The 55772-nt window shown below is 60.2% G+C and carries 57 protein-coding genes (2 of these 57 only partly in view); 30 read left to right on the top strand and 27 right to left on the bottom strand.

Annotated features, from left to right (window positions below; genetic code table 11):
• The 3 genes from ACM66T_RS01425 to ACM66T_RS01435 form a co-directional block, all read right to left on the bottom strand.
• Positions 1-1153 carry the 5' portion of an efflux RND transporter permease subunit gene (locus ACM66T_RS01425; protein WP_231019900.1) on the bottom strand. It extends 1142 nt beyond the left edge of the window, so only the first 1153 of its 2295 coding nucleotides appear in the window; the start codon lies at positions 1151-1153; the stop codon falls past the left edge of the window.
• Positions 1154-1254: 101 nt separating this feature from the next.
• A complete protein-coding gene (locus ACM66T_RS01430; RefSeq protein WP_231019902.1) occupies positions 1255-2508 on the bottom strand; it encodes a hypothetical protein in 1254 nt (417 codons plus the stop codon).
• Positions 2505-3257, bottom strand: a complete 753-nt coding sequence (locus ACM66T_RS01435) for an outer membrane lipoprotein-sorting protein (protein WP_231019904.1) — start codon at positions 3255-3257, stop codon at positions 2505-2507. Before ACM66T_RS01435 ends, ACM66T_RS01430 begins: the two co-directional genes overlap by 4 nt.
• Before the next feature lie 92 nt (positions 3258-3349).
• Here ACM66T_RS01435 and ACM66T_RS01440 point away from each other — a divergent pair, with 92 nt between their 5' ends.
• From ACM66T_RS01440 to ACM66T_RS01450, 3 genes are all read left to right on the top strand, one after another.
• Positions 3350-3967 carry a TetR/AcrR family transcriptional regulator gene (locus ACM66T_RS01440; RefSeq protein ID WP_416768695.1) on the top strand — a complete coding sequence of 206 codons (618 nt, stop codon included), beginning with the start codon at positions 3350-3352 and terminating at the stop codon, positions 3965-3967.
• 84 nt (positions 3968-4051) lie between these two features.
• Positions 4052-4396, top strand: coding sequence for a hypothetical protein (locus tag ACM66T_RS01445; RefSeq protein ID WP_231019908.1), 345 nt, complete (start codon positions 4052-4054; stop codon positions 4394-4396).
• A gap of 437 nt (positions 4397-4833) precedes the next feature.
• Positions 4834-5739, top strand: coding sequence for a hypothetical protein (locus ACM66T_RS01450; protein ID WP_231019910.1), 906 nt, complete (start codon positions 4834-4836; stop codon positions 5737-5739).
• A 154-nt stretch (positions 5740-5893) separates the two neighbouring features.
• Here ACM66T_RS01450 and ACM66T_RS01455 read toward each other — a convergent pair whose 3' ends face one another.
• Positions 5894-7012, bottom strand: a complete 1119-nt coding sequence (locus tag ACM66T_RS01455) for an ABC transporter permease (RefSeq protein WP_231019911.1) — start codon at positions 7010-7012, stop codon at positions 5894-5896.
• A complete protein-coding gene (locus ACM66T_RS01460) occupies positions 7012-7902 on the bottom strand; it encodes an ABC transporter ATP-binding protein (protein ID WP_231019913.1) in 891 nt (296 codons plus the stop codon). The genes ACM66T_RS01455 and ACM66T_RS01460 overlap by 1 nt, the downstream gene beginning before the upstream one ends.
• A gap of 137 nt (positions 7903-8039) precedes the next feature.
• On the opposite strand from ACM66T_RS01460, the gene ACM66T_RS01465 reads away from it, so the two are divergent.
• From ACM66T_RS01465 to ACM66T_RS01540, 16 genes are all read left to right on the top strand, one after another.
• Positions 8040-8618, top strand: coding sequence for a TetR/AcrR family transcriptional regulator (locus ACM66T_RS01465; RefSeq protein ID WP_416768696.1), 579 nt, complete (start codon positions 8040-8042; stop codon positions 8616-8618).
• The gene (locus ACM66T_RS01470; protein WP_416768697.1) at positions 8618-9850 is read left to right on the top strand and encodes a TolC family protein; all 1233 of its coding nucleotides are present in this window, start codon (positions 8618-8620) and stop codon (positions 9848-9850) included. The genes ACM66T_RS01465 and ACM66T_RS01470 overlap by 1 nt, the downstream gene beginning before the upstream one ends.
• Positions 9847-10590: an efflux RND transporter periplasmic adaptor subunit gene (locus tag ACM66T_RS01475; RefSeq protein WP_231019917.1), complete on the top strand. Its 744-nt coding sequence runs from the start codon at positions 9847-9849 to the stop codon at positions 10588-10590. The genes ACM66T_RS01470 and ACM66T_RS01475 overlap by 4 nt, the downstream gene beginning before the upstream one ends.
• Positions 10590-13634 carry an efflux RND transporter permease subunit gene (locus tag ACM66T_RS01480; RefSeq protein WP_416768698.1) on the top strand — a complete coding sequence of 1015 codons (3045 nt, stop codon included), beginning with the start codon at positions 10590-10592 and terminating at the stop codon, positions 13632-13634. The genes ACM66T_RS01475 and ACM66T_RS01480 overlap by 1 nt, the downstream gene beginning before the upstream one ends.
• 181 nt (positions 13635-13815) lie before the next feature.
• Positions 13816-14679 (top strand): TIGR01777 family oxidoreductase, encoded by an 864-nt coding sequence (locus ACM66T_RS01485; protein WP_231019921.1) that lies wholly within the window; start codon positions 13816-13818, stop codon positions 14677-14679.
• A 210-nt stretch (positions 14680-14889) separates the two neighbouring features.
• Entirely contained in the window at positions 14890-15378 is a 489-nt protein-coding gene (locus ACM66T_RS01490; protein WP_231019922.1) for a DUF4405 domain-containing protein, read from the top strand.
• 89 nt (positions 15379-15467) lie between these two features.
• On the top strand, positions 15468-16679 hold the full coding sequence (locus ACM66T_RS01495; RefSeq protein WP_416768699.1) for a TolC family protein: 1212 nt from the start codon (positions 15468-15470) through the stop codon (positions 16677-16679).
• Positions 16679-17890 carry an efflux RND transporter periplasmic adaptor subunit gene (locus ACM66T_RS01500; RefSeq protein WP_416768700.1) on the top strand — a complete coding sequence of 404 codons (1212 nt, stop codon included), beginning with the start codon at positions 16679-16681 and terminating at the stop codon, positions 17888-17890. Before ACM66T_RS01495 ends, ACM66T_RS01500 begins: the two co-directional genes overlap by 1 nt.
• Positions 17887-18567, top strand: a complete 681-nt coding sequence (locus ACM66T_RS01505) for an ABC transporter ATP-binding protein (protein WP_231019928.1) — start codon at positions 17887-17889, stop codon at positions 18565-18567. The genes ACM66T_RS01500 and ACM66T_RS01505 overlap by 4 nt, the downstream gene beginning before the upstream one ends.
• The gene (locus ACM66T_RS01510; protein ID WP_231019929.1) at positions 18503-19768 is read left to right on the top strand and encodes an ABC transporter permease; all 1266 of its coding nucleotides are present in this window, start codon (positions 18503-18505) and stop codon (positions 19766-19768) included. Before ACM66T_RS01505 ends, ACM66T_RS01510 begins: the two co-directional genes overlap by 65 nt.
• 172 nt (positions 19769-19940) lie before the next feature.
• Complete coding sequence (locus ACM66T_RS01515) at positions 19941-20924, top strand: CsgG/HfaB family protein (RefSeq protein ID WP_416768701.1); 984 nt, start codon at positions 19941-19943, stop codon at positions 20922-20924.
• A 3-nt stretch (positions 20925-20927) separates the two neighbouring features.
• Entirely contained in the window at positions 20928-21227 is a 300-nt protein-coding gene (locus tag ACM66T_RS01520) for a hypothetical protein (RefSeq protein ID WP_231019933.1), read from the top strand.
• Positions 21228-21235: 8 nt separating this feature from the next.
• On the top strand, positions 21236-21613 hold the full coding sequence (locus ACM66T_RS01525) for a DUF4810 domain-containing protein (RefSeq protein WP_416768702.1): 378 nt from the start codon (positions 21236-21238) through the stop codon (positions 21611-21613).
• Positions 21610-22293, top strand: coding sequence for a GNA1162 family protein (locus ACM66T_RS01530; protein WP_231019936.1), 684 nt, complete (start codon positions 21610-21612; stop codon positions 22291-22293). Before ACM66T_RS01525 ends, ACM66T_RS01530 begins: the two co-directional genes overlap by 4 nt.
• A 134-nt stretch (positions 22294-22427) precedes the next feature.
• Complete coding sequence (locus ACM66T_RS01535; protein ID WP_231019938.1) at positions 22428-23276, top strand: patatin-like phospholipase family protein; 849 nt, start codon at positions 22428-22430, stop codon at positions 23274-23276.
• An 81-nt stretch (positions 23277-23357) separates the two neighbouring features.
• On the top strand, positions 23358-24482 hold the full coding sequence (locus ACM66T_RS01540) for an OmpA family protein (RefSeq protein ID WP_231019939.1): 1125 nt from the start codon (positions 23358-23360) through the stop codon (positions 24480-24482).
• A gap of 57 nt (positions 24483-24539) precedes the next feature.
• Here the strand turns inward: ACM66T_RS01540 and ACM66T_RS01545 are convergent, their stop codons facing one another.
• Both ACM66T_RS01545 and ACM66T_RS01550 read right to left on the bottom strand, forming a co-directional pair.
• Complete coding sequence (locus ACM66T_RS01545; RefSeq protein ID WP_231019941.1) at positions 24540-25223, bottom strand: gamma-glutamyl-gamma-aminobutyrate hydrolase family protein; 684 nt, start codon at positions 25221-25223, stop codon at positions 24540-24542.
• On the bottom strand, positions 25202-26209 hold the full coding sequence (locus ACM66T_RS01550) for an amidoligase family protein (protein WP_231019943.1): 1008 nt from the start codon (positions 26207-26209) through the stop codon (positions 25202-25204). The genes ACM66T_RS01545 and ACM66T_RS01550 overlap by 22 nt, the downstream gene beginning before the upstream one ends.
• Before the next feature lie 115 nt (positions 26210-26324).
• Between ACM66T_RS01550 and ACM66T_RS01555 the strand changes: the two genes are divergently transcribed.
• The 6 genes from ACM66T_RS01555 to ACM66T_RS01580 all read left to right on the top strand — a co-directional run bounded on the left by ACM66T_RS01555 (position 26325) and on the right by ACM66T_RS01580 (position 30605).
• Positions 26325-26603 (top strand): CDGSH iron-sulfur domain-containing protein, encoded by a 279-nt coding sequence (locus ACM66T_RS01555; protein ID WP_231019945.1) that lies wholly within the window; start codon positions 26325-26327, stop codon positions 26601-26603.
• Between the two features lie 7 nt (positions 26604-26610).
• Positions 26611-27777, top strand: coding sequence for a hypothetical protein (locus ACM66T_RS01560; protein WP_231019947.1), 1167 nt, complete (start codon positions 26611-26613; stop codon positions 27775-27777).
• The gene (locus tag ACM66T_RS01565) at positions 27767-28387 is read left to right on the top strand and encodes a protein-L-isoaspartate O-methyltransferase family protein (RefSeq protein WP_231019949.1); all 621 of its coding nucleotides are present in this window, start codon (positions 27767-27769) and stop codon (positions 28385-28387) included. The genes ACM66T_RS01560 and ACM66T_RS01565 overlap by 11 nt, the downstream gene beginning before the upstream one ends.
• Positions 28388-28498: 111 nt before the next feature.
• Positions 28499-29071 carry a PAS domain-containing protein gene (locus ACM66T_RS01570; RefSeq protein WP_231019950.1) on the top strand — a complete coding sequence of 191 codons (573 nt, stop codon included), beginning with the start codon at positions 28499-28501 and terminating at the stop codon, positions 29069-29071.
• A gap of 38 nt (positions 29072-29109) precedes the next feature.
• Complete coding sequence (locus ACM66T_RS01575) at positions 29110-30261, top strand: MFS transporter (RefSeq protein WP_231019951.1); 1152 nt, start codon at positions 29110-29112, stop codon at positions 30259-30261.
• Positions 30258-30605 (top strand): diacylglycerol kinase, encoded by a 348-nt coding sequence (locus ACM66T_RS01580; protein WP_231019953.1) that lies wholly within the window; start codon positions 30258-30260, stop codon positions 30603-30605. Before ACM66T_RS01575 ends, ACM66T_RS01580 begins: the two co-directional genes overlap by 4 nt.
• Here the strand turns inward: ACM66T_RS01580 and ACM66T_RS01585 are convergent.
• Positions 30597-31112, bottom strand: a complete 516-nt coding sequence (locus tag ACM66T_RS01585) for a ferritin-like domain-containing protein (RefSeq protein ID WP_231019955.1) — start codon at positions 31110-31112, stop codon at positions 30597-30599. The genes ACM66T_RS01580 and ACM66T_RS01585 overlap by 9 nt on opposite strands.
• Positions 31113-31266: 154 nt before the next feature.
• Between ACM66T_RS01585 and ACM66T_RS01590 the strand changes: the two genes are divergently transcribed.
• Both ACM66T_RS01590 and ppsA read left to right on the top strand, forming a co-directional pair.
• Entirely contained in the window at positions 31267-32664 is a 1398-nt protein-coding gene (locus ACM66T_RS01590) for an MBL fold metallo-hydrolase RNA specificity domain-containing protein (RefSeq protein WP_231019957.1), read from the top strand.
• 49 nt (positions 32665-32713) lie between these two features.
• Positions 32714-35143, top strand: coding sequence for a phosphoenolpyruvate synthase (gene ppsA / locus ACM66T_RS01595; RefSeq protein ID WP_231019959.1), 2430 nt, complete (start codon positions 32714-32716; stop codon positions 35141-35143).
• A 57-nt stretch (positions 35144-35200) separates the two neighbouring features.
• Here ppsA and ACM66T_RS01600 read toward each other — a convergent pair whose 3' ends face one another.
• Entirely contained in the window at positions 35201-35614 is a 414-nt protein-coding gene (locus tag ACM66T_RS01600) for a TOBE domain-containing protein (RefSeq protein ID WP_231019960.1), read from the bottom strand.
• Between the two features lie 98 nt (positions 35615-35712).
• Positions 35713-36981 (bottom strand): MgtC/SapB family protein, encoded by a 1269-nt coding sequence (locus tag ACM66T_RS01605; RefSeq protein WP_231019962.1) that lies wholly within the window; start codon positions 36979-36981, stop codon positions 35713-35715.
• A gap of 67 nt (positions 36982-37048) precedes the next feature.
• Here ACM66T_RS01605 and ACM66T_RS01610 point away from each other — a divergent pair, with 67 nt between their 5' ends.
• Both ACM66T_RS01610 and ACM66T_RS01615 read left to right on the top strand, forming a co-directional pair.
• Positions 37049-38005: a TIGR00730 family Rossman fold protein gene (locus ACM66T_RS01610; RefSeq protein ID WP_231019963.1), complete on the top strand. Its 957-nt coding sequence runs from the start codon at positions 37049-37051 to the stop codon at positions 38003-38005.
• A 3-nt stretch (positions 38006-38008) separates the two neighbouring features.
• A complete protein-coding gene (locus tag ACM66T_RS01615) occupies positions 38009-38761 on the top strand; it encodes a DUF6629 family protein (protein WP_231019965.1) in 753 nt (250 codons plus the stop codon).
• Here the strand turns inward: ACM66T_RS01615 and ACM66T_RS01620 are convergent.
• From ACM66T_RS01620 to ACM66T_RS01685, 14 genes are all read right to left on the bottom strand, one after another.
• Positions 38758-42711 carry an HAD-IC family P-type ATPase gene (locus ACM66T_RS01620; RefSeq protein WP_231019967.1) on the bottom strand — a complete coding sequence of 1318 codons (3954 nt, stop codon included), beginning with the start codon at positions 42709-42711 and terminating at the stop codon, positions 38758-38760. The two genes, ACM66T_RS01615 and ACM66T_RS01620, sit on opposite strands and share 4 nt — an antisense overlap.
• A 12-nt stretch (positions 42712-42723) precedes the next feature.
• Positions 42724-43644, bottom strand: a complete 921-nt coding sequence (locus ACM66T_RS01625) for an EI24 domain-containing protein (RefSeq protein WP_231019969.1) — start codon at positions 43642-43644, stop codon at positions 42724-42726.
• Positions 43645-43702: 58 nt separating this feature from the next.
• The gene (locus ACM66T_RS01630) at positions 43703-44197 is read right to left on the bottom strand and encodes a nucleoside 2-deoxyribosyltransferase (protein WP_416768703.1); all 495 of its coding nucleotides are present in this window, start codon (positions 44195-44197) and stop codon (positions 43703-43705) included.
• Positions 44198-44378: 181 nt separating this feature from the next.
• Positions 44379-44897, bottom strand: coding sequence for a permease (locus ACM66T_RS01635; protein ID WP_416768704.1), 519 nt, complete (start codon positions 44895-44897; stop codon positions 44379-44381).
• Positions 44894-45325 (bottom strand): permease, encoded by a 432-nt coding sequence (locus tag ACM66T_RS01640; RefSeq protein WP_416768705.1) that lies wholly within the window; start codon positions 45323-45325, stop codon positions 44894-44896. Before ACM66T_RS01640 ends, ACM66T_RS01635 begins: the two co-directional genes overlap by 4 nt.
• A gap of 166 nt (positions 45326-45491) precedes the next feature.
• Entirely contained in the window at positions 45492-46625 is a 1134-nt protein-coding gene (gene cydB / locus ACM66T_RS01645; protein WP_416768706.1) for a cytochrome d ubiquinol oxidase subunit II, read from the bottom strand.
• On the bottom strand, positions 46625-48163 hold the full coding sequence (locus ACM66T_RS01650; RefSeq protein WP_416768707.1) for a cytochrome ubiquinol oxidase subunit I: 1539 nt from the start codon (positions 48161-48163) through the stop codon (positions 46625-46627). Before ACM66T_RS01650 ends, cydB begins: the two co-directional genes overlap by 1 nt.
• A gap of 97 nt (positions 48164-48260) precedes the next feature.
• Positions 48261-48470, bottom strand: coding sequence for a DUF4492 domain-containing protein (locus ACM66T_RS01655; protein WP_231019980.1), 210 nt, complete (start codon positions 48468-48470; stop codon positions 48261-48263).
• A gap of 14 nt (positions 48471-48484) precedes the next feature.
• Positions 48485-48850, bottom strand: coding sequence for a NifB/NifX family molybdenum-iron cluster-binding protein (locus ACM66T_RS01660; RefSeq protein ID WP_231019982.1), 366 nt, complete (start codon positions 48848-48850; stop codon positions 48485-48487).
• Entirely contained in the window at positions 48847-49245 is a 399-nt protein-coding gene (locus ACM66T_RS01665) for a NifB/NifX family molybdenum-iron cluster-binding protein (RefSeq protein WP_231019984.1), read from the bottom strand. Before ACM66T_RS01665 ends, ACM66T_RS01660 begins: the two co-directional genes overlap by 4 nt.
• Positions 49242-49715 (bottom strand): rhodanese-like domain-containing protein, encoded by a 474-nt coding sequence (locus ACM66T_RS01670; RefSeq protein WP_231019985.1) that lies wholly within the window; start codon positions 49713-49715, stop codon positions 49242-49244. The genes ACM66T_RS01665 and ACM66T_RS01670 overlap by 4 nt, the downstream gene beginning before the upstream one ends.
• A gap of 28 nt (positions 49716-49743) precedes the next feature.
• Positions 49744-50139 (bottom strand): rhodanese-like domain-containing protein, encoded by a 396-nt coding sequence (locus ACM66T_RS01675; RefSeq protein WP_231019987.1) that lies wholly within the window; start codon positions 50137-50139, stop codon positions 49744-49746.
• Between the two features lie 129 nt (positions 50140-50268).
• The gene (locus ACM66T_RS01680) at positions 50269-51081 is read right to left on the bottom strand and encodes a zinc-dependent peptidase (RefSeq protein ID WP_231019989.1); all 813 of its coding nucleotides are present in this window, start codon (positions 51079-51081) and stop codon (positions 50269-50271) included.
• A gap of 117 nt (positions 51082-51198) precedes the next feature.
• A complete protein-coding gene (locus tag ACM66T_RS01685; RefSeq protein WP_416768708.1) occupies positions 51199-51909 on the bottom strand; it encodes a DUF434 domain-containing protein in 711 nt (236 codons plus the stop codon).
• Positions 51910-51953: 44 nt separating this feature from the next.
• Here ACM66T_RS01685 and ACM66T_RS01690 point away from each other — a divergent pair, with 44 nt between their 5' ends.
• Positions 51954-52904 carry an MBL fold metallo-hydrolase gene (locus ACM66T_RS01690; protein ID WP_231019992.1) on the top strand — a complete coding sequence of 317 codons (951 nt, stop codon included), beginning with the start codon at positions 51954-51956 and terminating at the stop codon, positions 52902-52904.
• Here the strand turns inward: ACM66T_RS01690 and ACM66T_RS01695 are convergent, their stop codons facing one another.
• The 3 genes in view from ACM66T_RS01695 to ACM66T_RS01705 are tightly spaced (at most 25 nt apart) and all read right to left on the bottom strand, a layout consistent with a single transcriptional unit that may run on beyond the window.
• Positions 52905-53498 (bottom strand): flavin reductase family protein, encoded by a 594-nt coding sequence (locus ACM66T_RS01695; protein ID WP_231019994.1) that lies wholly within the window; start codon positions 53496-53498, stop codon positions 52905-52907.
• On the bottom strand, positions 53482-55467 hold the full coding sequence (locus ACM66T_RS01700) for a transglutaminaseTgpA domain-containing protein (RefSeq protein ID WP_231019996.1): 1986 nt from the start codon (positions 55465-55467) through the stop codon (positions 53482-53484). Before ACM66T_RS01700 ends, ACM66T_RS01695 begins: the two co-directional genes overlap by 17 nt.
• A 25-nt stretch (positions 55468-55492) precedes the next feature.
• On the bottom strand, positions 55493-55772 hold the 3' end of the coding sequence (locus ACM66T_RS01705; protein WP_231019998.1) for a DUF58 domain-containing protein. The gene runs 563 nt beyond the window's last position; only the last 280 of its 843 coding nucleotides appear in the window; its start codon lies off the right edge, out of view; the stop codon is at positions 55493-55495.

The following is a 55772-nucleotide window of genomic DNA, read 5'->3' on the forward strand; positions in this document are numbered from 1 at the left end:
CCTCCTCTTCGCTCCGCGCCACTTTAGGGTTGAGGATCGCCAGCATGGCCGGGACGAAAAGGATCGTCAGCACAAAGGCGAGCAGCGCGGCGGTTGCCGTCGCGATGCCCAGAGTCTTGACGGGAATGACCTGGGAAACGGCCAGGGAAGCGAACCCGACGGCGGTTGTCAGCGAGGTCAGCAGGGTCGGCAGAAAGTTCTTCCGTACGCTGAAACGGATCGCGTCATGGTTGCCCATGCCCCGCCGCCGGCCGACGAGGTAGATCCAGAAGAGGTGCATCGCGTCGGCGATCCCGATGGCGACGACGAAGACGGGGAGATTGGCGGTGAAGTTGTTGAGCCGGTAGCCCAGCAGTACCTGCACCGCCAGGACGATGAGGAAGGTGAAGATGACGACGGAGAGACTCAGCAGCATCCCCGAGGGGCGGCGGAAAATAAACCACAACAGGACCATCGCGATCAGCAGCACGAAGGGGGTGAAGGTCTTGACGTCGTGTTCGCCGAGGGTGATGAAGGCCATGTTGAGAATCGGGCCGCCGCCCAGGTGGAAGGTGTAGCCGCTGGCCGCCTCTTTGGCCACGATCGCTTCGCCCGCCGCCTTGAGCCGCGCCGAGACTTCGGGGTCGTCCCCGGCTTTGGGGGTGAGGCGCGCGGCGATCATCGTCGTTTTCATGTCGGCGCTGACGATCCGCCCCACGATCATCTCCTCGCCCGCGGCGATGCGCGCCTTATCGGCCAGCTGTTCGGGGGATAGGGCGGCGGGGTCGTCGATGAAGTCCTCCACGATGACGTCGTCGGGATACGCCGGGTCGCTGTGTACGTACTGGTAATTGGTCAGCGAATCGACCCGGGCAATGTCCGTCGTCTGCCAGAGCGCCTCGGTGATCCGCTTGACGACGCCCAGCGCTTTGGGGTTGAAAACGCCCTCATCGTCGCGGAACATGATAAGGAGGGCATCGTCGTTGCCGAAGACGGAACGGAAGGTGTCGTACTGCTTGAGGATCGGCGAGTCCTCGCCGAACCAGATGCGATAGCTTCCCTCGAACTGCAGGTAGCGCAGCTGCGAGGCCAGGGCCAGGGTGATGAGCGGGATCAGCAGCGCGGCCCACCAGCGGAAACGGATGATGCCGTCAACGAATCGGTCGATACTCATAGAGCGTCCTTATGTCAGTTTACGAAAATGCCGAAAGCATTTTTGTGCTTTAGTGCCATAGCGGCAAGCGTAGATGGATGGGACTTTGTTCCAGACATCGTTCAAAAGTAATACCCAAATTTGGCGGTGATGCTTTGAAAACGGCCGAGCATATGGAACGCCGTCATCGTGTTTTTCGAGGGTTCGATATAGCGGTAGTCGATATTGAGTTTGAAACTGTCGAAAAGCCGGGTCTCGTACTCGGCATAGTAGCTCTGCTCGTCGTACTCCAGGTCCGCGACCACCCCGCCGACGAGCGAGGCGCTGTTGACGTCGTTCAGGCTGACGCGCAGACCGAGGAAAAGGTCGTTTTGGAAGACTTCGAAGAGGTCGAGGTCCGTATACTTGCCCTTTTCCGTCGTCTCATAGCGGTAGTACTCCGCCAGCAGGCCGAGGTCCGCTTCACCGTACACCTGCACGATGGTGTGTTCCACCCCGGCGGCAATGTGATAGTAGTCGGAGATATGGTCATCGTCAATGACGTCGGTATACAGGGCCTCAAGTTTGAAGAGGGTGTCGCCGACGACGAGGGTATCGTAGGTCATCACCTTGTTGACGCGGTAGGCGTACTCGGCCAGGGGGACCGTATAGGTATAGGTGATGAGGTCGATCGGCGTAATCACGGGATCGCCCGCCAGGAAATAGCGCTGCGAATCGTAGCCGCGCTGCACGATCACGGCATAATCGAGGGGGTATTCGGTTTCCGTCGAACCGCCCAGACGCAGGTAGTAGGTCGGGAGGGTGTTCGACTCGCTGGTCTGGAGCGTCGCGTCGTATTGCACCTCGGGCGGGAAGAAGTAGAAGGCATAAGGGGGCTTGGCCATTTTCTGATTCTCCTCGGCGAATTTGACGATCAGGGAAAGGGATCCGGTGTCGGTGTAGTGGGTCAGCGCCGCGTTCCAGACGCCGATCTTGTCCTCTTCGAAGAGGCCGTTGCGCAGGTCCACGGGGTTAAAGCCGTCGACGATATTGCGTACCTCGAGTGCCCCCCAGAAGCGGAGGCTCCGCCCCGCCATCAGCTGGTTGTTGCCCAGGTCCAACGTGCCGTAGAGCTCGTCGACGCGAAGGAAGCTCCGGCCCGTCTGCTCCTCTTTTGCCAGCAGGTCATAGTAGTCCTGCTGGGCGTTGAGCCGTGTCACCGCGCGGAAATCCTCATAGGTGTATTCGGCCTCAAAGGAACCCAGCAGGGTGGTGCCGGTGTCATGCTTGCCGCTTTGGCGGAGAAGAAAGGCATCGCCCTGCAGGCTGACATTGCCGCGGATGTCGACATCCGCCGCCAGCGGCAGGGTGATGAGCAGGGGCAGCAGCCGTCTCACTGCTTGAGGACCCGTTTGTGGAAATCTTTGTCCGTCAGGCCCGTATCGATCTTTTCGTGTTTCCAGACGAGGATCGTCTCTTTGTCGTTTTGGTGGTTGGTCATAACGATCTTGCCGATACGCCACACTCCTCCCTCGTTGCGGTAGTCACTGAAGCGGGCTGTCTTCAGCAGCGCCTTTTTGCGGTCGTAGTAGTCCACCCGCACGATCACGTAGGTTTCCGGATTGATCCAGCTCACCTGTTTGGTATAGCCGGAGTCTTTCTCTTTGGGGAAGCGGACGGTCTTGTAGTAGGATTTTCCCTCGAGCTCCACCGTCTCCGCATCGCCCCCGTAGGTGTACTTTTCGATATTGAACGCGCTGAGGTCCTCGTAGCTGAATTCGCTGCCCATGAAGGAGCCGGACTTGTTCCGCGAGGCGATCCGCTTGACCCGTTTGAGGGCGGGGAGGTAGAGCCACTGGTCGTCGTCGCGGTCGAAATGTTCGTAGTTGAGGAACTTGGTCCCCTTGACGTCCGCCGGGGTGAGGAACTCCATCAGTGATTTGTCCCCCTCTTTGCCTTCGAGTACCTTCATCAGCATCGTGCGTTCGCGGGTCTGGCCGTTGGCGTTGATGAGCGTCATCTGCATTTCGCTGACGGCATCGTGGAAGCCGCTGAGTGCGGCATCGGTTTTTTTCGCCAGGTCGTAGTCGCTGATCGCCCAGGTGTTCAGGGTAATAAGCAGGAGTAGCGGTAAGCATTTTTGCATGGGAATTCCTCCGTTTTCGGTTGATGTTGACAATGTTAACATAGTAATGTGACCGTTGTCAACACCAAGGGGGATTTTGTTATACTTTTGAAATGAACCAGGATGAAAAGCGGCCGTACCACCACGGCAATGTGAAAGAATCGGCGATTGAAACGGCCCTGGAGATGCTGGAGAGCGAGGGGCTAGAAGCCATCACCCTGCGGGAGCTCTCTGCGCGTATCGGGGCGTCACGGACGGCGATCTACCGCCATTTCGAGAACAAAGAGGCACTGATCCGCGAGGTCATCCTGAGCGGTTTCGAACGTTTTGACGCCTTTTTTATCGATATTTTTGCAAAGGCGGAAGTGGATGTGTTGGCCCGCTTCACGATGATGGGGCGTGCCTACCTCGCCTTTGCCGTGAACAACCCGCAGCTCTACCGCGTGCTTTTCGGCCCGACGGTCCGCCAGGAGCGCGAAGAGGTCTGCGACCTTGAGGATGCGGAGAAGGCGACGGGGTTTCATGCGCTGGTGCATCTGATCGAAGCGGGACAGCATGAAGGGGTGTTTAAAAAAGGTGATCCCTTCTTGCTGGCGGCGACGGTCTGGTCGACGGTACACGGACTGGCCTCCCTGATCATCGACGGGCACCTGGTGATCAGCGACAACATCGATGCGATCTTCGAGGCGGGGAACCGCACGCTGCTCGAGGGGCTGAAAGCGGAAGGCTAGGATGCATCGGGTGCATTTCGTGCTACACTGTTGCTACGTTCGCGTTTTACAATGCATAGATAACGAAGCGGCAAAGGAGATACGATGACGCTGATAGATATCTTTACGGACCATGTAGTCAACTGTAAAAGTCTCAAGGATTATGTCGAGATCCGCAAAACCATCCACGAACGGGGCGAATTCAATGACCAGACGCTGATTCAGGCCGAAGAAGACCTGCAGCGGCTGCGCAAGGAACACCCGGAGATCTACGCGGGGATGTATGAGGTCCTCTATGAGATCATGCGCCGCGACGAGGGGCACTATTACGAATACCCCATCAACTTCATCCGCCAGATCCTGCGTATCTATCAAGACGGCATCCCGGCTGAGAAAGTCCTTGCCGCGTACCGCGGTGAACTCAACCACCACTACCGCGACGCCTGCTGACGCGCGTCGGCCCTCCAAAAAAAACAACTCAAAAAATTATAGTGTTCGGAAAAACCGGCGGGGGACCCCGCCGTGCGAATTAGCGCACTGAAGTGTAGCGTGTCGTACGTGCAGGAACGTTCTGTACTGTGGCGCCGATGGCGGTCGTTCCCCATCCCAGACCCAGGCTCGGCAGACGGTAGTAGAACATAGTCATGATCACTCCTTTAAGTTGAACAAAACCAATTGTAAAAAGCAAACGTAGCACCGGCGTAGCAAAATGAAAAAAATGTACATTTTTTTTTCGGAGCAGGGTTCGGCGGCATCCGAGGCCGCTGAAACGGTGTGCAGAGAGGCAAAAGCGCCCCGGAAAGTATCACAAATGTATCACTTTCTTCATGCAATCTTCATTTTCGCGCGTCATAGTGGTTGTCACCATATCACCACAAGGATCCGAGATGAAATCGACTTCTCTTGCACTTTCGGCGCTTATTGCCGGCCTAATCTTTGCCGCCTGCGGAAGCTCGGGGAGCAGCACCAACACGGCGATGGCGAGCATCACCGGGACCGTACCGGGAACCCTGATCGAAGCTTTCTGCGAGGACGGCAGCTATTACGCTGTCAACTCCACCGACAACGGTACGTCCCAGCACCCCTTCGAGATCGAAGTCCCCCAGAATGTCAGCTGCCGCCTGGTGATGACGACCAACGAGAATACGCCGGACGCTTCCGTCGTGACGCTGCTGACCCTTAACGGCAGTACCCTCTTCGAAGTGAACGCGTCCGCCATTGCACTGGGCTATATCGACCTGCCGATGGATCGTACCGGTTACGACGATGATAACAACGGCGTCTCCGACGATCTCTTCAACGTCGTCACGCCCGAAGGCGCCGTTATCTCCGTCGAACTCACCGACGACCCGATGGACAGCGACCACGACGGCGTTATCGACCTCTACGACGATGATGACGACAACGACGGTCTCAAGGATGATGTCGATCCGGATGACGACGGCGACGGTATTCCCGACAGCGAGGACGAGGATAGTATCAATGACTTCGACCATGACGGTATCAACAACGATGCCGACATTGACGACGACAACGACCAGAGCGTCGACGCCGATGACAGCGACGACGACAACGACGGCATCGATGATGACGTGGACAGCGACGACGATAATGACGGAATCGACGACAGCAACGATCCCGACCAGCTCAACGACACCGATCATGACGGCCTGACCGATGAATACGACGATGATGACGATAACGACGGTATTCCTGACGATGAGGACCCGGATGATGATAACGACGGCGTTGACGACAACGAAAGCGACGGCCAGGAAGTCACCCTCGCCTAACCCCTGAAGGCCCCTTGGCAAAGGCGGCATCGGCAGCACGGCTGCCGGCTTCTACAAGCACGCCACGCTTCTGAACCTCCCTTTTCTTTCAACCACAGATCATAGACATGTATGCAGTGACAACGCCCGACAGCACAAAACCGGCCGACTGTTCTTACAGCAGGGAGCGTCTGAATTTTAGGATGCTCAGCCCGATGAAGAGCACGGCGAATCCGCCCAGCGCCGCGAAAGAGCGCCAGAGGTCGGCGATGAGGGTGTGTTTGATGAGCAATCCCCGGATGATTTCGACGAAGTAGGTAAAGGGGATGGCGTAGCAGAGCGGCCGGATGTAGTCGGGGACGGCTTCAAGGGGGAAGATGAGGCCGCTGAGCATCACGGAAGGGATAATGATGAAGATCGCGAGGAACATCGCCTGCTGCTGGGTCTGCGACACGAGCGAGATCAGCACTCCAAGCGCGATCATGACGGCGACATAGATGACGGCGAGCAGGGCGAGATAGAGGTGGGACGTCGCCTCTGGCAGGTCGAAGAGCAGCCACCCCAGCTCCAGGATGAGGTAGAAGTCGATCAGGGCGATGATGACGTAGGGGATGATTTTGCCGAAGACGAAGGCGCTTTTGCTGATGGGGGTGGCGAGGAGCTGCTCCAGGGTCTGTTTCTCCCGCTCGCGCACGACGGTGATCCCCGTGAGAATGAGCGCGATCTGCATGATGAGCACCCCGATGATGCCGGGGAGGAAGAACCAGGTCTCTTTCTCGTCGGGATTGAAAAGCACGACGGTATCCATGATGAAGGGCTCCGGGGCAATGACGGTCGGCGGCGCGTTCTCGTCGAGGAAATACATGTCGTTCGTCACCCCTTCGTCTGTGGCGGCGGAGGAGTTGTACTTCATCGCCGTCGTCAGGGAGGGCATCGTGCCGTCGACGTAGAAGGTGATGTGGGGCTGGCGGTTCTCGCTGAGGTCGGCGGAGAAGTTGCCGTCGATCAAGAGGCCCGCCTCGGCCCGCCCGGAACGGATCTCCTCGATGATCGCCGCTTTGTCCGCAACCGGGTAGAGCTTGAAGTAGCCGTCGCTCCAGAGTCCCGTTTTGATGAGGTTGCTGAAAAAGGAGCGGTCGTTGTCGACGTAGGCCATCGCGACGTTTTTGGGCTCGAGTTTGAGGGCGAGGCCGAACAGCACGAGGAAGATGACGGGCATGACGACAATCAGGGCGATCAGCCTCGGGTCGCGGCGTAGCTGGGTCAGCTCCTTCTTGATCATCGCCCCAACCATTACCGTCGCTCCTGGGTGAGGGCCATAAAGACATCCTCGAGGTTTGGTTCGGTTTCATAGACGGCGGCATCGGGCGCGAAGGGCGCGATGAGCGCATCGATGGCCTCCCGGCCCATTTCCGGCATCGTCATAAGGCGCAGTTCACCGCCGAACTGGTTGACGAGACGGATCCCCGGATGCCTTTCGGCGGCGGCGACCAGGGCGGGGTCGTAGTCGACGCGCACGGCAAAGACGCGGACATCCCCCAGTTCGGATTTGATGGCAGAGGGTGCGCCTTCGGCGATCATCCGCCCGTGGTCGAGAATGGCGATGCGGCGGCAGCGCTGTGCCTCTTCCATGTAGTGGGTCGTGACAAAGAGGGTTTTCCCCGCGGCCGCCAGCGTGTAGAAGTCGTCCCAGAGCTGCTTGCGGGTGACGGGGTCGATGCCGGCCGTCGGTTCGTCGAGGAAGAGGACGTCGGGGTCGTGGGCGAGGGCGCAGGCGAGGGCAAGGCGCCGTTTCATCCCGCCCGAGAGGGTTCCGGCACGTTTGTTCCGGTACGTGCTCAAAGCGTAGCGTTCGAGCAGCGCATCGAGCCGTTCTGCGTCATGTACATCATACATGCTTGCGTAGAAACGGAGGTTCTCGATGACACTGAGCTCTTCGTACTGTCCGAACGACTGGGCAACATAGCCGAAGCGGCGTTTGGCCTTTTGCACGGGCTTCCCGTCGATGCGCACGGTGCCGTCGTCGGGGGTGATCAGGCCGCAGAGCATCCGCATCGTCGTCGTTTTGCCCGCGGCGTTGGGCCCCAGCAGTCCGAAGATCTCGCCGCGGGGGATATGAAATCCGACATCATCGACGGCCATGGTGCTGTTGAAACGTTTGCGCAGATGTTCGGCCTCGATCACAGTCCTGCTCCTTCGGGGGTCCTATCCGGTAGTATACATCACATTCGGTGTATAGAGATTTGAACTAAGTTCATTTTTAGAAATATAGTTCTAGTATTCAAATATGATTTCGATAAAAAGGGACGGAAGGGTCAACCATGATCAAAGCAAAACTGCAGGATGTCAAGCGCTCCCTGATCCTTGAAGCGGCGGCGGAAGCCTTCGAGTCGGCGGGGTATGAAGCGCTCAAGGTCTCGGAGCTGGCCAAAAGCGTCGGGGTCTCCGTGGGGACGATCTACGGGCTGTTCGAGTCCAAAGAGGGGCTCTATATGGCCTATGTCAAAGCGCAGATCGGCGGTTATATCGAGGAGCTCCGGGCGCGCTGCATAGAGGTGACGGAGCCCGAAGCGCAGCTCGAAGCGGCGTTTTTGCTCAAGTTCAGCCATTTCGCCTCCAAGCGCAAGGCCGTCGAGGAGTGCGCGAAAAACAATCCGCTCTTTTTCAGCAATATCCGTCACAGCGAACCGGAGATCCTGGAGCAGGTGTACAAGGTGATCGCCGGAATCGTCCGGCGGATCAACCCGACACTGAATGAGGAGGAGGCCCTGGCAATGTCCTACCACATCGCCGGGCTCAGCGACGGATACATTAACTACTGGCTGGTCCACGACGGTGATCTTCTCTCGAAGGTGCCGGGACTGCAGGCCCAGATGTTGACCATGATCAAAGGATGCTAATGCGACAGATTTTCTCTTTACTTTTTGCGGGGACGGCTCTGTTCGGCTTCGACTTGCCGACGCTGATCACCCAGGCGCAGCAGAACGAGCAGGTGCAGGCCTATGCCAAACGCGCAGAGGCGGCGGCGCACGAACACGACGCGGTGGTCGCGTCGTACCTGCCGCGCATTGACGTAGGGGCGAGTGCCTCGTACATTGACGAACGGGGCAGCATCGACGTGCCCGAAACCTACAAGGCCTACGCCGAGGCGAACTTCGTCATTCTCGACGGCTTCAAACGCAAGAACCTCCTCGATGAGAAGAACATGCTGACCGAGGCGGGGCGGTTCGACCTCGAAGGGTTCAAAAAGGCGGTCTCGCTGCAGGTGATCCAGCGCTATGCCGAACTGCAGAATGTCGCGTCCGACATTGAGGCCCTGCGGAAGAACCGCGAGCAGCTCGCGGAGCAGCTGGAACGGTTCAAACTCTTCAAGAGTGCGGGCATCGCGACGGAAGAGGATGTCGAGCGTCTGAACGCCGCCGTGGCGGATGCGGATTACCAGATCACGGCGCGGCAGTTCGAGAGTGACCGCCTGCGCAGCCAGCTGGAACTGCTCAGCGGCGCGCCGCTGGAGGGGGAGCTGACACCGGGGGCTGTCGTTCTGCCGGAGAAGACTGAAGCGAAACGCCTCGACAGCCTCGAAGCGATGGCCTACAGGGTTCGTGCCCTTGGCTATGCGGCAGAACAGGCCGACAGCGTCTACTACCCGACTATCGCCCTCAATGACACCTATACCTGGTACGACTACAAGAATTTCAACCCGAGTTTCCCGGTCAATTTCGTCGACAAGCAGAACCGTCTGACCCTGCAGCTCACCATGAATCTGATCGACTTCGGCGCCGCGCGGCAGCAGAAACAGGTGATCCGGCTGCAGCAGGAGGCGCAGGCGCTTGAACTGCGCTACGCCGAGAAGTCGGCGGAGGCAGACCGGGCCCTGGCCCTCAAAGCGATCCAGCGCGCCGAAAGCCTGCTGGACGCGGCGAAAAAGTCGGAAACGGCCTCGGACTGCACCTTTGCCGTCGTCAAGAAGAAGTACGAGGCGCGGGTCGTTGATTACATCCGCTACCTTGACGCGCTGAGCAAAGCGACGGAGTCGAGAGCGCAGTACAACCGCGCACTGAGCGGGCTTAACAGCGCCAACGCAACCTACATTTATAACCTGGGGATGGACCCGAAGGAGTATGTCAAATGAAAAAGATCTTAGTGACGGCAGTCCTCATGTTTGCGGCACTGCATGCGGAGAACATCTATGCAACGTTCGATGTTGAGGCGGAAAAGGCCGCCGAACTCTCGCTGACCTCCAGCGGCACCATCGAAGGGATCAATATCGACGTCGGTTCCCGGGTCAAAAAGGGGGAGATCCTGCTTTGGCTCGATAACCATGATATGAAAGAGGCGGTGGAGCTGGCCAAGGCGCAGCTGGAGCTGGCCCGTGTCGACGCCAAGTTCGCCCAGCGCAATTTCGAACGCTACGAGAAGGTCAAGAACGTCATCGACGCGGGCGAGTACGACCGCTACGCATCGGCGTATGAGACGGCGAAAAGCCGTTTGCACGAAGCGGAAGTCAACGTTCGCTACAAGCAGGCCCTGCTGGAGAAGACGATCCTGCGGGCCCCCTTTGACGGGGTCGTTTCCGACAAGCCCGTCGAGGTGGGGGACGTCGTCAGCGGCGCCATGATCAAGGTGCTGCTGCGGCTGCAGAGCGCGAAGGCGAACACCCTTAAGCTCAAAGTCGACCAGAAGTACTGGACGAAACTCAAAGCGGGCCAGACTTTCCGCTACCGCGTCGACGGCGATACGGCACCGCGCGAAGGGAAGGTGAGCATCGTCTACCCGACGGCCAACAACGCCAACCGAAAGATCATCGTCGAGGTCCCGGCGAAGGGGATCGTCCCGGGGCTGTTCGGCGAGGGTGAGATCGAGGTCGACTGATGTACAAATTCGCCATTAACCGACCTATCACGACGCTGATGTATGTGCTGACGCTCGTCGTCTTCGGACTGATGAGTTTCAAAGCCATGCCCGCGGCGCTCTTCCCCAACGTCGACTTCCCCATCGTCACCGTGAAAACGGTCTACCCTGGGGCGGAACCGACCAGCGTCGAGTCCCAGATCACCGACAAGATCGAAGAAGCGGTCTCGGGGATCAACGGGATCGACACGATCACCTCCACCAGCAGCGACGGCGTCAGCGTCGTCATGGTGAAGTTCCTGCTCGAACGCAAGATCGACGAGGCAGCCAACGACGTGCGCGACAAGGTCTCCGCCGTCAAGCTGCCGGTGCAGGCGGAGAAACCGCTGGTAAGCAAGCTCGACATCGGTGCCGCCCCGGTCATCAACGTCTTCCTGGCGGCCAAAGAGGCGACGCCGACGGCGCTGATGCTCTTTGCCGACGAGAAGGCCAAGCCGGCGATCCAGCGCCTCAGCGGGGTCGGGGCCATCAATATCATCGGCTACCGCGACCGCGAGATCCGCATCTACCCAGACCCCTACGCCCTGAACAAGTACGGCATTACCGTGGGCGAGCTCAATGACATCATCGCCAAAGAGAACGTCAAGATCGGCGGCGGGAAGCTGGAGAAGGGTCCGAACGAGCTGATCATCAAGACCGAGGCCGACGCGGTAAGTATGGAAGACCTGCTCGCAATCAAGATCAAAGACGAGCTTCGCCTGGGGGATCTTGCCAGGGTCGAGGACGCCCTGGCCGATGCGAAGAGCTTCTCCTCCTATGACGGCAAGGCCGGCGTCATGCTGGAGGTCCAGAAGATCTCGGGCACCAATACCCTCGACGTGATCAAGCTGGTCAAGGAGGCCGTGCCGGGGCTGCAGAAGCTCGCGGGCGACAAGATCGAGGTGAAAACGCTCAACGACACCTCGCCCTTCATCATCCACTCCCTCGAGGACGTCGAGTTCGACCTCGTTTACGGGGCGCTGCTGGCGGCACTGATCATCTTCGTCTTCCTGCGCAACGTCACGATCACCCTCGTCGCCTTCCTGGCGATCCCGACGTCCATTATCGGCACCTTCGCCCTGATGGACTATATGGGCTTCGACCTGAACAAGCTGACGCTGATCGGGCTGACGCTGGCGATCGGTATCCTCATCGACGACGCCATTGTCGTCATCGAGAACATCTATAAAAAGATGGAAGCGGGGATGGGCAAGTTCGATGCGGCCGTCGAGGGGACCAAGGAGATGGCCTTCGCCATCCTCGCGATCTCCTCGATGCTGCTGGCGGTCTTTATTCCCGTCTCCATGATGAGCGGGATCGTCGGGAAGTTCTTCAACTCCTTCGCGATGACCGTCGCCTTTGCCATCGTCATCTCCTATACGATCGCGATGACCTTCATCCCATCGCTCAGTGCGCGGGTGCTGCATAAAGGCGAGAGCCGTTTTTACGACAAGACGGAGTTCATCTTCGTCTGGCTCGACCGCGCCTACGCGGCGACCCTGCGCTTTGCCCTGCGGTTCAAGGTGCTCAATATGGTCGCCGTCCTCGTCATCTTCATCGGTTCGCTCTCCCTCTTCCCGAAGATCGGGATGGACTTTGTCCCCAAGGAGGACAAGGCGGAGTTCGAGGTGAAAATCGAGGCGAAGCCGGGGATCTCCCTGGAGGAGATGCTCGTCAAATCCCGCAAGGTCGAGGCGCTGGTCAACAGCGTCGACCAGGTGGAGTATACGACGCTGGGCATCGGCTATAACAGCGCCCAGGAGATCAACAAGGCGCTGCTCTACGTCAAGCTGACGGACAAAACGACACGGAGCGAGAACCAGGAGGAGATCATCCAGGCGCTGCGCGGCAAACTCAAGGGGTTCGATCCGGATCTCTTCATCACCGCGGCGGCCATCCCGAACATCAAGGGCGCCGGGGTCTCCGTGCCGTACCAGATCGTCCTCAAGGGCGACAGCTTCGAATCCCTCACCAAGGCGTCGGACGCGCTCACGGCCTACCTGGCGCAGAAGCAGGGCTTCGTCGACATCGACACGAACCTCGAGGCGGGCAAGCCGGAGCTGCAGATCTCCATTCTGCGCGAGAACGCCAACCGCCTCGGCGTCCGTGCCGAGGATATCGCCAACGCCCTGGCAACGGCCTTCTCCAGCGACCTGCCGATTTCCCAGTATGAGGAGAACGGCAAGCTCTACGACATCACCCTGCGTTTCGACGACGCCCACCGCGAGGACGTGGAGCAGATCAAAAAGATGGAGCTGCGGACCCCGGCGGGCGACCTCGTTTCCCTCGACGGGCTCGTCACCTTTGAGAACGGCAGCGCGATGGCGGCGGTCAACCGTTTCGACCGCGAACGCCAGGTGACGGTCTTCGCCGACCTCTTCGGCCTCGACCTCGGCGGGGCTGTCGGCTACACGATGGCCAAGATCGACGAGCTGATGCCCGAGGGCGTCAACTACCGCTTTACCGGCTTCGCCGAAGAGATGGCCAAGACCGGCAAAGCCTTCGTCACGGCAATAGGGCTGACGATCATCATGATCTATATCATCCTGGCGATCCTCTACGAGTCGCTGATCCAGCCCGTCATTATCATGATGGCGCTGCCGCTCTCCATTACGGGGGTTTTGATCGCCCTCTTCTTGAGCGGGCAGCAGTTCAGCCTCTTCGTCATGATCGGCTTCTTCCTGCTGATGGGGATGGTCGGTAAGAACGCCGTCCTGCTCGTCGACTTCGCCAACGTCGCCGTCGCGAAGGGACGGGAGGTCAACGAGGCGCTGCTCGAAGCGGGCGAAAAGCGTCTGCGCCCGATCCTGATGACGACTTTCGCGATGGTCTTCGCGATGCTGCCGCTGGCATTCGGCAGCGGTTTCGGGAGCGAGACGAAGTCGCCGATGGCCATCGCCGTTATCGGGGGGCTGATCAGTTCGATGATCCTCACCCTGGTCGTCGTCCCCATCATCTACCGCCTCCTCTACCCGCTGGACCGCTGGCTGCGTTCGCACTACGAACGCCGTATCGGGGAGGCGTAAGCCCCTCCGTCAACCCTTTTCCCGAATGAGTCTGGTGTGTTTTTTTGTTTAATGCGCCAGAGTATGTTGTTTTTCTCAATTAATCCCTTCTGTGTCAGCGTTATCATGTGTAAAATAGGTGTGATGCAAAAAGGACGCGGTGTTTGGTGTGAGCACCCTACCGTCCGTCAGAGGAGGAGACATGAGAATCGCAATCAGCGGCGCAGGCGGGTTTATCGGAAGTCACCTGGTACGCATGTTCGAAGCGGAAGGGTGGGACGTTATCCCGCTCCACACAAAGGACTTTTTGCTCGATGACGCTGTTTTCGTCGAGAAACTTTCCGGGGCGGACGTCATTGCCCACCTGGCCGGTGCATCGATCAACAGGCGCTGGACGGAAGTGTATAAAAAAGAGCTCTACGAGAGCCGAGTGAAAACGGCAGAGAAGCTCGTGCGCGCCATGGCGATGATGGCAGAAAAGCCCAAACTTTTCATCTGTACGTCGGCAGTAGGCATCTATGAATCGACGGGCAAATATGATGAAGATAACGCCGTCTATGCCAACGATTTTCTGGGACGGCTGGCGCAGAACTGGGAGGCGGCGGCCATGCAGGCCAAAGCCGTTGGCATCAGAACGATCATCTTCCGCTACGGCATTGTACTCGGCCATGGCGGCGGCATTCTCAAAGAGATGCTTCTGCCGTTCAGGCTCGGTCTCGGCGGGACGATCGGCGATGGGACACAGTCTTTTACATGGGTGCATATCGAGGACCTGATGCGGGGCTACCTTTTTGCTACCCGGCATCAGGATATGGAAGGGGTTTACAATCTTATGGCGCCCGTGCCGACGACCAATTACGGTCTGACCAAGGCGCTCGGCAGGGTGCTGCACCGCCCGACTTTTATGGCCGTACCCCGTTTACTCCTGAAGCTGCGTTTCGGCTCCGAAGGCGGCGAGGCGCTTGCCGGCGGTCAGTATGCCCTGCCCAAACGGCTGCTGGAGGCCGGATTTACGTTTAAATTCAAAACCGTCGATGCGGCGCTGGAGGACCTATTTGGTTCCTGATACCCCGAGGGGGATACGCAAGGGCACCGAGAGAGCCAAAAAACGCAGTGACGCTTTTCCCACGACTGCAGCGGCGTTTACATTGGTTTACGCCGCGTTGGCTGCCGATATACACCTTTTTTCTACAATCGTTTCCAAAGAGATATGAACGGTGCCGGAAGTTCCCTGCCGTTCCCGAGTCACCGAACAACTATCTGCAAGGAGCGTATAATGAAACCGTTGATCAAAGAGAGTGCGACCTCGTTAACGGCGCTGGTATTTATTGTCGTCGGCGTGAGCGGCATCCTGCTCTATTTCCACCTCTTCGATGTCCAGGTCAAGGCACTGCACGAGACGCTGGGATTGCTCTTCGTCGCCGCAGCGCTCCTGCACGTCTACTTTAACTGGAAGGGAATGAAACGGTACTTCCCCAAAAAGCTTTTCATGGGATCCGCTGCCGTGCTCACCGCCATCTCTATTGCATTTATCGCGTCTGCGCAGAGCGGCCCGAACCCGAAGGTGACCCTGATTGAGCGCGCCCTGAACGCACCGCTGGCCGTGTCGCTCCCGCTGCTGGAGACGGACCTGGAAGCGGCCGAAACGCTGCTGGGCGACAGGGGGATCGCCCTTGGCAGTGCGGATTCGCTCGCTGCGATCGCCCGCGTCAACAGCGTCTCACCCTTCGAACTGGTCATGATGATCACCGCGGTGAAACAGTAATGCGGCGTCCCTGTTTAACGGGAGTTGTCCCTAAAGGGGCAGGCTTGTTCTATAATGGCAAGTGACACACTCAGAAGGATATCGGTAAAGTGAAAGAATGCACGTTACGTCTACGCCGGCTCTGGCCCCTGCCGTTTCTGCTCGCCGCATGCCTCGGCGCCGAAACACTGCCGCTTTCGGAACAGAAGCAGGAACTGCTGATGCTCAAGCGCGAACAGGTGATGGAACAGACCGGGACCGGCAAGACAAGCTGGGTTTCTCCGTTAATGTTGTCGCTCTCCTATACGCGCTCCAGGGATGCCGCGGGCAGTGAGGGCGGATTGGCAAGCGCCGGGGTGTCGTGGGACCAGGATGTTTTCCGCAGCGGCGGGATCTACTATACCGTCGAACAGGCGGAAGCCTCCGGCAAAGCGAACCTGCTTGCCGTCGACCTGGAGGAGGCTGCCTACCTCAAGCAGGCCTATACCCTCAAAGCGCAGGTTGAGCGGGACCGCTTTCAGTTGCAGCAGAGTGAATTGACGCTGGCCAATCGCGACATTGACCTGATGATCACCCGGGCGAAGTACAAGGCCGGCAGTGCGGACATCAGTGAGCTCAACCGTGTGACCATCGACCGCGACAGTGCACGCAGCGACGTGATCGTCGTGCGCAACACCCTGCGCAGCGAAGTATTCGAACTCCAGAAGCTGCTCGGGTCGCGCAGCGTCGACACGGTGTCGCTGCCGGCATTCCCCCTTGTCCCCCGCGACGTCTACCTGCAAAACAGCCTTGAACTGCTGCAATACACGGCCCAGAGCCGTGCGGACACGGCGGCGTGGAAGGTGACGCGTTCGGCCTACCTGCCGACGCTCTCGGTCAACGCAGGGTACGGCTATAACGACTACCGCGGCGACAGCCTCGATTATCACGGGGACCGCTACAGCTATGGCGCCGTGCTGAGCATGCCGCTCGATATCAACAGCAGGGGGACGGTCGAGGCGAGCCGACTGCAATCCTTGCAGACGCAGACGGCGCAGATCGACCGCAAGATGGAGCTGGAGGAGGAGTACGATATGCGTGCGGCGACCATTGGCGACTATGAAGAGAAGATCGGCGTGGCCGAAGAGATGATCGCCATGTACGACGACCTCTACACCTTCACGAAGAGCCAGGTCAAGGCGGGGTATACCTCCTCCTATGATCTCGAGTCTCTGGGCAATTCGGTGCAGATCCAGAAGCTCGAAAAGCAGATCCAGCACTATAACATCCAGATCGAGCGGATCGCGCTCTACTTTGACACCCGGATATACAAGGAGCAGTAATGGAAGCGATGGAAAAGGTCACGGCGTACAGAAGCCCCCGCTGGAAATGGATTATTCTGGGCTTAGTCGTGCTGATCGCAACGGCCGTCGGCGGCTACTTCTTCCTGCAACCGGCCGAGAACGGCCAGGCCTACCGTTTCGTGACCCAGAGCGCGGAGCGGGGGGAACTCAATATCACCGTTTCGGCGTCGGGGTACCTGCAGCCGCTGGAGAGCGTTGACGTCGGTACGGAGGTCTCGGGCACGATCGAGAAGGTGCTTGTCGATTACAACGACCTTGTGAAGAAGGGGCAATTGATGGCGCAGATCGACAAGACGAAGTACCAGAGCACCGTGGACAAGGCGAATGCGGCGCTGATGTCGGCCAAGGCGACGCTGGAGAACGCGAATGCGGAACTCTACCGCAGCAAGGCGACGCTCAAGCGCGACGAAACGCTGCGCGAAGAGACGAAAGGGGCCCTGCCTTCGCAAAGCGATTGGGATACGGACTATGCCGACTATCTGGCGTCCAAGGCGCAGGTCGATAACGCCAAGGCGCAGGTGGAACAGGCGAAGCACAGCCTCGTCTCTTCGCAGTACGACCTGGAGCGCACGGCGATCTATTCACCCGTCGACGGCACCGTGCTCACCCGGGAGATCGACCCCGGCCAGACGGTGGCAGCCTCCTACCAGACCCCGACACTCTTCACGATCGCCAAGGACCTGCGCAAGATGGAGCTGCAGGTCAGCGTAGACGAGGCGGATATCGCCAAGGTGAAGGCGGGGGACACGGCAACGTTTACGGTCGACGCCTATCCCGACAGCGTGTTTTCGGGGACCATCCGCATGGTGCGGGTCAATTCGGAGATCGAGGACGGGGTCGTCACCTACATCGCCGTGCTGGACGTCAACAACAGCGATCTGAAGCTGCGCCCGGGGATGAGCGCCGACGCGGATATCACCGTCCAGACCTTCCGCGATGCGCTGATCGTCCCCCGCGCCGCGCTGCTTTATCTTCCCGTCGTAACGTCCAAGGAGACGAAACTGTTCGCGTTTCATGATGATGACGAGAGCGCCTTTGATGACAAACCGCACGTCTGGCGGCTGAACGGGCAGACCCCGGAGAAGCTCTACGTCGAGGTGCTCGGCACGAACGGCACCCAGAGCGTCATCGCCGGGGAGGTGCTCACAGCTGGGGACAGTCTCATCGTCGCCCAGGAGAAGCAGCCGTGATCAGCCTGGAACAGATCACGAAGACCTACGGCAGCGGCGAAGCGGCGACGCACGTCCTGCACCCGCTGGATCTCCGTATCGGCCAGGGCGAGTTCGTGGCCATCATGGGGCCCAGCGGCAGCGGTAAATCGACTCTGCTCAATATCCTTGGTGCCCTCGATGTGCCCAGCGGGGGGCGCTATCGGTTCGAGGGGACGGACCTGGGGCGGCTGACGCATGAACAGCGCGCCCTGTTCCGCCGCTACGTCCTCGGCTTCGTCTTCCAGGGCTTCAACCTGCTCAAACGTACCTCGGCGCTGGAGAATGTGGAGATGCCGCTGATCTACCAGGGGGTTTCCGCCAGGGAGCGCCGGGAGCGCGCGGAAGAGGCCCTGGTGCAGGTCGGGCTTGCGGAGCGCATGCATCACGACCCCTCCCAGCTTTCGGGCGGGCAGCAGCAGCGCGTGGCCATCGCCCGCGCCATCGTGACGCAGCCGCAGGTCCTTATCGCCGACGAACCGACGGGGAACCTCGACACCCAGCGCAGCCACGAGATCATGGAGCTTATCCGGGGCTTCAACGCCCAGGGGATCACCGTGATCATGGTGACACACGAAGAGGAGATCGCCGAGTATGCGTCGCGCACGATCCTCCTGCGTGACGGCCGCATCGAGCAGGATACGGGCCATGCTGCTTAACGCTTTCCTGCAGGCCATCCGTGAAATCAGGCGCAACCTGATGCGCTCCCTGCTGACGGCGATCGGGATCGTCATCGGGATCGCCTCGGTGATCGCGATGGTCAACATCGGGCAGGGGGCGAGCGAGTCGATCACCGCGAGCGTGGGCAGCCTCGGCAGTAACACCCTGCACATCATGCCCGGGCAGGAGAAGGGGCCTCCGGGGATGTCGGGAACAAGCATCCCCTTCGAAATGAAGGACGTCCGTATCCTGCAAAAGTCGATCTTTACGCTCGAAGCGGTCTCCCCGATGGCCAGCAGTACCGTGAACGTGCTCTACCGCGACCGCAGTTACCAGACCAGCGTGCGCGGCGTCGAGAACGGCTATTTTGATGTCCAGAACTGGAACCTGGCGGAGGGGGAGCGCTTCGGCGAGAGCGAGCTGCGCGCGGGGCAGAGCGTCTGTATCCTCGGGCAGACGGTGATCGACGAGCTTTTCCCCGGGGGGGAAGACCCCCTGGGGAAGAAGATCCGCCTCAAGAGCTTTTCGTGCCGGGTGATCGGGACGCTCGAGGAGAAGGGGGCGAACACCTTCGGGATGGACCAGGATGACCTGATCCTCGTCCCCATCAAGATGTTCCAGCGCCGGATCGGCGGGAACCAGAACATCCCCTCCATCCTGGTGTCGGTCAAGGAGAACTATCCCCTCGACACCGTCAAACAGCAGATCCGCCAGGTGCTGCGCGAAAGCCGGAACATCAAACCGGGCAAAGAGGACAACTTCGCCGTCCGGAGCATGACGGCGCTGCTCGATACCCTGTCGCAGATCACCTCCATGCTGACGGTGATGCTGGGGGCGGTGGCCGCCATCTCCCTCGTCGTCGGCGGCATCGGGATCATGAACATCATGCTCGTATCGGTGACGGAACGCACCCGCGAGATCGGTATCCGTATGGCCATCGGGGCCATGAGCCAGGATATCCTGATCCAGTTTCTGATCGAAGCGGTCGTCCTCTCGGGCCTCGGCGGCATCTTCGGCGTGCTCACAGGCATCGGGATCACCGTGGGGGTCGCGCAGGCGATGGACCTGACCCTGGTCATCAACCCGGCCGTGACGACCGTCGCCCTGCTCTTCTCCATGCTGATCGGCATCGTGTTTGGGATCATCCCGGCGCGCAAGGCGGCAAACATGAACCCGATCGACGCGCTGCGGTATGAGTAAATAACCTGCACCGGCGCGGCCGGCTGCCGGACATCCGCCCGTTTTTTAACCGCACATCTCCGTTTTCTTCCCTTCTGCCATCCCCCATCCGAATGCCGGGGAGCGTTTGCAGCCCTCTAGATTAAGCATGACTTGGCATAATATAAAACATATACTGTTATCGGAGACTACAATGAAGTATAGGTATTTACTTGTTCCGGTCGCCGCAGCCCTCTGTATCACGGGGTGTGCGACTATGGAGAAGCAGGAAGTGCATGAAACGCCGACGGCGGCCCCCGCCGTCAGCAAAACGGTGCAGGCCGCCAAGGCGCTCAAAGAGGAGCCTTCGGGTCTGAAGCGCAAAGTCGCCATCGGCCGCTTTACCAACGAGACCCGCTACGGCCAGAGTTTCTTTATCGACGAGAACAGCGATCGGATCGGGAAGCAGGCGATGGATATCCTCTCCTCAAAGCTTTTCGAGACGGGCAAGTTCATCATGCTTGAGCGTGCGGACCTCGAGAAGATCCAGAAAGAGCTGGCGATGGGCGATGCGCCCGCGCTGAAAAACAGCGCGGACTACCTCATTCTCGGTTCCATTACGGAGTTCGGCCGCAACGAGGTAAGCGACGTCGGCTGGTTTAGCCGCGTTAAGAAACAGGAGGCCTTCGCGAAGGTCCATATCCGCATCGTCGACGTCAGTACGGGGCAGATCATCTACTCCGAAGAGGGGAAAGGCACGGCGTACAGCGAAGCCGGTACAGTCATGGGCGTCGGGGACAAGAGCGCGTATGACTCCCAGCTCAACGACAAGGCGATCGACGCGGCGATCTCGGACCTCGCATCGAACGTCATCGAGAACATGATGGACAAACCGTGGCGCGGCTACCTGCTGGGCTACGAGCAGGGGATGCTGATCACCTCCGGCGGCAAGAGCCAGAACATCAAGGTGGGGGACAAGTTTGACGTCATGGCGTCGGGCAAGAAGGTCAAGAACCCTCAGACCAACAGTATCATCACGCTCCCGGGCAAAAAGCTGGCAACGATCGAGATCGTCTCGACGGCGGGTGACACCCCGGAGAACGAAGTCTCCTTCGCGTCGATCACGAGCGGAGACCTTGGCGCGCGCCTGAAAACGAAAAATTTCTTGGACCTGTATATCCAGGTCCACAAGGATTAAAGCATGAAAGCATTGACAGCACTGTTGATGGCCGCCGCCCTCTTCATGGCCGGATGCGGCTACAAGTCGGGCGTCGCCACGGGTGAGCGGGCATCCTACCTCTACTTTACGGGTGACGTTGCGGGGGCAGCCGTCTCCGTCGACGACGGACAGCCCTTCACCGTCGAAGCCGGGCGCGACCACCAGTACCGGGTCGCTCCGGGCAAGCATACGGTCAAGGTTTACAAGGGGGATGCCCTTGTCGTTGAACGCAGTATCTACGTCGGCGACGGCATCGCCAAAGAGATCGGAGTCGGCCAGTGAGGATGGGCATGCTGATGAAAGCGGCCTGGCCGCTGGCAGCAATTGCGCTTTTGAGCGGGTGTGCTACGAAACCGCAGGCACTTTATAACTACGGCACCTACAGCGAAAGCTACTATGCGTACAAACAGGATGCCAGTGCGGAGAACCTCCTGGCGATGCAGCAGGCGATCCTGACGGCCATCGAAAACGCCGATGAGAGCGTTTCCAAGCGTGTGGCACCGGGAATGTACGCGAACCTGGGCTACATCTACTTCAAGCAGGGGGACACCAAGCAGGCCGTCCACTATTTCGAGATGGAAAAGAGCCTCTACCCGGAGTCGGCGCACTTTATGGACCGCGTCATTGAGAAGGTGCGCAAAGCCGAAGCGAAGGGGGCGAAATCATGAAGTACGGAAAAATAGCTGCAGTGGCAGCCTCGGTTTTCGCCGCGATGATCATGACGGGGTGTGCCGCCCATAACGCAGGCATCACCAAAGGTGAAGCGTTCCCCCAGATGTATGAAGAGGATCCGCGTTCCATCCTGGTGCTGCCGGCGATGAACGAAAGCAGCGACGCCGAGGCGAAAGCCTACTACGCCACGACGATCGAGATGCCCATAGCGCAGACGGGCTACTATGTCTTCCCGATGGAGATGGTCAGCGACGTCCTCAAGCAGGAGGGTGTCTATGACACCGAATTGCTTTACAGCATGTCCGCGGACAAGTTCTACGACTACTTCGGCGCGGACGTCGTCATGTTCACGCGTATCAAGAAGTGGGACGTCTCCTACATGGTCCTGGCTTCTTCCCTGACGGTCACGATTGAGTCGGAAGCGTACTCGACCAAGACGAACGAGAAGTTGTGGGATTACGACGGTAGCGTCACCGTTGACCTCACCAGCAACAGCGGCGGCGGAGGACTGGCCGGACTGTTGGTCCAGGCGATCGGTACGGCGATCAATACCGCCGCGGCCGATTATGTCGAATACGCCCATGTCGCGAACGCCCGGCTCTTCTTTGCACTGCCGGCGGGGCCGTATCACCCGGCCCACCAGACGGACCAGGGGGTCGTTATCCGCAAACGCTAGCCCTTTTTCTTTGGGCACAAAGAGAGCATGATGCTCTCTTCCCCTTCCATTACCCTCTCGAGTGACACAAGTTGATCTCCCCGCAGCTCCGAATGCCCTATAATTAGAAATAGTTCTGAACACAAAGGGAATCGATGAAGAAAGTATCGTTGGTATTGGGAAGCGGCGGGGCGCGTGGCTACGTTCATATCGGCGTCATCGAGGCGCTGGAGGCGAAGGGGTATGAGATCGTCTCTGTCAGCGGCTGCTCCATGGGGGCGCTGGTCGGCGGACTTTACGCCTGCGGCAGGCTTGCCGAGTACAAGGAGTGGGTGCAGGGGCTAGACCCCCTCGACGTCGCCGCGCTCCTGGACCTCGCCTGGGACAAGCGGGGCATTATGAGCGGTACAAAGGTTTTCGAGCGTCTGGACGATCTTATCGGTACGCAGGCGATCGAGGAGCTGCCCATCCGTTTTACGGCCGTCGCGTCGGACCTGAACCGTGGCAAAGAGGTGTGGTTTCAAAGCGGCGACCTGCTAAGCGCGATCCGTGCGTCGATCGCCATCCCCTCCGTCTTCACTCCAGTGGAGCTCGACGGGATGCTCCTGGTCGACGGCGGGGTCCTCAACCCCCTGCCCGTGGCACCGACGATGCGCGACCGCAGCGACCTGACCATCGCCGTCAACCTCTACGGCCCCGACGCGGAGCAGGAGGAAGCTGCCGTGGCCGAGCGTTACGACTCCTTTGCCGAACGTCTGGCATCCAAGGCCAAAAATGCCATCAAAGAGCGCCTCCGCCGCCGGGAGCAGGCGCACATTTTCTCCATTCTCGATCAGAGTTTCGATACGATGCAGCGCAGCCTGACCCAGTACCGTATCGGCGGCTACCCGCCCGATATCATGATTACCCTCCCCAAGAATATCTGCAGTACGTTTGACTTCCATAAAGCCGCGCCGCTGATCGAAGCGGGGCGCAGGGCGGTAGAGGGGCACCCGGCGCTATAGTTACATTTTTTTAAAAAAACGTTATTTTTTGTACAGTTCTCTATGGTATACTTCCGTGAATTTCGCTCAGGAGTATAAGGAATGATGAAGCGTGCATGGATGACGAGTGCGCTGCTGGCGGCACAGATCGCGGCAGCATCACAATACAATATCGAGGTTTCACCGGTGGCGGGGATCGGGATTCCGGAAGGCAATATTCTGCTTGAAAACGAGATGATCATCGGGGGTGAGATCCAGATCAACAACCTCTTTTCTTTCCCGATCAAACCGGAACTCTCCGCCTACTATGCGACGGATACGGATTACTCCTATGAGCCGCCGGCACCGACGCCGCCCCTTTTCCTCAGCCCTGCGGATATGTCTGCGTCCACGAATATCTGGCGTGTCGGCATGGGGGCCGTCTACGACTACACGGAGGAAGGCAGCGTCCGCCCGTTCGCCAAGATCGGCGCCGGTTACGAGAATATGAGCAATCCGCTCTACGGCAATAAAAACAGCGCCTACGGCGATGCCGGTGCGGGGGTGAAAATCCCCTTCACCGACCAGGTGGCGCTGAAACTCGAAGCGATCTACATGCTCAAGAACAACGGCAACCGCTATGACAGCAACCTGCTGGCGCTCGCCGGTCTCTCTTTTGCCTTCGGTGCCCACGGAACGTCGGGCGCGGCGGTAGCTTCATCTGGGTACAAAACCTACGACAGTGACGGCGACGGCGTCATCGACGACAATGACCAGTGCCCGAATACACCGCGCGGCGCCGAAGTCGACGCCTACGGGTGCGTGCCCGATGACGACCGCGACGGCGTTGCGAACCTTTATGACAACTGCCCGGAGACCCCATCAGGCTTCAAGGTCGATAAAGTAGGGTGTGCCGCGACCTTCCCGTTCAGCGTCGAGTTCGCCACCGACTCCGCCGTGGTGACGAGTGCCCATATGGACGAGATCGATGCCTTTGCGGATTATATGAAATCCAACCCCTACAAAGCCGAGATCGTCGGCCGTGCCGACGACCGCGGGACGAATGCATATAATGACGTGCTCTCGAAGAAACGTGCCGAGGTCGTTGTCGGCCTGCTGGTGGGTAAGGGAATCGCGTCCAACCGCCTGAGCGCCGTCGGAAAAGGGGAGACCGATCCGGTCGCCACCAACGCCACAGCCGAAGGGCGTGCGCAGAACCGCTCCGTCCGCGCGGAACTGATCCGCTGATTTTCTAGGAGAGGGCGCCGCCTCTCCTCCCCGTTTTCTTATCCCGAATTTATCTTTTCACGACGTATGCATCGTCCGTGCCGCATGGACAAAGGCCGCGAAGATCTTCCGGCTGTGCCAGCTGTAGGGCATGAACTCCGGATGCCACTGCACTCCCAGCAGGAAGGGCAGCTCCGTGTGTTCGATCGCCTGGACGATTTTGTTGCCGTCCCGGGCGGCAATGCGCATCTTCTCGCCGGGCCGGTCGACGGCCTGATGGTGCAGTGCATTGACGCGCAGGGTGGTCTGCCCGACAATGTCGTGCAGGTTTGTCCCGTGTTCCAGCGTCACCGTTTTGAGCGGCAGGGGCGTATGGGGGTGAGCGACGTCGAGGTCGAAGTCGTGAATATGCGGATGCAGCGTCCCGCCGAAATGGAGATTGAGCAGCTGCATGCCGCGGCAGATGCCCATGACGGGCACCCCCCGGCGGATTGCCGCCTCGAGGAGGTAGAGTTCCATGGCATCACGCGCGGGATCGGTATGTTCGATGGCCGGGTGCGCCCGGGCACCGTAGGTCTGGGGATCGATATCGCTGCCGCCGGTGATCAGCAGGGCGTCGAAGGGGGCATCACGGTAAACGGTTTCGGGATGCAGGAAACTTCCTCCCGCCCCGTGGCCCCCCAGCAGGAAGCGGGAGAAGTACCAGGCGAGCCGGCTGCCGCGTTTGCCTCCCGTGACGGCTATTCGAACTTTTCTGCCCATTGGCGTATCCTTTTTATCCACTGTTTTTTGCGGAAACGGTAGAAGAATGAGTTCATCATGCGGTAGCGCGCATAGGCGAGCGACAGCAGCGTCTCCGTATCTTCCGCCAGGCGTTCCACATGGAGCCAGCTGTTCCAGGCGTCGGCGGTGTGCCAACCCGCTTCGTCGACACGGGAGTTGGGGAGACGGAAGTGAAAGGCGGGGCGGGGGGAGATCTTCTCTTTGGGCAGGGCCCGGCGGACACGCCCCAGGTCGTTCCAGGCCAGCAGCGGCAGCAGGTCGAGGGCCCGGTTGCGTGTCGGGTTGGCTTCCAGGTAATCGTCGGTAAAGCTCTCCATCGTCGGACGGTAGGCGGGGTGCAAAACCTTGCGGATGTAATCGGAGGGGAAGGGGTCGATATAGAAAGAGAGGCGCCGGGTGAAGACGGGACGGATCTCCTCGGCCAGCAGGTCATAGAGCACGAGGTAGGCGCGGAGATAGGCCAGCAGGGTCGCCGCACTCAAGTCGGGGGCCTCGGGATTAATGTGGAAGCCGAAGACATAGAGGGGGTTGGCCGTCGTGCCGAGCGCCCCCGCATCGCGCAGGGCATCTTTAAGGGTCTCGACCAGGTCAAGGGCGTTCATCGGCAGCGGCGGCGTCGTCAGCTCAAAGGGGACAAGCGACGCGGAAAAGGAGCCGATAAAGTATTCGATGGCGTCGATTTCGTCCTGCTCCATCGCTTCGTCGAACCCGGCATTGTGCAGCCACTCCTGGAGGCCTGAGCGGATGAGGAACTGGAAATCGAGCGTCAGGGAGAAGTCTCCCCAGGGCGTCGGGCCGATGGTGTAGTGCCAGGGGTTGATTTCGGTGATCTCGCCCCCGGTGATCTCCGCGACGATCCTGGCACATGCTTCCAGCTCCGGGCCGGAGTACTCCAGTTCAAATCCGACGCGACGCATCTCGCCGTCGCTGCAGCGCACCTTCGGCGGCAGAAGAAAGGGTGTCATGCAATAATTATAGCCACACTTCCGGCGTTTCCGGCGGGCTTGACTTCGCCGTGGCATCGGGCTATTATGAAAAAAACGGTGTGCGGGATCGTCCACTGCAAAACGGGGGTGCCAGATGTGCAAGGATGCTGTTGTTTTTTTCAATAAACCGAAGGGGGTCGACCTGGAGGCGGGGAAGTCCTATATGTACTGCATGTGCGGCCGCGCCAAAGAGGGGGTCTTCTGCGACGGCAGCCACAAGGGGAGCGGCTGCATGCCCCTGAAGTTCACGGTAGAGAAGAGCAAGGCCTACCTGCTGTGCCGCTGCAAATCCTCCAAGAATCTTCCCTTCTGCGACGGGACGCACAGCTTCTACGGCGACGATGAGGTCGGCGGCCCCGTGATGGGGGAGTGAGGCGGCAATGATCCTGGAACACAGCGAGCGCATCGAAAAGGCCGCGGCCCTGATGGAGGCCTATGATGCGCAAAACCCGATTGGAACGGGGAAGGGGCGTTATCTCTGGACGGATGCCTTCGCCGTCTGCAACTTCCTTTCACTGTACAAACGCACCGGGGAGAAGAGGTATCTTGAAAAGGCCCGGATTTTGATCGATACGGTCCACCGCGAACTGGGGGCATTCCGCGGCGACGACGCGCGCGAAGGGCCTTTGAGCGGCTTGGCAGCGGCTGATGCGGCCAGCTACCCGACGGTAGCGGGACTGCGCATCGGCAAGCCGCAGCCGGAGCGCGGTGCCGATGCAGCGTATGATGAAGCCTCAGAGTGGGACCGCGACGGCCAATATTTCCATTACCTCACCAAGTGGATGCATGCTCTCGACCGCATGGCGTCGGTGAGCGGGGAGGTGCGCTACAGCCGCTGGGCCGTCGAACTGGCCAAAAGCGCGCACCGGGCCTTTACCTACGCGTTGCCGGACGGCTCAAAACGGATGTACTGGAAAATGAGTATCGACCTGCGCCGGCCGCTGGTCGCATCGATGGGGCAGCATGATGCCCTGGAGGCGTATGTGACCTATCTGCAGCTCTCCATGACGGCGAGGGCGCTGGGCGACGATGCGGGTCTGGGCGGGGAGCTCGAAGCCGCCGGGACGATGGCCGAAGCGATGCCGCTCGCCACGGAGGACCCTCTGGGGCTGGGCGGCATGCTGTTCGATGCGGCGCGGGTGACTCAGCTGATGGCGGGGCACGACCTGCCGTTGCGCGGTCTGCTGCGCTCCCTGCTTGAAGCGGCGCGGGAGGGAACGTCGCGCTACGCGCAGAGTAACGCCCTGCGTCATCCCGCCGACGCGAGGCTCCCTTTCCGCGAACTGGGATTGGGCATCGGGCTGCACGGGGTCTCCTTGATGCAGGCGCTCAACGGCGCCGTCCTGCATAACGCGATCCTGGCCGAACAGCTTGAAGGGCTACAGGCCTTTGTGCCGATCGCCGAGGTGCTGGAGCTTTTCTGGCTGCGGGAGGCGCACCAGGCCGTCGGGACGTGGCAGGGGCACGCGGGCATCAACAGTGTCATGCTGGCGACCTCGCTGCTGCCGGATGCGTTTTTGACCGTAGGAAGCGGCGATGATGCGTGACCGCGAAGCGACAGAGAGGCTGATCGCGGGGATGATCGACTACGGGGCGCTACGCACGCCGCGGATCATCGAGGCGTTTCGCGCCGTCGACCGCGGCGCCTTTGTGCCGGAATATTACGGGGAGGAGCGCTACGGCGATTACCCGCTTCCCATCGGGGAGGGACAGACGATCTCCCAGCCGACGACGGTGGCGATTATGCTGGAACTGCTCGGCGCCGAACCGGGTGAGCGGGTCCTCGATATCGGCTCGGGTTCGGGCTGGACGACGGCGCTGCTGGGGCATATTGTCGGTCCGCAGGGGGAGGTGACCGGGCTGGAGTACCGTAAAACCCTGGTGGCGGTCGGTCAACGCAACATTGCGCCATTCGGGTTCGGGCATGTCCGGATCGAGGAGGCCGGCGAGGCCCTGGGCATGCCGGGGGAGCAGTATGACAGGATCCTCGTCTCCGCCGCGGCGCGGGAACTCCCCGAAACGCTTCTGAAGCAACTCAAACCCGGGGGAACCCTCGTCATTCCGATCGGCGAAAGTCTCTGCCGCTTCAGCATAAACGAGCAGGGGGGAGTAGAGGAGGAGGTGTATCCGGGTTTCTTATTTGTCACATTAATGTGAAAAAACAATAACCGTTACTTTATATATATAATATTAACTATTACTTTTTGTAAAATATTAACTTTGCTTCTGTTACTATCCGACAAATATACATAATTTAAGGAGTCCCCGATGTCGGAGAAGTTTCAGCTCAAGCCCCTGGATATAGAAGTACCTGTCGATTCAAAAAGAGAGATCCTTTCGGAAACGGATGTCATGGGCAAGATCGTTTATGCCAATGAATATTTCGTGGAACTCTCCGGCTATCCCGAAGAGGAGCTGATGGGCAAACCGCACAACATCGTCCGCCACCCGGATATGCCCAAAACCGTCTTCAAACTGCTCTGGGACGCCCTTAAAGCGGGCAAGGAGTACAAGGCTATCGTCAAGAACCGCCGTAAAGACGGTAAATATTACTGGGTCTACTCGGAGTACAAACCGCTTTTCAACGAGCACAAGCAGATCCGCGGTTACCGCTCCCACCGCTGGCCGGTCCCCAAGAAAGTGCTTGATGAGGTCGAAACCCTCTACGCGAAACTCCTCGACCTTGAGCAGACGAAGACGCAGAGAGACGCGGAGATGTTCCTTGAGCTGAAACTCCACAACGACGGATTCCACGACTACTCCGCCTATATCGACGACATCTTCCATAAAAAACTGAGCGGCATGTTCGGCTTCTTCGGAAAACTCTTCGGCAAAAAATAAGCCTTTCTTCGCGCATCGGGCTGCGCTATAATGCCTGAATGCACTCTATCGATCAAAACGTCGTGCGCCTCGGATGGGTGAGCTATTTCACTGACCTGGCCTCCGCGATGGTCAATCCCATTCTTCCTATTTTTGTCATTACCGTCCTGCATGAAGGGATGGACAAGCTGGGCGTCATTGTCGCCGTGGCGACCTTCGTCTCCTATGCGCTCCGGATGGTTTCGGGCTATATCGCGGATTACTACGGCGTCGTCAAACCGCTGGTAGTGGGCGGCTACCTTTTTTCGGCCCTCTCGAAACCGCTGCTGGGGTTCAGCCACGGCTGGGGGAGCATTGCGGCGCTGCGCGCACTGGAACGGGTGGGCAAGGGGGTGCGTTCGGCGCCGAAAGACCTGATGATCGCCTCCTACGCCCGGCAGAACGCCCACGGCAAGACCTTCGGGTTTCACAAAACGATGGATATCGCGGGGGAGTTCAGCGGCACCCTGCTGCTCTTTGGGCTGCTGTGGTATTTCGGCGACAGCGAAGGGGTGATCCGCACCCTCTTCTTCGCCACGCTGATCCCCGGCCTCATCGGCCTGGTGATCGTCATCTTTTTCGTGCGGGATATCCCCAAACGGGTTCAGTGCGCCGAGCGTTTCCGGCTGAGCGGCGCGGACAAAAAAACCGTGCTGCAGCTGCTCTTCTATTTTCTGTTCCTCTTTTTCATATTCAGCGAAGCCTTCTTCACGGTACAGGCCAAAACGGTCGGGATCGCCACGGCTCTGATCCCGCTGCTCTTTGCCGTATCGACGGGGGTGCAGACGTTGACAAGCTATCTTTTCGGTCTGGGGTCGGACCGCTTCGGCAGCGGGACCGTGAACGCCTTCGGCTACGGCTGCGGCATCGTCGCTCAGGCGCTGCTGTGGCTGCAGACACCGTTGGCGACCTGGGCGGCCTTCGCTTTCCTGGGCCTTTTTACGGTCGCCACGCTCAATGCGAACCGGGCCATGATCGCGCAGCAGGCGGAGAACCGCGGTTCGGTCTACGGCATCTTCTATGCGGCGGTCGCGCTCTTCGCCGCGGCTGGGGCGGCCTTCGGCGGGTGGCTCTGGGAGCATTTCGGCATGCAGACGGCGCTGGACGTCGCGCTGGGGGGAACCCTCGGCGTTAGTGTATTATATGGGTTAAAAAAGGGGCTTCGAGGATGAACAAACCGAAATATTCGCTCCGCAGGAACTTCGGCTACGCCGTCGAGGGGTTTATGCATGTCTTCCGGCATGAGACGGTCTTCAAGATCGAGGTCGCGCTCTTTGTCGTGCTCAGCGTCGTCGCCTGGAGCATCGACATTGCCAAATGCGAACGGCTCTGGCTGCAGTTCTCGCTCTTCCTCCCCATCGTCGCTGAGCTCTTCAACAGCGCCGTCGAGCGGGGGGTGGATCTGAGCACGCGCGATTACCACCGCCTGGCCAAGGCGGCCAAGGACAGTGCGGCCGCCGCCTGTCTGATCAGCGTCGCGATGACGGTGATGATCTGGGCGGTGGTCCTACTTTAGCGCCGTCCTGATCTGCTCGACGAACTCTTGGATGTCGTCGTAGAGGGCCTGCAGATCCTCTTCGTGTTCAACCTCGTCGGCGAGGATCTGGGAGACGATGTCATAGGTGACGATGTCTTTTTCCCGGGTGAGATCGACGAGATCCGAATAGACGCTGATGGCGCACTGCTCCCCTTTGATCGCCTGCTCCAGCACCGCCATGACGTCGGGGTTCTCCGGCGCCTCGTACCCGCAGTTACCGTGAACCATCCAGTCGCTGGGGCTCAGCGCCGGGGTCCCGCCGAGCTGGATGATGCGGTCCGCCACCATCGTCGCATGGCGCAGTTCGTCCGCCGCGTGCTGATTAAGCTCGGCAATCGCGGCGTCTTTCATGATCCCCTTGACGACCTTGGACTCGATGAAGTACTGGTAGTAGGCCAGCCATTCGTCGCAGTACGCTTTGTTGAGCAGTGTGGCCACCGTTTCCGCTTCGATGCCTTTGAGAATTGAAATACCGCGAATCGCCATGACAGTCTCCTCTAAAAAATTGTAATAGTTCCATCATAGGACGACAATTCTTAAGTGCAGGTCAACACATAAAAATGATTATTTGGTTCAGGCCCGTTTGATCGTCCCGGCGGTTTAGTGCTATGATAGTGGCAGTGAAGCAAAAGGAGGGGAGATGGCGACGGTAATTTCCTACGGGGCGGCGGAGGTTGTCACGGGTTCATGCCACCTGCTTGAACTCGAAAACGGCAAACAGATCCTGATCGACTGCGGCATGTTCCAGGGCCGGGAGGAGGAGCGCAACGCGGAAGCGTTCGGCTTCGATCCGGCGCAGGTCGATTTTTTGCTGCTGACGCATGCGCATCTCGATCACTGCGGGCGGATGCCGAAACTCGTCAAAGAGGGGTTTACGAAGACGATCGTCGCGACACGGGCGACCTTCGACCTGGCCGAAGTCATTCTCCTCGACAGCGCCAAGATCATGCAAGAAGACCATGAAACCCGTTTTAAAAAGGCGCTGCGCCGCGGGACCGAGGGGGAGGTAAGCCCGCCGCTTTACGGCGAGGACGACGTCAGGGACGCCCTGGCCCTCACCCGCATCCTGCCCGAGTACGGCGAGCCTTTTACCCTTTGCAAGGGGGTGGAGGTGACCTACAGGGACGCGGGGCACATCCTCGGTTCCGCGTTTATCGAAATCGCCTACGAAGAGGCGGGGGTGACGCGGACGATCGTCTTTTCCGGTGACATCGGCAACGACAACGACATGGTACTGCCCAACCTCGCGCCCTGCCCCCATGCGGACTACCTCTATACCGAATCGACCTACGGCGACCGTGACCACCAAAATGCCCTGCAGAGCACGGAAGAGTTCAAAAAGGTCGTGACCGATACCCTGCTAAACTGGGGTAACGTGCTCATCCCCTCCTTCGCCGTCGAGCGGACCCAGGAGATCCTTTTTCTGCTGAAGCAGATGCACGAAAGCGGCGAACTGCCGCACTGCAAGGTCTTCGTCGATTCGCCGATGGCCATCAGGGCCACGGAGGTCTACGACCGCTACAGCGACCTGCTCAGCGCCAAGTGCCGGGAGGTGAAGGCGCGGGACGGGAGCGTCTTTGATTTCGAACTGCTCACCTACACCCTCGACGTTGGGGAGTCCAAGGCGATCAACCAGATCGACAGCCGCGCCATCATCATCGCCGGCAGCGGGATGTGCACCGGCGGCCGTATCCTGCACCACTTCAAACACCGCCTCTGGAACCGCAAGAATGCGCTGATCTTCGTCGGCTACCAGGCCGCCGGCACGTTGGGGCGCCGCATCGTTGACGGGGCAAAGTGGGTCAAGATCTACCGCGAAGATATCCGGATCGAGGCCGGTGTCTATACAATCAACGGTTTTTCCGCCCATGCCGACCAATCCGGCATCCTGGAGTGGATCAAGGGGATGAACAGCGTCAAAAACATCTTTCTCATCCACGGGGAAGCGGACAAAGAGGCGCTCTTCAAGGCGGCCATTGCGGAGAAGCTGCACAAAGAGGCCCATATCGTGGAGCAGAACGAGGTGATCTACCTGTAGCGCGGCAGCACAGGGAAGAGGCGAGGAACACTGCACTAAGGAGGAAGCGATGGCATATGTCAAATGGTTTGAAGCGCTCGGCATCGGGGATGTCCCTTCGGTCGGGGGCAAGAACGCGTCCCTGGGGGAGATGTACCAGCATCTCAGCGCGGCGGGGGTGCTCGTCCCCAACGGTTTTGCCGTCACGGCGGAGGCCTATGACGCTGTGCTCGAAGCGAACGGTGCCCTGGAGAAGCTCCATGCGCAGCTGGATGATCTCAACCCCGACGACGTCGCGCAGCTGCAGGCGCGGGGGAAGGCGTGCCGGGAGATCCTCTACGGATGCACCCTCCCGCCCGCGCTCGAAGCGGAGATCCTGGAGGGGTACGCGGCGCTCAGGCGCGAATACGGCGAGGACGTCTCCCTGGCGGTCCGCTCCTCCGCGACGGCGGAGGACTCCCCGGAGGCCTCCTTCGCGGGGCAGAACGACACCTACCTCAATATCGCCTCTGCGGAGGCGCTCCTGGACGCCTACAAACGCTGCCTTGCTTCGAACTTTACCGACCGCTCCCTGCACTACAAGTTTGACAGCGGTTTCGACTACTTCGAGGTCAAGCTCTGCGTCGTCGTGATGAAGATGGTGCGCAGCGACGTCGGTGCGAGCGGGGTGATGTTCAGCATCGATACGGAGACGGGCTTCCGCGACGTCGTCTACATTACCGGCACCTACGGGCTGGGGGAGAACGTCGTGCAGGGGACCATCGATCCGGACGGCTTCTACGTTCACAAGCCGACGTTTGACCGGGGGCACCGGGCGGTTTTGAAGCGGAGCCTGGGGAAAAAAGAGCTCGAGATGATCTTCTCCGAAGCGCTCAGCAGCGGCAGCATCGCCGTCGAGTATACGAAAAACGTCGAGACGCCGCCCGCCGAGCGGACGCGTTTCTGCATTACCGACGAAGACGTGATGGTCCTGGCCGATTACGCCATCAAGATCGAGCGGCACTACTCCGAAAACGTTGGCCACGACAAGCCGATGGACATGGAGTGGGCCAAGGACGGCATCGACGGCCGGCTCTACATGGTACAGGCGCGCCCGGAGACGGTGGAGTCGCAGAAGAAAGGGTCGATCCTCGAGATCTACCATCTGACGGGGGAGGGGGAGCTGCTCGCGACCGGACGCGCCGTCGGTACGAAGATCGGCAGCGGAAAGGTGCACCATATCCGCGATACGTCGCAGCTCGGCGAGTTCAAGCAGGGGGAGGTGCTGCTGGCCGATACGACGACGCCGGACTGGGAACCGGTGATGAAGATGGCTTCGGCCATCGTGACCAACCGCGGCGGGCGTACCTGTCACGCGGCCATTGTCAGCCGGGAGCTCGGCATCCCTGCCATCGTCGGTGCGGAAAACGCGACGGAACTGCTCAAAGACGGCCGGGAGGTGACGGTCAGCTGTGCCGAGGGGGAGACGGGACGGGTCTACGACGGCATGCTGGCCTTTGAGATTGAACGCACCGATCTCAGCCATCTCCCCAAAACGCGCACGAAGATCATGATGAACCTCGGCAACCCCGATCTCGCCTTTTCGCTGGCGCATCTTCCCGTCGACGGGATCGGGCTGGCGCGGATGGAGTTCATCATCAACGAGTCGATCAAGGTCCACCCGATGGCGCTGGTCCACCCCGAAAAGACGGATCTGGCCACAAGGGTGCAGATCGAGGCGCTCAGCGCCGCCTACGAGGGACCGGAGGATTTCTTTATCAAGCGCCTCTCCGAGGGGGTGGCGACGATCGCGTCGGCGGTCTACCCCGACCCCTGCGTCGTTCGCATGAGCGACTTCAAAACGAACGAGTACGCCACCCTCGCGGGCGGGCAGTTCTTCGAACCGCTGGACGAGGCGAACCCGATGATCGGCTTCCGGGGCGCGGCGCGCTACAGCCATCCCGCCTACGAGGAGGGGTTCGCGCTGGAGTGTGCCGCGATGAAGCGGGTCCGCGACGAGATGGGCTTTACGAACGTTATCCTGATGATCCCCTTCTGCCGCCGGGTCGAAGAGGGGCGCCGGGTCGTTGAGACGATGGCGAAGCACGGGCTGGTGCGGGGAGAGAACGGGCTGCAGATCTACGTGATGTGCGAGATCCCCAACAACGTCATCTCCATCGACGGCTTCAGCGAGGTCTTCGACGGCTTCAGTATCGGCAGCAACGACCTCACCCAACTCACCCTGGGCGTCGACCGCGACAGCGAGATCGTCGCCTTTGATTACGAGGAGCGGGATGAGGGGGTGCTGAAGATGATCGAGATGGCCGTCGAGGGGGCGAAGCGCAACGGGCGCCACAGCGGCATCTGCGGGCAGGCCCCGTCGGACTACCCGGAGGTCGCGGAGTTCCTCGTGAAGCTCGGCATCGACTCCATCAGCCTTAACCCCGACAGTGTCCTGACGACACTGCCCAAAATTATCGATCTGGAAGCGGCAGAGCAGGAAGCGCAGACGGGACAATAGCCGTTCCGGGGCATAAGCAACGGGGCTTCGCAGCCGTTGAAGGCTGCAAATAGAGTGTTACTGTGCGAGAATGATGGCGCTGGCTTTGATCAGCGCGTAGACGGTGTCTCCTTTGGCGACGTCAAGTTCCTTGGCCGCTTCTTCGGTGATGATCGCGGTCAGGACCGCGCTGCCCATGGCAAGTTTGAGTTCGCAGCTGACCGGGCCTTCGATTATGTCGCTGACCGTTGTCTCGATGACGTTCCGTGTGCTGATCTTGCCGGGTTTCTCTTTGGCGATCATGACGAAGGAGGCTTTGATGATGGCGTAGACTTCCGAACCGGCCGCCAGTCCCATCTCGGAGACCGCCTCTTTGGTAATGATAGCCTTGAGCGGGGTGCCTGCCACGTCCATCACCACTTCGCTGTTGACGGTTCCCCCGATGATCTCGGTCACCGTTGCCTTGATCTGGTTGCGTGCACTGGTTTTCATGAATTCTCCTCAAAATTAATGTATTTAGGAAGACAGTATCACCTATTTACCCTTAATGATAACAATGAATAATTATTTTTATTTAATATTCTTATGGATTAGAGAAGAAAGAGCTCGGTCAGAGAGAGCACCGTGGCCATCGAACCGAGTGTCAGGATGAAGAACTGTGCGGTGCGCCATCCAAGCTTCAGACCGCCTATCCAGAAGACGATGCCGAGTTTGACGAGCGAATTTGTCACCGAAGCGATGACGATGCCGTTCATGGCGGTGCTTTTGACAAGTTTGCCGTCCTTGCTCAGTTCCGAGAGCGAGAGGGTGATGGCATCGACATCGGTAATACCGGAGATCAGTGAAACGATGTAGACGCCGACATTGCCGAAGCGGTTCTCGGTAAAGGCGATCGCCCCGTAGATGACGCCGAAGATCAGGCCGAATTTGATCGCTTCGCTCAGCTGCAGCGGGTTTTTCGTGATCGCTTCGTTCTCGAGATGGATATCGGCACTCTGCGAACGGGTATAGAGGTAATAGGTGAAGAGCAGGCCCACGGCCGTCGCGGCGAGGAAGGCAGGGGCGAGGAGCTTGGCGAGGGCGGGATAGATGACGGCCGCTTCGAAGAGGACGCGCAGGTACATGAAGGTACAGGCGACGGCCACGCCGGCGGCGTAGTTGTTGAGCAGGCTGAACTGATTTGCGAACATCTTGGAGAGCGATACGGCCACGCCCGTGGAAGAGACGAGCCCGCCGGCGGCCCCGGTGATGAAGAGCCCGCGCTTGTGTCCGAAGAGCTTGACCGCGGCGTACCCCACAAAGGAGATGGCGGCGATGATGACGGCCATCAGCCAGGTCTTGTAGGGGTTGAAAAGTTCATAAGGGCCGATCATCTCGTTGGGCAGCACCGGCAGCACGATGAAGCTCATCGCCAGCAGCAGGACGGCGGCGTTGATGTCGGTGGAGGAGAGGTGCGCTTCGAACTCCCGCAGACGGGGTTTGATCTCGAGGAGCACGACCATCAGTACGGCGATGAAGATGGCGTAGGGCTCGAGGGAGGCATAGACCATCAGGCCCAGGAGAAAGGTGACGACGGCGGCGACCTGGGTCGTCATCCCCGTCTTGTGAAAGCGGGTGACCTTGAGGTAATAGGAGAGCCCGACGAGGAGGCCGACGACCGCCGTCGCGGCGAAGACGAAGCCCGGGACCGTCTCGCCGAGCCAGCTGGCGAGGTAGCCGATAAGGGCCAGCAGGGCAAAGGTCCGGCTGCCCGCGAAGCTCTGGCCGCTTTGGGGCATGCGGCTCATGGTGCGCTGCATGCCGATCATGAACCCCAGCAGCAGCGCGATGACCATCGATTTGAGAACGGCGTATTCCATAGAAGGATTGTACCATGTAGACGCGGATGCATGCTACAATGGGAGATCGGAGTTGAAAGAGAAAGCCATGAAGAAAAACCATGATAAAAAAGCGTTCCGCAAGCTGCTGAAACGGCACCAGAAGCCGTTGCCGTGGGAACACCCGAAGCCCAACGAGGACGACCCCAAAGCACATAAACGCGTGAAGGCCATCATGGCCCACGACAATTTTATCCAGGCGGACCGGGACCCGAACTTTCTCCGGCGCGACGAGGTGCGGGGCGTGCGGCTGGAGGTGGACTACTTCAAGCCCGAGCTGCTGCTGCGCGAACACGGCATCGAACACACCATCGTCGTCTTCGGCTCCACGCGGATCATGGAGGAGGCGGAGGCCAAGCGCCTGATCGAGAGCCTCGAATCGGAACGGAACGCCAAAGACGGCGAGGCCCTTGAAAAAGAGCTGGGCATTGCGCGGCGGATCCTGGCCAAGAGCCACTACTACGAGACGGCCCGCGCTTTCGGGAGGATCGTCGGCCGCAGCGGCAAAGGGCCCGAAGATACGAAGATCACCCTGATGACAGGCGGGGGGCCGGGCATCATGGAGGCGGCCAACCGCGGGGCTTTCGACGTCGGGGCCAAATCGATCGGCCTCAACATTACCCTGCCCCATGAACAGTACCCCAACCCCTACATTACCCCCGAACTCTGCTTCCAGGTGCACTACTTCGCCATCCGCAAGCTCCACTTTCTGCGGCGGGCCAAAGCCCTTGTCATCTTCCCCGGCGGCTACGGGACCCTGGACGAATGTTTCGAAGTGCTGACCCTGGTGCAGACACGCAAGATCGACCCGATGCCCGTCGTCTTCGTCGGCGAAAGCTACTGGCGGGGGATCATCAATTTCGAGATGCTTGTCGAGGAGGGGACGATAGACGAAGAGGACCGGGAACTTTTCGCATTCGCCGAAACGGCTGAAGAGGCGTGGGAGGCGATTGTGAAATGGCATAAAAAATGCGGCTCGACGCTCATTCACGACCTGAAAAAGTAAGCCATGTTCTTTGCCATTATGAACTTTACGCTCTCCGGTGCCCTGGGCGTGATCGGCCTGCTGACGCTTCGGCGGGTCAGCGAGCCAAAAGAGGTCGTCTTCGCGAGCCTGCCGCTGCTTTTCGCCCTGCACCAGTTCACCCAGGGGTTCGTCTGGCTGGGCATGGACGGGTTGATCGAACCGCGCGCGCTGGAGATGGCGGAGAGCATCTTCATCTTCTATGCCCAGGGGCTGCTGCCGTTTCTCGTGCCGCTGGCGATCTGGCTGCTGGAGCCTTCGGGATGGTACCGGAGGGTGATCGGGGTGCTTCTCGTACTGGGCGGCATTCTGGCGGCCTATACGCTGTGGGGACTCTCCGTACAGCCGACGTACGTTGCGGTGAAGCACGACGCGCTTGTCTACGTCAACGCGTGGACGCAAAAGGGGTGGATCAACATCGCCTATATTCTCACGACCTGCGGGCCGCTGGTCCTGAGCAGCAGCGTCTCCGTACAGCTCTTCGGATGGTTCAACCTGATGGGCCTGGTGGGCATTACGCTGTGGAAACCCTATGCCGTCACCTCCGTTTGGTGCCTTTATGCCGCTGTTGTCAGCATCATGCTCTACTTCTACTTCGTTGAGCGCCGCATTGCGTTCTTGCAGGAGATCCGGCGCAAAGAGACGGAGTGGAGCGGGGCGCTGATGCAGGAACTCTCACACCTTGAACGGCATTTCCCGCGCGTGCGCAGAGTGCTTTTGCACTATCGAAACCTTTAGACCTCCGCCGGAAGGCCGTTGCGCCGTCCCCACCACTCCAGCCACTTATAGAGTTCGACGATGACGAAGAGCGGCAGCGCGATCTCGAAGATCAGCAGCCAGTCCTGCCAGCCGAGCGCAACGGTATGCAGGGCTTCCTGCAGAAACGGCACGTAGACGGCGGCGGCCTGCAGCGAGACGGTCGTCACCCAGGCGCCGAGCAGCCAGGGGTTGGTAAAGAAGCCGATGATCGGCATCGGCGCATGCAGGCTGCGGTAGTTGAAGACGTTCATCTTTTCCAGCACGATGATCGCCGTGAAGGCGACGGTCTGCGCCAGCATGACCGCCTGTGGCTCCGCCATGCCGGAGGCAAGATAGTAGTGGAATATCCACAGCGTTGCCCCGGCGATGTAGGCGCCCAGCAGCAGGATCATCAAGATCCCCCTTCGCTGCAGGAAGGTGCTGTTCCCTGCCCGGGGAGGGCGCTGCATAAGCCCCTTTTCCGCGGGCTCCATGCCCAGGGCGACGGCGGTCATCCCGTCGGTGACGAGGTTCATCCAGAGGATCTGCACGGGCAGGAGCAGCAGCGGGCCGCCGAGCAGAATATTGATAAAGATGGCGAGGACCTCCCCGATATTGGAGGAGAGGAGGTAGGTGACGAACTTTTTGATATTGTCGTACTGGCGCCGCCCTTCGCGCACGGCGTTGACGATGGAGGCAAAGTTGTCGTCGAGCAGGAGCATGTCGGAGGCCCCTTTGGCGACGTCCGTACCCCGCATCCCCATCGCGATGCCGATGTCGGCGCGCTTGAGCGCCGGCGCGTCGTTGACGCCGTCGCCCGTCATCGCCGTCACCATCCCTTCGCGCTGCAGGGCTTTGACGATGCGCAGCTTGTTCTCGGGTGTCGTCCGTGCAAAGATCGCTTCCGCCTGCAGCGCCGACGCGAGGGCCGCGTCGTTCATGGTCGCCAGTTCTGCTCCCGTGACGGCCCGCGGCGGGTGCATCCCGATCTTCTCGGCGATCGCCATGGCGGTCAACGGGGCGTCGCCGGTGATCATGACGACGGCGATGCCGGCGCTTTTCGCCGTGCGGATCGCCTCGGGGACTTCCGGACGCGGCGGGTCGATAATGCCGGCAATGCCGAGCAGGACAAGCGCTTGTTCGACCGCGTCGGGATCGAGCTTCGTCTCCGGGGCGAGGGTGCGCGTGGCCAGGGCGAGGGTGCGGAGACCCGATGCGGCGAGGGAGGTGTAGGCGGCTTCGAAGCGGCCGCGCGCCTCGGCGTCCAGCGGGCGAATTTCACCGTGTTCGAGATAGGAGGCCGCGCGCGCAAGGAGGACTTCGGGCGCCCCCTTGACGTAGGCGGCCCTGGCCCCATCCTCGTCGATCACCGTCGTCATTCGTTTGCGCTCGGAGTTGAAGGAGAACTCGCTGACGATGCGGACGTCCGCCGGCGCCATCCACGCTTTGTAGGCGGCGGTGATCAGGGCGGCCTCGGTCGGTTCGCCGGTGATTCCCCACGCACCCGCTTCGCGGTGCAGTGAGGCGTGGTTGCAGATCAGCCCCGTTTTCAGCAGCGCCAAAAGGTCGGCACGGCCCTTGTAATCAATTTTGTGTCCGTCGGCCTCAAAATGGCCGGCGGGATCATACCCGCTGCCGGTGACGGTCACGCCGCCACCGAAAAGCCAGATCTGCTGTACCGTCATCTCGTTCTTCGTCAGCGTTCCCGTTTTGTCCGTACAGATGACGTCGGCGCTGCCGAGGTTCTCCGCCGCCTGCAGGCGCCTCAGCAGGGCGTTTTGGCGCACCATCGCCTTGACGCCGAGCGCAAGGGTGATCGTGACGACGGCGGGCAGTCCCTCGGGGACGACGGCGACGGCAAGGGAAATGCCGGTGAGGAACATCTCCATGACCGGTTTGCCGAAGAGGTAGCCCATGATCGCCACCAGCGCCGAGACGGCGACGGAGAGGATACCGAGCCGTTTACCCAGGACGGCGAGCCGTTTCTGCAGCGGAGTACGGGTCTGTTCGACCTCGCTGGTCAGCCGTGCGATGCGTCCGAACTCCGTCGCCATGCCGGTGCCGGTGACGATCCCCCGCGCATAGCCGTTGGTGACATTCGTCCCCATCCAGACCATGTCGCTGCGCTCGGCGAGAGGCGTCGCTTCGGCGATGCTGTCGGCCGATTTGCCGACGGAGGCCGATTCGCCCGTGAGGGCGGATTCGTCGGCTTTGAGATTGACGGCTTCGAGCAGCCGCAGGTCCGCGGGGACCCTGTCGCCTATTTCGAGCAGGACGACGTCGCCGGGGACAAGCGCTTCGGCGTCGATTTCGCTCCGGCTGCCGTCGCGCAGCACCTTGCAGCGCGGGGAGAGCATCTTCTGCAGCGCTTCGATCGCCTTTTCCGCCTTGAACTCCTGGACAAAGCCCAGCAGGCCGTTGAGGAGAATGATGGCGAGGATCGTGATCGTATCCCCGATTTCGCCGACGGCAAAAGAGACGACTGCCGCCGCGGCAAGGATGAGGATCAGCACATCGGTGAACTGGCGCAGCAGGATCGAACCCCACCCCTCTTTGCGGACGGCCTCGATACGGTTGGGGCCGGCCTCGGCGAGACGGCTCTTGGCCCGGGCGTCATCCAGCCCCGTGCCGACATCCGTGCCCAGCAGCGCGGTGACCTCCGCGATCGCTTTGGCGTGCCACGGCGTCTGCGTTTCGGTGATCACGATTCCGGCCATGGGAGCGGGCACGACCTCCGCACCTCCTGTGATCGCGCTCCTCCAGCGGGAGACGATGAAGATGAAGAGCAGGGGGACGGCGATGGTCGAGAAGGAGGAGGCGGCCACCAGGGCGGTAAAGAGCTGGAGGTCGATCAGCTGGGCGTCAAAGAGCAGCTTGGCGACGATGATCTCCGTCGTCAGCCGTACGTTCAGGCCGATACCGATGGTCAGGGCCTCTTTGAAGGTCAGTTTTTTCATCGGCACCATCAGGAGGATGCCCGCCGTCTTCCCGATGAAGTCGGCTAGAAAGAGCCCGATGGCCAGATGGGGAGCCGCACCCAATCCCTCGAGGTCGATGCTCATCCCGATCCAGAGGAAAAAGATGATGCCGAAAAATCCGTAGCTGACGGCCCGGACCGCCTTGGTCGCCTCCGCACCGGTTTTCGTCGCCGCGGTAAATACCGGCCGCATCAGCATCCCTGCGACGATGGCCCCGACAACCAGTCCCAGCCCGACATACTCCGCGAAGCCGCCGAAGATAAAAAGGACGATGATCATCAGGAGGATGAGGTTGGGGACTTTGATCTGCAGCCAGCGGGAGAGGGGGACGAGGACCAGGCTGCGGACGCCCCAGGCGACGGTGATGAAGATGGCCATGTTGGTCACGATATGCACGACTTCCATCGAATCGGAGGTGATGATGCCGCTGCGCTCCCCGACCCAGACGGAGACGAGCGCGACGAGAAAGACCTCGATGACGTCGTCCATGACCCCGGCGCCGACGATGTAGTTGCCGACCTTTGTCCGCAGCAGTCTGAATTCATCGACGATTGGGACGATGACGGCTTCGGCCGTCGGCATCCGTGTCAATCCGATAACGACGGCGATGAGCCAGCCGTAACCGAGGTAGAGCATAAACCCCAGGGCGAGGAGGAAGGGAACGGAGGTGTTGAGCACCGTGGCGATCAGGATATCCTTCCCCTGGCGCCGCATCGCATTCGTGTCGATCTGCAGGCCGATAAAAAAGAGCAGGAAAAGGACGCCGAGGTCCGCAAGGACGGTGAAGACGGCACCGTTGACCCCCTGGGTCAGCATCGGTTCGATCGGCGTATAATGCGCCCCCATCGCCACGAAGAGCGCCGAGAGGATTCCCGGGATCTTCAGCCGTTCGAAGAGGCCGGCGAGGAGATAGGTCAGTGCGAACAGCAGCGCGAGCAGCAGTAAAAAGGTGCCGAGGGTCTGATCGTTCATCCCGGCCCCGGTCTAGGGTTTGCTTTTGAGCCCGACGAGGTAGCGGAACATCATGATCTCCCCGATAAAGGGACCGGCGAAGTTGAGCAGGGGGAAGAAGTTGAACAGCGCAGTGACGGCGGCCACGGCCCAAATGTGCTTGTCACCCTTTTTGATCAGGCGCAGCTCCTTGGGGTTGAAGAAGAGTGCCCCGACATCGTAGGTGAAGGTGTCCTTGACCAGCCAGATCCACAGCAGCAGCTGGACGAAGATATTGAGCACCGGGACGAAGAGCAGCGGCATCAGCACCAGAGAGGCGGCAACAAACAGGAGGGTGTTTCTGGCGGTGTAGACCAGCGAGCGCAGTTCGGCTTCGCTGTGCACGTCCTCGTAGGGATAGACCTCTTCGCGGATGCGACGTAGCAGCACCGGCGAGTAGAGGCTTGTAAAAAAGAGCATGGTGATGATGGCGGCGTTGTAGAGGAAGTAGAAGATCAGCAGGGTACTGACCCCGTTCTCGACGGTATCGAAGGGAAGCATGGTCAGCAGCTTCAGCACGCCGTCGTAGATGGTGCTCCCTTTGAAAAGCCACACGACGGTCCAGAAGATCGTGGCGCCCAGCAGCAGCCAGACGGCGGCCTTGGTAAAATCTTTTTTGGGAAGATCGCGGTAGAGCGTCACCGTCAGCAGCAGCGAGAGCAGGGCGACGGTGAGCATAATGGCCTGGACCCAGAGGAAGGTCGAGAGCATCCACGCCCCGTTGGAGCGGAGCATTGCAAAGGGGAGCCATTCGACGAGACGGTCGCTGAAGGTGAGGAAATGTTCCCAGTAGAGCATCCCTATGATCGCCCAGATGCCCGCAGCCACCGTGGCGAAAATGACGAGGACGATCATCGTCCGCCGCCGCAGCACTTCTTCCATGCCGTCCAAAAACCCGTCGAAAAGCTCACGCATCGCAAATCCTTTTTCATAGGTGCCGTGAAATATTATAGCACCGAATACTTTGGGTGCGTCAGCAGAAGCGCTCCGCGATATGGCGCAGGCAGCCGCGGGGATTGTCTGCCACGAGCGTGTGGGCGAACATCAGGTTGTGCGACAGGGCGAAGGACTCGATGCTTTTGCCCTCCCGGCACTGCACGGCGTCGGGGGAGAGCCGCTGATGTTCCCGCAGGCGTTCGGGCATATGGCGGCGGTCGGCCGCGTAGGCGAAGACCGGCTTGCCGAGGGCCTCGGCGAACCCGACCTCGTAGACGGTGCCCGAGTCGGGTTCGAAACCGCGGAAGGGGTTGAGGTTCGCCATGACGATGTCGGCCCGGCGGATGAGGTCGATGTTCGCTTTCCGGATCGCTTCGGCGGTTTTGTGCGGGTGGTCGAAGGCTTCGATGGCGTTGTCCAGGGGGAAGAGCCCTTCGAAGCCGTGCTCGCTGCAGAGCTGCTTGAGAGCCTCGCCCGCGGCAAAAGGGTCGGGTTCGAAGACGTCGGGGCCGGCGAGGTAGATGGTTTTCATTGTTTTCCTTCTTGATGAGGTGCTTTGTTCCCCTTCTTTTTTGCTTATCCAAAAAAGAAGCCGAACCGGGAAGAAAAAAGGATAAAAGGCTGCCGCTCTCGGGCACTGCCATGCCTAGGTGATCCGCTCGACCCGCTAACTACCGTTTCGGCCTTGACGGAAAAGCAGATGTTGATACTCTTTACGTTTCATGCTTTACCAGTATTTTATCGGCAATGATCCCCTGCAGCCAGGCGCCCAGTAGGATGTAGAAGCTAAGCACAAGGGTGAAACCGATGCCGAAGTAGCTGATCATGACGGGGAGCCAGGGGAGCTTGATGGCCCGGGCGTAGAAGAAGGCGACGATGAGGCCGTCGCGGGCCCCCTGGCTCCGCAGGTCGGCGAGCATGGGGTACCAGACGTAACCGGGGCCGTGGCTGAGGATCCCGCCGAAGAGGGCGATGAACCAGCCGCGGAGCCGTGCACCTTTGCCGAGATGTTTCGCGATGCTCTTGGGTTTGAGGAAGGTGTTGAGCAAAGCGGTGAGGAAAAAGACGACGAGCAGGATGGGAAGGATCTTCATCAGGATACCGAGACTCTCCTCCGCCGCTGCCAGGGTTTTGTCCGGCGCGAACAGGGCGGCCGTGCCGTAGACCAGGAGGGTGACGGCGAGCAGGATGCAGCCGTTGCATTTCAGGGCGGGGGCCGGTGCTTTTTTCACGAGAGCCCCTGCAGCGTCAAGGCTGTGGCGAAACCGATCAGCATCGCGAAAACGAAGCTGAGCAGGTTGCGGATGACGGTGAAGCGTTTGCCGAAGAGGGAGGCCTCCAGCGGCAGCTGGATGACCCCGAGGGTCACCCACGCCAGGATAAAGGCGGTCACGGCATAGAGCGAGATCCCCTCGCCGAGCAGTTCACCGCCGATAATGTAGCTGATGACGGGCTGGCCGATGGAGATCCCGCCGATGACGGTCCCGATCAGGGTGTCAAGGAAGGCGGAGCCGCTAAAGAGTGCGCGGAGCATCTCCGGGGAGACAAAGGCCTGGAAGAGGCCCACCAGGGCGATGACGGCCAGGAGCATCGGCGTCATGGCGGCGAGGGAGCGCAGGGCCTTGCTAAAGGCCTCTTTGGCGCGGGAGTGTTCTTTCATACTGTGATTGTATCGAAACCCCTTCCCCAAATGGGGTCACGACTGCTCTTTTTCTCGGCGTGCGATCTCGTCGACGTTGAGGCGGACGAAGCGGTAGCTGACGTAGATGATCAGCGGCCAGGATGCAAACCAGATGAGTGAAGATGTGTAGTCCATACCGTACTCCTTAATAGTTGTGCGCGTCGGGCGCGGTGATCTCTTCTTCGGTGATCTTGACCCGGTCCATCTGCCGCCACGCGTAGGCGATGTAGGCGAGGACGAAGGGCACCATCAGCGAGACGTAACTCATCACGGTCAGCGTGTAGTGGCTGCCGGAGGCATTCTCGATGGTGAGCGAGTGCTGGATGTCGTGCGTCGAGGGGTAGAAGGCCGTGCCGTTAAACCCGACGGCGAGCAGCACCGCCATAACCGTCAGCACGATCCCGACCCCGTTGGTCCAGGCGCAGCAGCCTTTGCCGCGGAAGACCGTGTTGAAGACGGAGAGCAGGACCATGACGACCCCTGCGAGGAACATGATGCCCACAACGGGCATTTCGATGAAGTTCCAGAAGTATTTGTGCGGTACCATCGACACCGTTTTGGTGGCGGCGTCGTAGGCGAAGCCGTCTTTGAGGAAAACCCAGGCGACGAAACCGAGGAAGAAGGGCAGGAACCAGACGATGTTACGCTTGATCATCATACGCGCCTTGGCTTCGATCGGCGCATGGTCGATGCTCGAGATGAAATACATCCCCGCCGCGATCCGCACGAGGAAGAGCAGGGCGAAGCCCAGCAGGTAGTTCATGGGGTTCAGCAGCGCTTCAAGGCCCCGCGCAGCCCCCTGCCAGTGGACGAAGTTGCTCTCATCGAGGGCGAAATCCGCACCGCTGAAGAAGGTGCTGATGGCGATGCCGAGCAGCACGACGCCGAGGCTGCCGTTGATATACAAGAAGGCCTCGTAGGTCTTCTGCCCCAGGACGTTGTCGGGCTTCTTGCGGTACTCGTAGCTGACCGCCTGGATGATAAAACAGAAGAGGATGATCATCCAGACCCAGTACGCCCCGCCGAAACTCGTGGCGTAAAAGAGGGGGAAGGCGGCAAAGAGCGCCCCGCCGAAGAGCACCAGGGTCGTAAAGCCCAGCTCCCATTTGCGTCCCAGCGAGTTGACGAGCATCGTCTTCTCCGTTTCGTTGTCGCTGAGAGCGTTCAGAAGGGTCTGGCCCCCCTGGATAAACATGATATAGACAAAGAGTCCGCCCAGCAGGCTGATGATGATCCACCAGTACTGCTGCAATTGTAAAAAGGTGAGTGCTTCAAACATCAGTGGTCTCCTCCGTCGGGTCCGATTTTAATCTGGCGGAGCATGATCTTGATCTCCGCGACAAGCAGCGCCGTAAAGAGCGCCGCGAACATCCAAAAGGTTGTCTGGACGCTGCTGATCGAGATGTCCGTCATCGCGATGCCGACGGGCAGCAGGTCCTGCACGGCCCAGGGCTGGCGGCCGACCTCGGCGACGATCCAGCCCGCTTCGGCGGCGATGTAGCCCAGCGGGATCGACCAGATGGCGAGCCAGAGCAGTTTGCGGAATCGGGTGATCTCGTTGGCCATCGTCAGGTAGAGCAGGACAAGGAAGAGCAGGATGAACCAGCTGCCCAGTCCCACCATGACGTGGAAACTGTAGAAGGTCAGCGCGATCGGCGGGACGATATCTTCGGGTTTCTCGAGGTAACCGTAGCCGAAATCAGCGATGTTTGCTTCGAGCACCGTGCGGGCTTCGGCCGCAGCAGTGTCATCGCCCGCTTTTACGGCCGCTTTGTACTCCTTGAACGCCGCAACCGCTGTCTTGCCGCGCTCAATCCGCGCCTGCGCCGGTTCGATGCCGTGCTTCTCGTTGCCGTAGACGAGGTCGTCGAGGCCCGGCACGAAGGCGTCGATATCGTGGTAGCCCAGGAAAGAGAGGGCGTAGGGGATTTCGATGTCGCCGTAAAACTCGTGGCGGTCGTCGCCCAGCTCTTTGTCGATGTTGAGGATGCCGAAGGCGATGATGCCCGCGCGGGTCTCGCCTTTGTAGAGCCCCTCCATGGCGGCCAGTTTGACCGGCTGTTTCTGCGCGACGTTATAGGCGCTCTCATCCCCGCTCAGTGCGAGGAAAAGCGAAACAAGCAGGCCGAAAGAGGCGCCGACGACCATGCTGCGCTTTGCGATCAGCACGTCGCGGTTCTTCAGCAGGTACCAGCCGGAGATTCCGACGACGAAGAGCCCGGCGATGACGTAGCCGCTGCTGATGGTGTGCAAGAACTTCGACATCGCAACCGGGGAGAGAATGACATCCCAGAAGGAGGCCATCTCGTTACGGGCGGTGTCGGGGTTGAAGGCCATGCCGACGGGGTACTGCATCCAGCCGTTGGCGACAAGGATCCAGAGGGCGGAGAGGTTCGAACCGACGGCGACGAGCCAGGTGGAGAGGAGGTGGAACCCTTTGCTCACCTTCTCCCAGCCGAAGAACATGACGGCGAAGAAGGTCGACTCCATAAAGAAGGCGAGGATCCCCTCGACCGCCAGGGGCGCGCCGAAGATGTCGCCGACGAACCAGGAGTAGTTGGCCCAGTTTGTCCCGAACTCGAACTCCATGATCAGCCCCGTGGCGACGCCGACGGCGAAGTTGATGGCAAAGAGGGTCATCCAGAACTTCGTCGCCCGCTTCCACTGCGGGTCGTTCGTGCGGACATAGAGCGTCTCCATGATCGCGACGATAAACGAGAGTCCCAGGGTGAGCGGGACGAACAGGAAGTGGTAGATCGCCGTCAGGGCAAACTGGGCCCGTGCCCAGTCAACGCTTGCGGCCGTTTCATACAGCATTAATTATCCTTTTCATTTTCATTTTTGTCCTGTTCTCGACACGCCTCTCCCCTTCTGGGGTGCAGAGTATTATAGTATCGAATAAACTACTGGGGGGTTACGGTGTGCCCGTCAGCTGTCGGCTGACATACTCCTGCCGCGCTTCGTCACTGTCGAAGCGGCTCTGCAGGGTATCGTTGAAAAAGAGCAGCTTGATTACGCCGAAAAGAATGAGAAGCTTGACGGCCACGACGGTCCAGAGCGTACGGCCAAGCCGCATGGCGCTGAAACCGTCCCGGTAAAAACGGTAAATGGCTGAAAGCTTCATGATCTCATCCTTGCTCAGTGGGTGGAACAGGTCCCTTTGCCGCCGAGGGCGCCGAGGGCGTTACGCATCAGGCGTTCGACGGAGTCGCGTACCGTCGGCGATTCGCGGTCGACATAGACGGTGAGGCCCGCCTGTTCAAACCCTTTGGCCGGGGAGCCGCCGATACCCGAAACGACCAGCGCGTCCGGGTGCAGGGCCATGATATTGGCGACGGCGTTGCCGCAGCCGCCGGCATCGTGGCCTGGGTTGACGATACCTTCGACATCCATTATACGATTATTTTCGACGGTGACGAGGGTGTAGTACTTGGCCTTGCCGAAGTGCGCCCCGCGGCGGGAGAGGAATCCCATGTCTTCATCGGTCGGGAATACGATTTTCATGCTGCTTTCTCCTCTAGATAGTTTTTGACGGCTTCATCGGCGGTTTCGCCGTGTTTCTCGCGGATCTTCTTGACGGTGATGCCGGCGCGGTCGACCGCCTCTTTCATATGCGTTCCGATCATGCGTACGAGCATCATCTCGACACCGGCGAGGTTGGAGAGGCTCTTGCCGTGTCCCTTGATATGCTCCTCGTCTTCGGCGTGGTGATGCCCGTGATGGCCGTCGTGGTCCTCATGGTCATGGTGATCGAGATGGTCGTCGTGGGCATGCCCGCTTTGCGGCGCCTCGACGATCCGCTCGAAGACGGTGTCGTCGAAGAGGGCGTAGTAGGGGGCCTGCCCCGTGCGTTTGACGATTTTGAGGTTTTCACCCTCTACGGGGATGGCGATTTTCATTTTGATTCCTTTATCGGTGCGTTTTTTGTCGTATCGGAAGTTGCGAGCGCGACGATGCCCCCTTTGAGCACCTGTACGTTCTTGATCCCGATCATTTTCAGCCCCATGGCCGCCATCGTTGCCCGCGTACCGGAGTAGCAGACAAGGATGATCGGGCGGTCCGTGGGGAGGGCGTCGAGGTTCGTTTTTTCGAACAGGTGCTCGACGGGGACGTGTCTGGAACCTGCAGTGCCCAGACCGACGACGGAGGCTTCCCCTTCGGTCCGGATATCGAGCAGGAGCATCGGTTTGGCTTCGCGCAGCATCTTCATGACGTCGTCGGCCTTGACGAAGAGCGTCGAGTTGGCGCACGCCTTGTGGGTCATGTGGGAGAAGAAGCCGTCAAACTCGGCGGCTTTCGCGGCGTCGTAGGCGAAAGCGGAAGCGGCCAGTGCGCTCAGTGCGATCAGGGAGATCACTGTTTTTCTCATGCGGTTTTTCCTTTGTATCGTGCCGGTCTCAGCGGCCGCTGTGGGCGTAGTGTGCTTCGATCAGCGCCGTGACGCTGGTGTCGAGGATATAGACATTGGCATAGCCCATCATCTCGAGGTAGGCCATGACGCGGTTGCCGAACCACCCTTTGACGCAGGCGGTGATAATCGGGGTCGTTTTGTCTTCGGGCAGCAGGTCCAGGGAGGCGGCAAAAGCCGGGTAGGGCGTGTAATGGGCATTTTTGATCCCCGCTTCCTGGGCATTTTCGCCCTCCACCTTCGCCGGCGGCCGGACGTCAAAGAGCACGGCACCGGCGTCCATCAGCAGTTCCCGCGCTTTGTGCAGGTCGATATGGCCGAGGTTCTCTTTGGCGACGTCGTTGGCGATAATGGATGCCAGACGCTCATTGAAATTCTCATTCATTTTTACTCCTTATGAAAATAATCTGTCAGCATTATAATACTTGACGATTAAACTAAAATAAAAATATAGTTTTATCGTCAGACGAGAATCGTTTACGGTTGCAGTGAAAAGAGCTGATATATGGCAGTATCAGCCGTAGTAGGCGGAAAAGAGGGTGTAGAGTTCGGGGTAGTGCTGCTCGAAAGCGTCGGGCTGCATAAAGTAGCGCTCGGAAGCGACGGCAAAAAACTCGGCCATGTCCGTGGCGGCATAAGTACCGAGGAGCTGCTGCTTTTCGTTCAGGTGCCCGTGCTCCGTGGCGGCCGCGAGGTGTTTGAACTCCCGCGCCATGACGTGCTCCCATTTGGGGGCGCTCTCTTTGGGCAGCAGCGGAACGCCGTCGGTCAGCCCGTCCTCGAAGTCGAGGAGATGGGCGAATTCGTGAATGACGACGTTGTACTCGGAGGGGTGGTAGGCCTCGGCTTCCACGTCGGGCCAGGCAAGGACGACGGTATCGTGGGAGGATTGCCCGTCAAGCACCGCACGTTGTTCCGAAACGATCCCGCCGTGTTCATGGTACTCATCGACAAGGAAACCGTCCGCGTAAATGATGATGCCCTCCAGCGTCGGGTAGTCGTAGGATTCGGGCCGGTGCCGCACGATCATACAGGCGTAAAAGGCGATGACGGCTTTCATCTCCTCCGTCACCTCAAGCCCGACACCGCTGAAGGGTTTCGTATAGACAAAACGCAGGACGGCACGTTCGATACGCCGGCGCTCCTCTTCGCTGAGCTGAGGATAGTGAACGGTCCGTTCCAGGTAACGGCGCCACTCCTCGGGAAAAGGCATGGTGCGCAGCGTCTCCAGGAGCCTGTTGCGGCGGCGTGCGCGAACATAGACAATGGAGGCCCAGAGCACGAACAGTAAAAAGAAGATGGATAAAAGCGCGAGAGGATACGTCATAGTATGCGCCCATTCGTTGGAGCAAACGGCCAACACTCCAGGGAGGCCGTCTGATAGTGCAATCTTAACACAGCTTGCTTAGGAGGGTCTGAGGGGTGCAGGGCCTCCGGGGAAGGCTTAAGCATCGGTAGCAGAACGCAGGTCGATAAGGCGTGCATCCGGGATCTGCCTTTGGATGATATGGCCGGCGAGGTCGAACCATGCCACCCCGCCGGCGAGGATCTCCGAATCGGCGGTGACGGCGACGCCGCCGCACCGTTTCACTTTGGCGTCGACCTCGTCGGCCGTGAGCGCCTCCATTGGGACCGAGAGCCTGTGTGCGGTATCGTTGACGAGGGCGGCGACCCTGCCGCTGTTGGAAACGGGGCGGTCGAAGAGCCACAGCACCTCGGCGACCCCGGCCTCTTTGAGCGCAGTGGCGGCGACGGTGATGGCCTCCTCGGTTTCAGCCCGAAGAGCGTAGGCGCCGTGGATATTGGCGATGTCGCGGTAGCAGCCGTCTGTCCCGATGAGGATGATGCCTCCGCCCAGCGCCGTTTCGAGGGTAATCAGCAGGTTGAAACCGTCGATGCAGAGCGCTTTGCCCCGCAGCGTCTCGAAGGCCAGGGGGGAGTGTCTCGGTGCGCCGTCGCCGGCGGTATGCACGATGGCGAGCCGTTCACGCTCGACGAGCTGAAAATGGTTGCCGACCAGAACGAGGGCCGCCTTGGTGCTGTAGCCGCGCTGCAGCAGCCACGAGAGGTCGCCGACGGCCTGCCGCAGCACGGCAAGCCGCTTCGGATCGAAAAAGAGGGTGTCTTCGGGGGCCAATCCACGGTGTTTGCGCATTCAGGGGTACCTCCAGAAACCCTATATTGTACTATACTATGCGTATGAAACTGACCTTCCTTGGAACAAGCGCGGGAAAACCGACGAAGGAGCGCAACGTCACGGCGCTGGCGCTGCAGATGGAGCAGGAGCCGCAATGGTACCTCTTCGACTGCGGGGAGGGGACCCAGCACCAACTGCTGCGCACGCGCCCCTCCGTCGGAAAACTGGCCGCGATCTTCATCACCCATATGCACGGCGACCACATCTTCGGGCTGCCGGGCCTGCTGGCATCAAAGCGGATGGACAGGGCCTTCCGTCCGCTGCGCATTTACGGGCCCAAAGGGATCGCCGCATTCATCAACTGCTTTACGGACACCGACGCCGACTACCTTGGGTACGACCTGCAGATCATCGAGTACACGCCGGGGGATCAGTTTATCTTTGAGCGTTTCCGCGTCACTGTTATGCCGTTGGTGCACTCCATCGAGAGTCACGGCTTCTTGGTCAAAGAGAACGACACCGCCAACCGGCTCGACGAGGCGAAGCTGCGCAGTGAAGGCCTGGAACCCTCCCCGCTCTACGGGGAGCTGAAAAGGGGCCTGACCGTCACCGCCGGGGGGCGGGTCTACGAACCGCAGGCGTATATGCTGGAGCCGTTCCGGGGACGCTCACTCCTTATCGCCGGGGACAATGCGGAGCCTTCCGTACTGGGCGCGGCGCTGGAGGGGCTCGACCTGCTCGTGCACGAATGCACCTACACGCAGGCGATCTACGACAGTCTCGTCGAAAAACAGCTGCACACGACGGCCCGCGATCTTGGGCGCGCGGCGGGCGCTGCCGGCGTCGGCGCGCTCATCGCGACGCACATCAGCCCCCGCTTCGGCAGGGGCGGTCCCCATGAACTAAGCGAAATAGAGCAGGAGATCCGCTCAGCCTATGACGGCCCCTTGTTCATTGCCGAGGATTTCGACGTGTTCCGTCTTGGGCGGGACAGGAGGATAGAGCGGGAGTGATCAGGGGATCGGCGGCGGGGTGCGCTCCTCGCCGATATGGGCGTAGCTCTTGCCGATACGGGCGATGGGGTCGAAGGTGATCGTCATGCGCTCTTTGTCCGTGATGCAGACATCGTCGACGAACTGCGCCTTGATCTCGACGATGAGCGGGATCGTCTTGCTCTCCCCCAGGTCGACTTCGCTGTAAAAGTCGCAGAAAAAGGCGACGGGGGCACCTTCGATCATCGGCGGGTATTCCGGCACGGGGCGCGTATGGGGAATGGCGAACTGCTCCGCTTCGCTGACGTGGGCCTCGAGCTCCTTGGAGGAGAAATGCAGGTGCTCGAGCTGAGCTTCCGAGGCGATACAGACGGTGCACTTCTGCGTTTCGCGCAGGTTGCGCAGGGTGTCCTTGGGCGTGCCGTCGCTTTTGTGGCCGACAGAGAAGAGCATCGTCGGTGGGTTGGAGGAGAGGCCGGTGAAGTAGCTGAAGGGTGCCACGTTTACGACGCCGCTGCTCTCGGTGACGACCCAGGCGATCGGGCGGGGGATGATGGTCTGCGACATCAGTTTGTAGATGTCCCCGGCGTTGACAGCGTCATAGCTTACGAGCATCGGAGTCTCCTTTGGCGGTGGATTCGCGCAGAAAGGCGCGGATGGCCTTTTTGAATTGTACAGCATCTTCCTTGGCCGTGCCGTACTGCAGCCGGTGATAGAGGCGGTCGACCTCGGTCAGGGCGCTGCCGGGGTAGAGGTCGAGATAGCGCGTGAAAAGGCGGTGCAGCGTCTCCCCCTCTTCGCGTGCGAAGCCGCTGCGCTGCAGCCTTGAAAGCAGCGGGCGCAGCAGGCAGAGCAGCCTATCCTTGCAGCGCGGACGGCGCAGCCAGAGAAAGAGCGCCGCGCTGGCCAGCACGATCAGGGCGAAAGCGGCGGCCAGTTTGGCGGCCAGGGCGGGATGCTGCTTGACGTTTTCGAGCAGGCGCATCTGCCTGAAGTGGCTGTACTGCAGGACCCAGGTCTCCACCTGGTATTTGACATAGAGCAGGTAGAGGTTCAGCCGGGTCAGGCGCTCGCCGTTGTCTTCGAGCGTGCCGGTCTGACGCAGCAGTTCGGCGCTCTCGCTGTCGATGAATGCGGCGGCCGCCGTCGTTTCGACGCGTTGCCAGTGGTCGCCCAGGTAGACCTCCGCCCAGGCATGGGCGTCGCGCTCCTTGACGGCAAGGTAGTTTTTGACGCTGTTCTTGCGGTCGGCCTTGTAGCCCGTGACGACGCGGGCCGGCAGCCCCGCCAGCCTTGAGAGGGTCACGAAACTGCCCGCGAAATGGACGCAGTACCCTTTGTGTTTGTCGAAGAGGAAACTGTCGGCGGTGTGGTTGAGGTCCAGGGGCTCCGGGCGCAGGCTGTAAGTGAGATTTTGGTCGCGGAAAAAGTGCAAAAGGGCGTTGAGGCGCTGTTTCGGGTCGGGGTTGGCTGCCGCGATCGTGTCGGCGGCTTTTGCGCTGCGGGGGTTGGCGCTGCGGTTGACGTCGCGGGCGTAGGCTAAAACGGTGCGTTCCGTGCGGTCGCCGTAGCGGTAGACGAGGGCCGATCCCGCGTCGTAGTGCTGCGGTTCGTCAACGGGTTTCTCCAGCGTCGTTTCGAAGTCGGCGTTGATCGTCGCCCCCTCCGGGGCCTCGAGCGGCAGGTCGAGGAGGTAGAGCCACTTCTTGTGGGTCGGGTAGAGCGACACCTTGTAGGCGGTCACATCATCGGCGGAACGGTACATCCCCTCCTGGGCGCGCTGTTTCGGCGCGAAGGCCCTTCTGACATAGGCGGGAAGCGGCTCCCAGTGATCTTTTTTATCGCGGTAGAGGACGCTGCCGCGGAAATAGAGCTGACCATCGGGCGGCATCGCGTTCTGGAATCCCACCTCCATGACGATGCGTTCGGAGGGCACCAGCAGGGCGGCGCCGTCCATGCGCATCGTGCCGTCGTGGCCGGTCCGGGTGATTTCGTCGCCCCGGAAACCGTACGAGGCGTGCTCAAACGAGATGCGGGGAAAGAAGAAAAAGAGCAGCACGACCCAGGGCAGCGACAGGGCGAAAAGCATCCCCGTGACCCGGAGGCTCGAGAGCGCGTCGGCGCGGGTGCGGTAGGCGAGGATGAGCCACAGCAGGACGAAGACCTCGAAAACGACGTAGACGAGCATCGCGATGGAGTCGAAAAAGAAGAGCGACAGGGCCAGGATCAGCACCGGGGAGACGAGCAGGTAGAAGTTGATCGTCCGGGTCAGCCGCTGCAGGCTGACGGCGAGCAGCAGGAGGTAGAGGATCAGCTCGACAAAGAGCTTCAGCCGCGAGAGCCCCGCGAAGTTGAAGGCGCCGTAGATGGAGAAGAAGATGGCGAAGAGGCCGGCCAGCGCGACGAGCAGCAGGGTCGCCGCGCTGCCTCGTTTGCGGGCCAGCAGCAGCACGAGCACCAGCAGCAGAAAGAGGAGCATCGGCGCCTTGACCAGCAGCAGTACCGGGGTCACCACCGCCAGATAGGCGAGGTCGAGCAAAAAGAGTTCGCGGTTTTCGCGCCAGGCGCGCAGGCGCTTTGCCATGCGGCTCCTCCCCGCTGCCGCGGGATCAGTAAAGCGCGAGATAGCCGAGAATCTCATCGATCCCCTCCTTTTTGCTGTCAAGCACCTTGCGGGGCATGAGGATGGTAAAGGGGAGGCGCGCGGCCTCGCACTCGAGGGCCCAGAGGGTCAGCTGCGAGAGGCGGGCTTCGTCATCCCTGCCGCTGCGGACGAAGTCGAATTGCAGGCTCTCCGTCCGTCGTTCACGGTCGAAGCTTTTCACGGCGAGTTCGCCCCTGGCGACGGAGGGCCAGTGGATGCGCGAAGGGCTCTCCGCGCCGCTGTAG

The sequence above is a fragment of the Sulfurimonas sp. ST-25 genome, assembly GCF_048079205.1.
Taxonomy (GTDB): Bacteria; Campylobacterota; Campylobacteria; order Campylobacterales; family Sulfurimonadaceae; genus Thiomicrolovo; species Thiomicrolovo sulfuroxydans.

Bases quoted from the DNA above. Each gene is read 5' to 3' on its own strand.
- ACM66T_RS01435 (WP_231019904.1), bottom strand. From the start codon at position 3,257: ATGCAAAAATGCTTACCGCTACTCCTGCTTATTACCCTGAACACCTGG.
- ACM66T_RS01440 (WP_416768695.1), top strand. From the start codon at position 3,350: ATGAACCAGGATGAAAAGCGGCCGTACCACCACGGCAATGTGAAAGAA.
- ACM66T_RS01445 (WP_231019908.1), top strand. From the start codon at position 4,052: ATGACGCTGATAGATATCTTTACGGACCATGTAGTCAACTGTAAAAGT.
- ACM66T_RS01450 (WP_231019910.1), top strand. From the start codon at position 4,834: ATGAAATCGACTTCTCTTGCACTTTCGGCGCTTATTGCCGGCCTAATC.
- ACM66T_RS01455 (WP_231019911.1), bottom strand. From the start codon at position 7,012: ATGGTTGGGGCGATGATCAAGAAGGAGCTGACCCAGCTACGCCGCGAC.
- ACM66T_RS01465 (WP_416768696.1), top strand. From the start codon at position 8,040: ATGATCAAAGCAAAACTGCAGGATGTCAAGCGCTCCCTGATCCTTGAA.
- ACM66T_RS01470 (WP_416768697.1), top strand. From the start codon at position 8,618: ATGCGACAGATTTTCTCTTTACTTTTTGCGGGGACGGCTCTGTTCGGC.
- ACM66T_RS01475 (WP_231019917.1), top strand. From the start codon at position 9,847: ATGAAAAAGATCTTAGTGACGGCAGTCCTCATGTTTGCGGCACTGCAT.
- ACM66T_RS01480 (WP_416768698.1), top strand. From the start codon at position 10,590: ATGTACAAATTCGCCATTAACCGACCTATCACGACGCTGATGTATGTG.
- ACM66T_RS01485 (WP_231019921.1), top strand. From the start codon at position 13,816: ATGAGAATCGCAATCAGCGGCGCAGGCGGGTTTATCGGAAGTCACCTG.
- ACM66T_RS01490 (WP_231019922.1), top strand. From the start codon at position 14,890: ATGAAACCGTTGATCAAAGAGAGTGCGACCTCGTTAACGGCGCTGGTA.
- ACM66T_RS01500 (WP_416768700.1), top strand. From the start codon at position 16,679: ATGGAAGCGATGGAAAAGGTCACGGCGTACAGAAGCCCCCGCTGGAAA.
- ACM66T_RS01510 (WP_231019929.1), top strand. From the start codon at position 18,503: ATGCGTCGCGCACGATCCTCCTGCGTGACGGCCGCATCGAGCAGGATA.
- ACM66T_RS01515 (WP_416768701.1), top strand. From the start codon at position 19,941: ATGAAGTATAGGTATTTACTTGTTCCGGTCGCCGCAGCCCTCTGTATC.
- ACM66T_RS01520 (WP_231019933.1), top strand. From the start codon at position 20,928: ATGAAAGCATTGACAGCACTGTTGATGGCCGCCGCCCTCTTCATGGCC.
- ACM66T_RS01525 (WP_416768702.1), top strand. From the start codon at position 21,236: ATGCTGATGAAAGCGGCCTGGCCGCTGGCAGCAATTGCGCTTTTGAGC.
- ACM66T_RS01530 (WP_231019936.1), top strand. From the start codon at position 21,610: ATGAAGTACGGAAAAATAGCTGCAGTGGCAGCCTCGGTTTTCGCCGCG.
- ACM66T_RS01535 (WP_231019938.1), top strand. From the start codon at position 22,428: ATGAAGAAAGTATCGTTGGTATTGGGAAGCGGCGGGGCGCGTGGCTAC.
- ACM66T_RS01540 (WP_231019939.1), top strand. From the start codon at position 23,358: ATGATGAAGCGTGCATGGATGACGAGTGCGCTGCTGGCGGCACAGATC.
- ACM66T_RS01545 (WP_231019941.1), bottom strand. From the start codon at position 25,223: ATGGGCAGAAAAGTTCGAATAGCCGTCACGGGAGGCAAACGCGGCAGC.
- ACM66T_RS01550 (WP_231019943.1), bottom strand. From the start codon at position 26,209: ATGACACCCTTTCTTCTGCCGCCGAAGGTGCGCTGCAGCGACGGCGAG.
- ACM66T_RS01555 (WP_231019945.1), top strand. From the start codon at position 26,325: ATGTGCAAGGATGCTGTTGTTTTTTTCAATAAACCGAAGGGGGTCGAC.
- ACM66T_RS01560 (WP_231019947.1), top strand. From the start codon at position 26,611: ATGATCCTGGAACACAGCGAGCGCATCGAAAAGGCCGCGGCCCTGATG.
- ACM66T_RS01565 (WP_231019949.1), top strand. From the start codon at position 27,767: ATGATGCGTGACCGCGAAGCGACAGAGAGGCTGATCGCGGGGATGATC.
- ACM66T_RS01570 (WP_231019950.1), top strand. From the start codon at position 28,499: ATGTCGGAGAAGTTTCAGCTCAAGCCCCTGGATATAGAAGTACCTGTC.
- ACM66T_RS01575 (WP_231019951.1), top strand. From the start codon at position 29,110: ATGCACTCTATCGATCAAAACGTCGTGCGCCTCGGATGGGTGAGCTAT.
- ACM66T_RS01580 (WP_231019953.1), top strand. From the start codon at position 30,258: ATGAACAAACCGAAATATTCGCTCCGCAGGAACTTCGGCTACGCCGTC.
- ACM66T_RS01585 (WP_231019955.1), bottom strand. From the start codon at position 31,112: ATGGCGATTCGCGGTATTTCAATTCTCAAAGGCATCGAAGCGGAAACG.
- ACM66T_RS01590 (WP_231019957.1), top strand. From the start codon at position 31,267: ATGGCGACGGTAATTTCCTACGGGGCGGCGGAGGTTGTCACGGGTTCA.
- ppsA (WP_231019959.1), top strand. From the start codon at position 32,714: ATGGCATATGTCAAATGGTTTGAAGCGCTCGGCATCGGGGATGTCCCT.
- ACM66T_RS01600 (WP_231019960.1), bottom strand. From the start codon at position 35,614: ATGAAAACCAGTGCACGCAACCAGATCAAGGCAACGGTGACCGAGATC.
- ACM66T_RS01605 (WP_231019962.1), bottom strand. From the start codon at position 36,981: ATGGAATACGCCGTTCTCAAATCGATGGTCATCGCGCTGCTGCTGGGG.
- ACM66T_RS01610 (WP_231019963.1), top strand. From the start codon at position 37,049: ATGAAGAAAAACCATGATAAAAAAGCGTTCCGCAAGCTGCTGAAACGG.
- ACM66T_RS01615 (WP_231019965.1), top strand. From the start codon at position 38,009: ATGTTCTTTGCCATTATGAACTTTACGCTCTCCGGTGCCCTGGGCGTG.
- ACM66T_RS01620 (WP_231019967.1), bottom strand. From the start codon at position 42,711: ATGAACGATCAGACCCTCGGCACCTTTTTACTGCTGCTCGCGCTGCTG.
- ACM66T_RS01625 (WP_231019969.1), bottom strand. From the start codon at position 43,644: ATGCGTGAGCTTTTCGACGGGTTTTTGGACGGCATGGAAGAAGTGCTG.
- ACM66T_RS01630 (WP_416768703.1), bottom strand. From the start codon at position 44,197: ATGAAAACCATCTACCTCGCCGGCCCCGACGTCTTCGAACCCGACCCT.
- ACM66T_RS01640 (WP_416768705.1), bottom strand. From the start codon at position 45,325: ATGAAAGAACACTCCCGCGCCAAAGAGGCCTTTAGCAAGGCCCTGCGC.
- cydB (WP_416768706.1), bottom strand. From the start codon at position 46,625: ATGTTTGAAGCACTCACCTTTTTACAATTGCAGCAGTACTGGTGGATC.
- ACM66T_RS01650 (WP_416768707.1), bottom strand. From the start codon at position 48,163: ATGCTGTATGAAACGGCCGCAAGCGTTGACTGGGCACGGGCCCAGTTT.
- ACM66T_RS01655 (WP_231019980.1), bottom strand. From the start codon at position 48,470: ATGAAGCTTTCAGCCATTTACCGTTTTTACCGGGACGGTTTCAGCGCC.
- ACM66T_RS01660 (WP_231019982.1), bottom strand. From the start codon at position 48,850: ATGAAAATCGTATTCCCGACCGATGAAGACATGGGATTCCTCTCCCGC.
- ACM66T_RS01665 (WP_231019984.1), bottom strand. From the start codon at position 49,245: ATGAAAATCGCCATCCCCGTAGAGGGTGAAAACCTCAAAATCGTCAAA.
- ACM66T_RS01670 (WP_231019985.1), bottom strand. From the start codon at position 49,715: ATGAGAAAAACAGTGATCTCCCTGATCGCACTGAGCGCACTGGCCGCT.
- ACM66T_RS01675 (WP_231019987.1), bottom strand. From the start codon at position 50,139: ATGAATGAGAATTTCAATGAGCGTCTGGCATCCATTATCGCCAACGAC.
- ACM66T_RS01680 (WP_231019989.1), bottom strand. From the start codon at position 51,081: ATGACGTATCCTCTCGCGCTTTTATCCATCTTCTTTTTACTGTTCGTG.
- ACM66T_RS01685 (WP_416768708.1), bottom strand. From the start codon at position 51,909: ATGCGCAAACACCGTGGATTGGCCCCCGAAGACACCCTCTTTTTCGAT.
- ACM66T_RS01690 (WP_231019992.1), top strand. From the start codon at position 51,954: ATGAAACTGACCTTCCTTGGAACAAGCGCGGGAAAACCGACGAAGGAG.
- ACM66T_RS01695 (WP_231019994.1), bottom strand. From the start codon at position 53,498: ATGCTCGTAAGCTATGACGCTGTCAACGCCGGGGACATCTACAAACTG.
- ACM66T_RS01700 (WP_231019996.1), bottom strand. From the start codon at position 55,467: ATGGCAAAGCGCCTGCGCGCCTGGCGCGAAAACCGCGAACTCTTTTTG.